Genomic DNA, 52,884 nt, shown 5'->3' on the forward strand with positions numbered 1-52,884 from the left:
CGTCATCCCGTGGCACGCGGCTTCCGCCTCCCCCCGTTCACGGGACGCGCCCGCAGCCGTCCCCCAGCCGGCTGCGGGCCGTCCCGCCCAGCAGAACGTGCCAGCGGCGCGAGGGCGGGGCAACCGGCTCGAAAACGTTTCGCACCTGGCCGAAACGTCGTGTGACGCTCAACCCTCGCCTCTCCCGCCGAAACCGCCCCGACCAGCGCTACCCTGCCCTCGAAAGGGGTGCGCCCGGCATGTTGGAAATTCACTTCACGGACGCGGACCTGGCGAAGCTGACCATCGCCGAGGACGCCGACCCGATGTGGGAGCTGCTGATGAGCAGCTACCGGATCCGGCGACCCGAGGGCGAGCCGTTCTTCGGCCGGTGGCGGCGGGGGTCACGCTCCGCGGTTCCCGAGTCGGGGCGGCTGCTCATGACCGCCGTCCCGCCGTACGGGTACTGCCCGGACTTCCTCACCCCGCCCGGCACTCGCACGGTCGGCGACGGGATCGCCGCGGTGCTCGAAACGCCGCAGCGGATCCTGGCCGCCGACGTGGCCGAGCTGGCCGCGCAGGGCACCCGCGTCCCGCCGTGGCTGCGGCGCGTCGGCGACGGCGACACGCGCGAGCTGCGCCGGCTGGGCACGGCCCTGCACGACTACTACCGGCAGTGCCTCGCGCCCGACTGGCCGGCGATCCGCCGCACCGTGGCCCGCGACCGCCGCCGGCTGCAGTCGAGCCTCGAGCGGGGCGGGCCCCAGCTGCTGCTCTCGACCCTGCACCCGGACATCACGTGGTGCCCGCCGGTGCTGCGGGTGCGGTTCCCGGTCGAGCAGAAGCTCCACCTGGGCGGCCGCGGGCTGCGGCTGCTGCCGACCTTCTTCGCCCACGGCATGCCGACGACGTACAAGGATCCCGGGCTCCCGCCGGTGCTCGTCTACTCGATCGGCCACACGAGCCTGGACAGCGACGCCGAACCCGGCCCGTCCCTGGCGGCGCTGCTCGGGCAGACCCGCGCCCGCGTCCTCATGACGGTGGCGATCACCCGCTGCAACACGAGCGAGCTCGCGGAGCTGACGGACATCTCCCTGGCCACGGCGAGCCAGCACGCGTCGATCCTGCGGGCCAGCGGGCTGATCACCAGCGCGCGGGTCGGCAAGTCGCAGATCCACGAGATCACACCGCTGGGCCTGGGGGTCATCCGGGCCGGCTGACTCTTTCTTGCATCTCAACCCCTTGACTTGACGTTTTCCTGCACGCAGGATGCGTTCTGTGCAGAACGAAGTCAAGACGACCGAGCTGGACCGGCGCATCGTCGGCGCCCTGCAGCTGAACGGGCGGGCCTCCTGGGGCGCCGTCGCGCGGCACGTGGGCGCCAGTGAGTCCACCGTGCTGCGCCGCGCCGCGCAGCTCACCGAGACCCGGCAGCTGCGGGTGATCGCGGTGCTCGACGTGCTGCGGTGCGGGCTCGGCGTACCCGTGCTCGCCCGGCTGCGGTGCCGGCCCGGGACGGCGGCCGGGGTCGCCGAAGCGCTCGCCGCGCGGCCCGAGGTGCGCTACGCGACCGTGCTGGCCGGTAGCGCCGACTGCTCGGCGGAGTTCGTCCTCCCGTCCTACGGCGACATCGCGCGGCTGCAGGGTGCCGGGTTGCCGGCGGCCGGGGACGTCCACGACGTGGAGACGTTCGCCGTGATGCGCACCTTCACCTCCAACCACGACTGGGACTCCGGCGAGCTGAGCCCGGAGGCCGTCGCCGACCTGCGCGGCGGTGACGTCCGGCCGTTCGAGGAGCAGCACTGGGAGCGCCCGCCCGAGCAGCTCGACGAGCTGGACCTGGCGATCTGCGCGGCCCTCGGCGAGGACGGCCGGCTGCCGTTCAAGGAGGTCTCACGCCAGGTCGGCACCAGCGAGTCCACCGTGGCCCGCCGGGTCGACTCCCTCGTGCGCCGCGGCTGCCTGCGCTTCCGCACGCTCGCCGAGCCCGCGATGTTCGGGTACGCGCTGGAGTTCATGCTCTGGCTCTCGGTCGTCCCCGGCGAGCTGGACCGCGCCGGGCAGCAGCTCGCCGCGCACCCGGGCACCAAGTACCTCTCGGCCACCACCGGCCGGTTCAACCTGGTGGGCCAGATCGTGCTGCGCCACTACGGCGAGCTGTACCGCCACACCACCGACGTCGTCGGCGCGCTGCCCGGGCTCCGGGAGGCCGACGTGACCCTGCAGGTTTCGACGCTCAAGCGCGCGTGGGCCCCGACCCCCGCCGCCAGCTTGGAGGACGCATGACCGGACAACCCTGGCTGTGGGACGAAAAGACCTGGCGCGGGCACGTCGAGCACGTCCGGGCGGGCCGCTCGCTGCGGCCCGAGTCGTGGCCCGGCGGCGCGAAGGTGGCCGTGGCGCTGTCGTTCGACTCCGACCACGAGACGCCCGCGTTGCGCGACGGCGACGTGCTGCCCGGCAAGATGGCCCAGGGTGAGTACGGCGCCCGCGTCGGTGTGCCGCGGCTGCTGCGGTTGCTCGAACGCTACTCCGCGCCGTCGTCCTTCTTCGTGCCCGCCGTGTCGGCGATGCTGCACGACGGCGAGGTCAAGTCCTATGTGGACAACGGACACGAGGTCGCGCTGCACGGCTGGATCCACGAACGCAACACCGCGCTGTCGGAGACCGAAGAGCGTGACCTCGCCTTCCGCGCAGCCGACGTCTTGGAGCGGCTCGCCGGTACCCGGCCGGTCGGCATCCGGACGCCGTCGTGGGACTTCTCCGCGCACACGCTCGCCATCACGCGCGAGCTGGGCCTGAAGTACGACTCGTCGCTGATGGCCGACGACGACTGTTACGAACTCCTCGAACACGGCGAACCCACCGGGGTCGTCGAACTGCCCGTGGAGTGGATCCGTGACGACGCGCCGTACTTCATGATGGACCGCTTCGCGTCACTGCGGCCCTACACGCCCCCGCGCGGAGTGCTCTCGATCTGGCGTGACGAGTTCGACGCGGCCTACGCCGACGGCGGCCTGTTCCAGCTCACCATGCACCCGCACATCATCGGGCACCGCTCGCGGATCGCGATCCTCACCGAGCTGCTCGACCACATCAGCGGCCACGACGGCGTCTGGTTCGCCACCCACGCGCAGATCGTCGACCACGTTCTCGGGGAGCGGCCATGACCACCGTCTCGTCCACTTCGGACATTTCCCACCGGTTGACGGCGCAGCAGCGCAAAGCGATCGTCGCCGGCGCCGTCGGCAACACCGTCGAATGGGTCGACTGGGCCGTCTACGCCACGTTCGCCCCGGTGTTCGCCGGCCAGTTCTTCGCCGGGGGCAACGAAACCACGGCGCTGCTGTCCACTTTGGCCGTGTTCGCCGTCGGGTTCGTCATGCGGCCCATCGGCGGCGCGGTGCTCGGCGCGTACGCCGATCGCCGCGGCCGCAAGAAGGGCCTGACGCTCACCATCTCACTGATGGCCGGGGCGTCGATCGTGATCGCGCTGTGCCCGACGTACACGCAGATCGGCGTGCTGGCGCCGCTCGTGCTGCTGCTGGCCCGGCTCGTGCAGGGCTTCTCCGCGGGCGGTGAGTTCGGGTCGTCGTCGGCGTTCCTCATCGAGTCGGCCGCGGCCGGGCGGCGCGCGTTCGCCGGGTCCTGGCAGCAGGTCTCGGTGGGCCTCGGCTCGCTGCTCGCGGCGTTGCTGGGCACGATCCTCAACTCGACGCTGTCCGACGCCGACCTGCACGGCTGGGGCTGGCGGCTGGCGTTCGGCGTCGCCGGGCTGCTCGGCCTCGTCGGCCTGTGGCTGCGGCAGTCGGTACACGAGACGGAAGCGTTCACCAAGGTCGCCGCGCAGCCGCGGCGGCGCAACCCGGTGGTCGCGATGGTCCGAGACCACCCGGGCGCCGCGCTGCGCGTCGCCGGCGTGACCATCGCCGGCACGCTGATCTACTACGTGTGGGTCACGTACATGCCGACGTACGCGCACCTGTCCACCGGCATCCCGCTCAAGACGGCGCTGCTGGCCAACACCCTCGCCATGGTCGTGTTCATCGTGCTGCTGCCGTTCGGCGGCCTGCTGTCGGACCGGCTCGGGCGCAAGCCGACGATGACGGCGTTCGCCGCCGGGTTCGTCGTGTTCGCCTGGCCCGCGTTCCACTTCCTGTCCAACGGGTTCTGGAGCGTGTTCGTCATCGAGCTGATCGGGCTCGTGCTGATCGTCGGGTACTCGGCGAACTGCGCGGTGATCATGGCCGAGCAGTTCCCGGCCGAGGTGCGCACCACCGGGATCGGGCTGCCGTACGCGCTGGCCGTGGCGATCTTCGGCGGGACCGCGCCGTACGTCACGACCTGGCTCAACGCGAACCACCTCGGCAACCTCGTGTGGGTCTACGTCGCGGCCGCCGCCGTGATCGGCGTCGCGGTGTACCTCACGATGCCCGAGACGAAGGGAAAGGAACTGTAGTGCGGAACGTGCTCGTGACCGGCGCCGGCGGCGGTATCGGCGCCGCGATCGCCGACCGGTTCGCCGCCGCCGGCGACCGCCTGGTGCTGGCCGACCTGCGCCTGGTCGAACTGTCCACAGTGGCCGGAAGGCTGCGCGCCGACCACGGCGTCGAGGTCGTCGAGCTGCCCGGGGACCTCGCGGACGCGGACCACGCTGCCGGGCTCGTGGCGCAGGCGGGCGCGGTGGACGTCCTGGTCAACGCCGTGGGCAGCTACCCCGCCACGCCGCTGCTGGAGATGACGGCGGCGACGTGGGACCGGGTCCAGGACGTGAACGTGCGGGCCGCGCTGCTGACGACCGTCGCGTTCGGACGCACCGGACGACCCGGCGCGGTGGTCAACATCTCCTCCGGTGCCGCCACCCGCGCCCGGCCGGGGGCGGCGCACTACGCGACGTCGAAGGCCGCGCTGGAGATGCTGACCAAGGCCTGCGCGGTCGAGCTCGGCGGGCTCGGCATCCGCGTCAACGCCGTCAGCCCCGGCTTCGTCACCGTGGACAGCGACGCGAACCCGGTCACCGAGGAGTACGCGGCGGCGGTGTCGGTGAACCCGCTCGGGCGCCGCGGGGAGCCGCGCGAGATCGCCGACGCCGTGTTCTGGCTCGCCGGGCCCGAAGCGGGCTGGATCACCGGCGCGATCCTGCGCGTCGACGGCGGTTCCACCGCGGGCGCGGCCGGGCTGCCCCTGCACTGGGCCGGCGGCACCGCCGTCCAAAACGGAGAGGAAGCACATGTCTGACCGGCGTTCGTACACCGTGGTCGGCGGCGGCGCGATCGGCGGGACGCTCGCCTTCCACCTCGCCCGCGCGGGGCACGCCGTGTCCGTTGTGGACACAGATGCCGCGCACGTGGCGGCGATCGTGGACCGTGGGCTCACCCTGCGCCGTCCCGACGGCGACGAAACGGTCGACCTGCCCGCGTTCGTGCCGGACGCCGCTCCCCCGGTGCTGGACCGTGTGCTGCTCGCCGTCAAGGCGCAGGCGACCGAGAACGTGCTGCAGTGGCTGGAGCCGCGGCTCGCGCGCGACGGGTTCGTCGTGTCCCTGCAGAACGGGCTGAACGAGGCGCTGATCGCGTCGTACGTCGGCGCGGAGCGGACGGTCGGGGCGTTCGTGAACCTGTTCGCCGACGTCGCCGAACCCGGCGTCGTGCGGGACGGCGGGCTGGGCGCGCTGGTCGTCGGCGAGCCGGACGGGCGGATCAGCGACCGCGTCGAGGAGGTCGTCGCCGACCTGCAGGCCTGGGGCCCGGCCAAGGCGACGGCGAACGTCGAGGGCTACCTGTGGGCGAAACTCGGGTTCGGCGCGATGCTGACGACGACGGCGCTGGCCGACGCGCCGATGGCCGACCTGATCGACCGGCACCGCCCGCTGATGCACGCGCTCGCGGCCGAGGTGCTCACGGCGGCCGGCGACCGGACCCTGGAGGCGTTCGACCAGTTCGACCCGGCCGCGTACCTGCCCGGCGCGGCCGGGCGCGAGGAGGCGACCGACCGGCTGGTCGCGTGGCTGCGGACGCAGCCGAAGGACCGCAGCGGCATCTGGCGCGACATCGCCGTCCGGCACCGGCCGGTCGAGGTGCACCACCACTACGCGCCCGTGCTCGAGGAGGCGGACGTACCGTTGCTGCGGGCGATGCTGGCGCGGCTGCGCGACGTCGAGTCCGGCGCCGTCGGGATGTCCGAGGACCACCTGAACGAACTGGAGCGAGGCCTATGATCCGGGAGCTGCACGAGTGGGTGCGGGCACACCGCGACGAGCTGCTGGCCGACGTCGCCGCTTACGTCGGCATCGAAACCCCCAGCGACGACAAGGAAAACCTCGCGCGCGGACTGTCCTGGGTGGACGGCTGGCTGCGCGAACGCCTAGGCGCGCCTTCGTCGGTGCGTGACGTCGACGGCGGCGTGCACGGCGATATCAAGGTCTACGACTTCGCCGGTGCCGGCACCCCGGTCCTGATCCTGGCCCACTACGACACGGTGTGGCCGCTCGGCACGCTCGCGGACTGGCCGTTCACCGTGGACGGCGACCGCGCGACCGGCCCGGGGATCTTCGACATGAAATCGGGCCTGGTCCACGCGGTGTGGGCGCTGCGCGCGCTGGACGCGGCCGGCCTCCCCCGCCCGGCCGTCCGGCTGGTCCTCAACGGCGACGAGGAGATCGGCAGCCCGGCGTCCCGCCCGGTGATCGAGGAGGCCGCCGCGGGCACGCGCGCGACGCTGGTGTTCGAGGCGAGCGCCGGCGGCGCGGTGAAGACCGCACGCAAGGGCGTGGGCCTGTTCCGCGTGCGCGCCACCGGCGTCGAGTCCCACGCCGGCCTGGACCCGACGAAGGGCGCGAGCGCGATCGACGAGCTGGCTCGGGCGATCCTGACCCTGCACGCCCTGTCCGACCCGGCCGCCGGCACGACGGTCAACGTCGGCGTGATCACCGGCGGGACCAGGCAGAACGTGATCGCGGGAGCGGCATCGGGCGAGATCGACGTCCGCGTATCGAGCGCGGCGGAGGCGGCTCGCATCGACGCGGGCCTGGCCGCCCTGACGGCCCACGACCCCCGGGCGACGGTCACCGTCGAGGGCGGCTGGAACCGCCCGGTGATGGAACGCTCGGACGCCGTCGCCGAGCTGTACGGCTTGGCCCGGTCCTTGGCGGCGGAGCTGGGCGTCACCCTGGAGGAGTGCTCGGTGGGCGGCGCCAGCGACGGCAACTTCGTGGCGGCGCTGGGCCACCCGGTCCTCGACGGCTTCGGCGCGGTCGGCGACGGCGCGCACGCACGGCACGAGCACATCAGCGTGGCGGGCATGCTGGAGCGCACGGCCCTGGCGGCCGCGGTGCTGCACCGGCTTGCCGGAAAGCCGGTGGCACCAGGCGGTCCGGCGGAATAGGCTTCCCCCGCGGGCAGCGGCATGGAGGAGATCGGCGGCAGATCGCCCTGCTCGGGACCGGGACGGCGCGGGTTCGAATCCCGCCTCCATGTCCACCCCCGCACCTTGGAGTAGTTCAGCAGGAAGAACACCCGGCTGTTCTCCGGGAGGGCGCAGGTTCGAACCCTGCCTCCAAGTCTTGGCTTCAGGGGGAAACACATGGCGATGGGGTATGCCTACGGGCAGCTCGAGCGGGCGCTGCGCAGCGCGGCGTCCGCAACGGACGGTGCGGCGCGCGCCCGTGCGCGGGCGAAGGCCGGGCGGTGGCAGGACGTCCTGGCCGGGATGGCCGACGGCACGCTGCGGATCGGCTCGCGGACGCCGGTCGCCGGCACCCCGGCGTGGGTGACCCTCGAGGTCGCGCACGGCGGGTTCGCCACCGGCCGGTACGTCGCCGAAGTTCCGCTGGACCCGGCCGAAGCGGCCCTGCCCGCCGCCGGGCCGGGCAGCACGGACCGCGAGCGGCTCAACCTCTGGTACCTCACCGACGACGGCCTCGCCACGCTGCGCGCGGCGCTGGCCACCGAGTCCTACCGGGTCGAGGTCCCGGAGGACGCCGCGCTGCCGGTCGTCGCGTGGCTGCTGGACCACGGCCACCCCGAGGCCGCGCTGGACCTGGTCGCCGAGCTGCGCCCGCTGCTGCACCGGCTGCGCCTGGCGCCCCGGCCGGGTGCGACGCCGCGGCCGGCGGGGTCGCTGGTGCGGCTGAGCACGGTCGGCGAGGTCCAGGCGTCCCTGCGCGCGACCGGCACGAAGCCCGCGATCGCGGCGATGCTCGAGACGCTGCGGGTGTGGCACCCGCTCTTCGATCGGCTGATCGCGCTGTGGTGCGACACCGTCGACGGTGACCTGCCGCGGTTGACCGAGGACGGCTCGGTGAGCGGTGGCTGGCCTTGCCGTGCGTGGCCGGCCGGCTGGGCGGAGCGCCGTGCGCAGTGGCTCGCCGACCACACGGCCGCGAGCGCGCGGCACACCGCGTCCACCGCTCACCTGCACCCGAAGAGCAACTTCGCGCGGCTGCACCGCGCGCTGCCGGCGTGCGAACACGACAGTGCGGAGCTGACCGGCCGGGACGTCGGCTGGATCCGCCGCGCCCTGGCGAACACCGTCACCAAGCACGGTGCGCCGGGGTCGGAGGCGCGCGCGGCGTTGCGTGCGGCGCAGGCGTCGGTCGCGGCGCGGCCGACGTACGCCGAGCTGGCGGCCGTGCTGGCCGAGCGGCTGGACCGCTACCCGGCCGAGGGCGGGCTCCCGGAGATCGACGTCGTCGTCGAGGACGCCCCGCCGCACCTCGTCGCGAAGGTCACCCGGGCGCTGGAAGCGCCGGTCGAGGAGCTGGTCGCGCGCGACGTGATCACCTCCGGCGACGTGCTGGCGACGGTCCTGCCGCAGATCACCGCGCAGCTGCTGGCGGCGAACCTGGAGGACGACACGCTCGCGGCGCTGTGCGCGCAGACGTACGCGGCGTTCCGGCGCCGTCGCGGGTTGCTGCTGCTCGACCTGGAGCACCAGGTCCGCATCGAGGAGCTGCCGTGGATCGGCGCGCTCGAACCGCTGCGCGGGCACCGCCCGGACGCCACCCGCGCGGCGCGCCACACGCTGACCCAGACGGTGCTGCTGGCGCTCGGGTCGTTCCCGCAGGCGATCCTGCCGAACACGCTGGTCCGCGAGCTGGGCGCGCTGGCGAAGCAGGCCGGAGCGCCGATGCCGCTGGTGGAGGAGGTCGCGGCGGACATCTTCACGGGCACGTTCACGGCGAAGTGGCGCACGGCGGCGGAACTCACGAGCCGCGTCATGGCCGGAACGCTCTACGCGCGTTACTACGACCTGCCGGCGACGTGGACGGCCGCCCCGCGCCCGCGCTGGTCCCGGGCCTTCGGCAAGCAGACCGCGGACGACTTCGCCGCGGCCTGCGTCGCCCGCGCGGAGGAGGCGCGGCCGGAGCGCGGATTCGGTTCCGTGGCCGCCAACGGCACGGTCCTCGAGCAGAGTCAGATCCTCACGACGCAGAACCTCGCCGTCCTGGTGGACACGCTGGCGCTGCGCCCCCGGCTCCACGCGTCCGCGCCCGAGCTGGCCGACGAGGTATTCACCTGGGTCGTCCGGCGCCTGGCGCTGCGGGTCGACGACCACCACGCGGCCCGGCAGACGGTGAAGAACGCCGCCTACGCCTGGCGGCAGGCCGTGTTCTTCCTGAGCTTCTGCGACGAACCGGCCCAGCGCGCGGCGGTGGACCGGCTCGGCGAGCAGGTGGCGCGAGCGGGCCTGGCGGACCGCTTCGGCCCGGCGGTGGCGGGTCTCGAGCAGGTCGTGGCGGGTGGCCGTTTCACCGGGTCCGGCACCACGGCGGACGGTGCGGGACGGCGGTTCCTCGGCTGGACGACCGGCACGCACTGGTACCTGCCGGAGCGCCGCTGCCAGGTCCGTGAATGTCGCATTGAGGGACTCTGAGTCCCTCAATGCGACATTCACGGCTTTCAGGTGCTACGGGGTGCTCGCCAGGTCTTGGACCGTCTCCGCCGGTAGGCGGGTGCACCCCGCCGCGCCGGGGTTGAGCAGCAGGTCCGTGCCCGGGTTGGCCGCCAGCAACGCGGCCAGCTCGCCGGCACCGACCGCTCGCCAGCCCGCCGTGCGGACCCGGCCGCGGTGGGCCGGTGCCGTCGCCACCAGCAGGCACGGGACCCCGTCCGGCGACGGCGCGGTCAGGGGCGAGCCCGTCGCGTCCAGCGCCACCGCCGTGGTCGCCTGGCGGAACACCGCGGCCACCTGGTCGAACTCCACGTCACCCGCGGCCATAAGGCGGAGCACCGCGTCCAGGGGATCCGCCGGGCTGTCCGGGCTTGACGGCTCGTACTCCGGGTTCGGCTCGAAGCCGCCGATCGAGCCGTCCGCCAGGGCCAGCCAGCCGCCGACCACGTGGGTCCGGTCGGGCGCCGACGGCTGCGGCTCCCTCGCCGGGTCCACCAGCAGCACCCACTTCTCAGCCGTCATCACGCACCCCTCCCACCGCGGCCGTCAACCGGGCCGAGCGTTCCGACGCGGCCTTCTCCTGCTCCTGATAGCGTCGCACGCCCTCCGCGATCCGCCACCGGTAGAGCCACGCCAGGTTCGTCACGCGGAACCGCCGCATCAGCCACAGCGCCCGCCGGGTGGGCTCGGGATCGTCCACCGCGCCACGCACCGCCTCGCGCTTGACCTCCAGTGGCAGCTCCACATCGGCCAGTTCCCGGAGCACCGCGGCGACCTCACCGGCCCGCGTCTCGACGTCCGGCGAAGCTTGGACGGCGTCCATCGCGACCGTGACCAGACCCGGCCGTAGCGCATCGTGCCTGGCCAGGGCGTCGATGGCGTCCGCGGCCGCGCCGACGTCCAGGCCGTCGGCCACCCGGGCCGCGATCTCCAGGACGTCGTCCCGGGCGACGACGGTGTCCGTGACGCCGTGCAGCTGCAGCAGCGCGAACTCCTCCGCCAGCCCGGCCACGGCCGCCGCGTCGGCCGGGCTCAGCGACCGGTCGACCACAAACGGAGCCGCACCGGGCGGCGTCAAGGCGAGCAGTTCGGCTTGGACCTGAGTCACCAGAGCCTCGGGCACGACGGGCATGGGCAAACCGTCGCCTAGACACTCCACAATGGACTCCGCCAGTGAACGAGCCGTGTCCACTCCGGAATCACCAGGAACGAGCGGTCGATAAACCAGACCGTCCCGCCAGTCACCCTTGCCCGCGCTCGGGAAGAAGTCCCGAATGGACGGACCGACCGGCCGCCACTTGCCCGACGCGGCATCGAACCGCCGGTCGACGACGTGCGTGACGCCGGTGAACGCCGCCACCTGCGCCAGCACCGAGGTCCACAGCAGACCGGGGTTCTCGTGCGACGCCACGGAGTCCGCGACGAGATCCAGCCGCAGAACCGGCAGACCCGAGCGAAGCCGCCCGACGATCTCGGCGACCGCGGGATCGATCCGCAGCCGCGTCGAGGCGAACGAGATTTCGACGTGCCCGCTGCCGCCGCCACGGATCTTCACCGGGACACGCGCCAGGACGTCGTGCGCGAGCGCCTCACCCAGATGCCCGGCCAACGCCTTCGCGACGGCACCCGCGCCGGCCCCGGAAAGGCTGATGGCGGGCAACGGACCGTCGCCGGTGTCGGCGACGAGCACCGCCTCCGCCAGTTCGCGCGCGCCGGCGGCGAGATCCGTCTCCCGGTGCCCGAGGTGCCGGTCGACGACCGCGCGGATGACGCCGGGCTGTTCGTGCTGCGCCAGCACCGGCCCGGCGTCGCGCAGCGCGAGGGTGGTCGCGACGGCCTCGCGCACGACCTCCAGGGTCCGGGCGCGATCGGCCAGCGGCACCAGCCCGGCGGTGGGCTCCGACCGGGCGTAGTTCCAGTCCTTCGCCAGTGCCTCGGTCAGCTCCGCGACCACCGCGCCGGTGTCGGCGGGCTTCCCGAACGTTGTCCAGTGGCCGCCGCGGACGACGGCGGTGAACGCGTCGTCGGTCGCGCCGAACAGCGGCGCGGAGGGCTCGTCGTCGTCCCGGCGGTTGGCGAGTACCGAGTCGGTTGCCGCGTGCACCGGCAGGCCGGAAGCCGCGTGGAAGTCGAACGCGACCCCGCCCGGCCCCGGGCGGCGTCCGGCCGCGCAGGGGAAGAGCGTCACCGATTCCGGTTGCGCGGTACCAAAAGACGACGTGACCAGACGGGCGAGCGTGGCACCGTCGACGAACACGGCGCGCGAAACACCGTCCACCTGGGCGAAGATCTTGACCCGGGTCTCCTCGCCGTGCCCGGTGACGAGGAACGTCCTGCCCTGAGCCAGTTCCTCCGCCCACGGCGCGCGGACCAGGACGCCGCCCTCGCCCGGCCCGCGACCGCGCAACGACGGCTGCGCGCCGGACGCGAACTCGCGCATCTCGTCCGGCGCGGCTTCCACGATGAGGTTCTCCCCCGTGGTCTGCGACAGCCAGGCCTGCACCTTCGCCGCCTCGTCCGGCTCGAGGAAGCTCACCCCGCGCACCTCGCCGGAGGCGTCCCGCAGCGAAGTCGCCGTGAGCGCGTCGAATTCGACGGTCGTCCCCGGCTGATCGGCCAGTTCGCCGGTGAACCCCCGCAGCTCGCCGAAGGTCGCGAAATGGCCCCCATCCGTCACTGTCGTGAAGCCGCGGGTGACGCCGGTCGCCTGCCCCAGGGCCGCCGACGGCCGGCCGAACAGCGCGGGCTCGGTCGGTGCGTGCACCTGCAGCGGCCCGCCCAGCTCGGACAACGCCCGCCGGAAGTCGTGGGCGACGCCGCCCGGGCCGTCGAGCTTGCCGGTGCTGCAGGCGATGAGCGTGATCGACGGCCGCGCGGACCCGGCCGCCTGCGCGAACGGTTTCGACGCGGTGAGCACCTTGGCGAAGGTCGCGCCGTCGACCCGCACGGTGCGCCCGCTCAGCAGCGTGAGCTTCACCGACCGCGGCCGGCCGTGAGCCATGACGAACAGCGAGCCGGGGTTCCACGGCGCCGGGCTCTTCGACGCCCACTCGCCGAACGCGCGGCCGTCCAGGTCCGGTTTCGCGCCGTCCCGCAGCAGGGCCGTGGTCCGCTCCGGCGTCGCGCCTTCGGGCAAGGATCCGACGGTGTCGGAATGGTCGTCCGCCCAGTCGCGTTCGATGTCGGCGGTGTGTTCGGCGGCGGGCAGGAACGACACCGCGACGATCCGGCCGGACCGGTCGGTGACCGGGCGGGCCTCGATCTGGGAAACGTCGAAGTCGTACGGCAGGCCGGTCCCGGTGTCGACGCCGGTGACGGTGTCCTGCGCCAGCACGGCGTCCACAGTGGACGGATCGAACGCGTCGACCTGCCGGTCCAGCTCCCGTTTGGCGTCCCACCACGCCTGCCGGGCGTCATCGGCCTGACGGCGAGCCTCGACGACCTCGTCGAGAGCCGCTTCACGACGGGAAATCTGGTCGGCGCGGTCGTTGCGGTGGTCGTCGAGCACGGCGGCGAGACGCTCGGCGCGGTCCTGCGCGGCACCACGAGCCCGGGTCAGCTCCGGCTGCGCCACCCGGATCGCGGCGGCCTGCTGCAGCGCCGAACCCCGCGTGGCGAGGAGACCCTGCTGCTCGGCCGAGCCGGGTTCGGCCGCCCCGGCCAGGGTGAGCGCCTGGTCGGCGACGTCGTTCAGGCGCGTGATCTCGGCGCTGCCCGCGCGAAGCCGCGCCCCGGCGTCACGGGCGTCGGCCTCCGCCGAGGCCAGCGCGTCCCGCAGCGCCTGGACGGCGTCCCCCGCAGTGTCGATACCGAGCGCCGGGCCGTCTTCGGTGAGCTTCCGCGAGCCTTCGCGCTGATCCAGCCACCGATCGTCGGCACCACGCTGGGCCTGGTCGACGGCCTCCTCGGCGGTGCGCCACGCCTCGGCCGCGTCCTTCACCGCGTCCTGGGCCTGGGTCAGGGTGTCCGGGAGCTTCGCCTTCAGGAGCGCCTCGACGTCGGCGTCGGTCATCCGGACCAGCGCCGACGACGGCACCTTCACCTCCACCGCCGCGGTCCGCCCGCCGCCGAGGTCGGCGACCACGCGGTACTCGACGTCGAAGCCGACCAGCCCGGTCCGGCCCTTCGGCTTGCCGGTCACCGACCGGTCGCCGGCGGACGTCGACGACGTCGGATCGGTGCTCGGGTCGGGTGAGCGGGTGTCGAGGCCGCCCCACGAATGCGCGTTCTGCCCGGGGTCGCTCACCCCGCCACCGCCGAGGTTGTGCTGCTGCTCGGAACTCGACGTCGTCTTCGCTTCGCCGGTGAAGGTCGCCGTCTCGGTCGCCGAGTGCTCGAGTTTGACGCTGTCGCTCAGTCCGGCGAGCTTCGGGTTGACGACCCGCGCGTACACCTTGACCGTGCCGTGGCCGTTGCGCAGCACCGCGGCTTCGTGCAGGTCAGGGACGTTCAGCGGCCCCTTGACCAGGTCCGGCAGGTTCGCCTGGAGCATCTCGTTGGTGACGGCGGACGCGAGCGTCGTGTTGCCGATCAGGCCGTCACGCGCCCCGGCGGTCCGCAGCGCCTGCCGGGCCGCGGCCCGCACCTCGGCGGCGCCGCGCAGGCCCTCGGTGGTCGCCGACGGCGGCAGCGCGCCGTGCCCACCGTCCTGCCAGGTCTTCAGGTCGGCGTCGGCGAAGGCCTTGACGTTCGTCGCCGCCGCGTTGTGGTCCTTCAGGGCGGACCCGGTGGTGATCTTCTGGTCGTCGGCGGCCGCCCGGACGACGAGATCGGCGTCCTGCGACGTGACCGGGAACGTCTTGTCGCCGCGGGTGACGACCAGCTCGAACTCCACCTTCGCGCGGTACCGCGCCGACGGGCCGCTCGAGGACGCCGTCTTCGAGGTGGTCTTGGTGCCGGTGGCCGTGGTCTGGTCGGTCTTCGTACGGGTCCCGGACACTCCCTTGTAGACACCGTCGTACCCGCTGACCTTCGCGTGGCTGTCGGAGAAGAGGCCACGCCCGGCGCCGCGGAACTGGCCGCCGTAGGACGAACCGTGGCCGGCGGTCTCCTTGGCCGTCGTGGTCGAGCTGGTCGCGTGGTCGATTTCGCTGCCGTCGTGTGCGACGTCCAGGAACTCGGTCTCGGTGATCTTCGCCTTGAGCAGCACCTGGTACGTGTCGGTCGTGACGACACCCGGGTCGTGCAGGACCAGGGGCACCCCGCCGTCGAGCGCACCGTCCACAAGGGACGTCACGCTCTCCGGTGCGGCCGTGTCCAGCATCCGCTGCAGGTTGTTCATCGAATCGTCCAAAACGGACTTCGGCAGCAGCCGGTCGCCGGTTTTGCCGAGCGCCGCGCGTGCGCTCCGGATGAGGCCGCTCAGGTCCGGCGCGTCCTCGACGACGGCCGCACCCAGCGCGCTGGACGTGCCGCCGACCAGCGCGGGCGCGGTGAGCGTGCCCGGCGCCGGGGTGCGCGGCTCGAGCGGCGGGAGCAGGCCCTGTTCGCGGGCCTGGTCCTCGGTCATCCGGACGAACACCGCCCCCGGCAGCTTGACGTCGGCGCCGGCGCGCGACTTCGCGCCGTTGACCACGCTCTCCTGCCGCGTCTCGGCGACGAGCCGCACGTCGGCGTCGTACTGCACCAGCACCGTCCGGCTGTCCGACGGCGCGCGGCGCACGTGGTCGACGCTCGCGCTCAGCTCGGAAGACGTGCCCTTGGTCCGGCTCCACGGGCTCCACTTGGCCGAGGTGTAGAGCTGGCCCTGGCCGTGCGGGTCGCCGCCGTCGGGGCGCACGGTCATGCCGAACTGGACGTTGCCCTCGACCGCCTGCTTGCGCGACTTCTCGTACCCCGCCTTGGTGCCGCCGGCGAACGTCGTGTCGCTGCCGCCCGCCTCGGACGTCATCACGAGCTTCGGGTTGCTGAGCCCGACGTTCATGCCGAGGCCGCCGACGCGATCGGCGACCCGGCGTTCGTACCGGAACCCGCCCGAGCGCGCGCCTTGCCGCAGGAAGCGCGGCAGGCCGGAGCGGAACGTCTGGGGCGTGAACATCCGGTCGATCCGCTTCCGCGCCTCGCCGCCGGGCAGGCCGAGCACACCGTCGCCGCCCGCGGCGCGTTCGAGCTGCCTGATCGCCTCATCCCGTAGGGTTTCGGTGTTCGCGACCGCTTCGACGTGCAGGAACTTCGGCGCCGGCGGCCGATCGGCACCGAGCAGGGCGTCCAGCCGGGGAGCGGTGTCCAAGTCGGTGGACGACGGTTTGCCGGGGGCGAACCGCGTCGGATCGGTCTTCGGCGCCGAGCCGTCGCTCACCCAGAGGTCGACCTGACCGGAGATCCTGGGCAGGCCGTCGCCGGTCTTGGCCACTGTGGACACCCGCGGCGTCTGCCGGAACGGCGATCCCGGTGTCAGCTTCTTCACCCACGGGCGGTGGCGGGTGTGGCTCGTGATCTCGACCTCGAACTCGACGTCGTGCTCGAAGACCTGCGCGTCGGGGCTGCCGCCGATCCCGGTGGTCGTGGTGGTGGTCGGGCCGCCGGCGTTCTTCCAGGTCGTGGTGTCGGAGTACTGCACCGGCGTGACGGTCGGGCTGATGCCGAGCGACGTCAGCGGCGTCGTCTTCGGGATCATCATCCGGCCTTCGAGGCCGACGCTCCAGCCCTTCTCCGTGGTCGTGCTGCTGCTCAGGGCCGGTGACGTCACGGTGCTGCCCTTGACCGAGCGGCCGGTGGCCTGGCCGAGGTGCCGGCCCGGGGACAGCTTCGCCTTGACCGTGACGCTCAGGTACTCGTCGGTGAACAGGCCGCGCCGCTTGAGCTGCGTCGACACGCCCGGCCCGAGCAGATCGTCCATCTTGGACCGCAGCGCGGCCGGCGAGAAGGTGGCGGTGAGCTTGCGGAGGTTGCTCAGGCGTTCGGCGGTGTCAGCGCCGGAGCCCTTGGAGACGTCGCGCTGGAACTTGTCGAAGCGGGGCAGGAACTTCGCGAAGCCCGGGCGTTCGCGCAGGGTGTTCTCGAGCTGCGCCTGGACCTGCGCCGCGGGGGTGAAGGTGCCCGCGCGGACGTGCCCGGCCGCCGCGGCCGCGGCGAGGTACGGCGGCTCGAACCGCTGCTCCCCCGGCGTCACCTTGTCGCGGGTGCCGTCCGGCACGGGCAGACCCTGCGCCTTGGCTTCCGGCAGTCCCATTCGGACATACGCGGTGGCCGGCACGGTGACGGTCTCACCACTCGACGTCGTCACCGCGAGATCGACGGTCACCTTGTACAGCCCGATGTCGCCCTTGGCGTTCAGGTTGGTCTTGCTGGTGACACTCGTGCCGCCCTGCGACGTCTGCGTGACCTTGGCCGACGCGCTCCCGCTGATCCCGGCGACCCCGCCGACGGCACCGGGGACGTAGGCACCGCCGCCGAAGATCCCGTTGATCTCACCACCGGACTTGGACGCGGCCGAGGTGCTCCCACCGGCGACGGAGGAGTCCGTGAGCTTCACCTCGGAGTCGCCGGGCACAGTTCCGAGCAGCTCGACGTCGGTCGGCTTCGCCCGCAGCTCCACGGCCTCGCGGTAGCTGCCGTGCGGGCTGAACAGGTCGTTCGACACCACCGGCGAGCCGGAAAGCGCGGTGCCGATGACCTGCCGCAGGCCACCGCCGCTGACGAAGTCGCGCAGCGCCGTGCGGCCCGGCGCGCCGAACTTCGTCACCGACGGGTGCAGCTTGCCGCTGACCTGGTCGAAAAACGCCTGCTCGTCGAGGAGCACGGCCTCCGGGGCGAGGAACTCGACCCGCTCGGCCCAGTCGTCCCGCGGGGTCGCGTCCGGGGTTTCGTGCGACTCCAGCCCGGCGAGGTCGGTCGGCACCAGGAGCCGGACGCTGCCGTCCACTTCGGACCCGGTCTGCCCGCCGGTCTGGGTGGTGACGGTGATCCGGTACTTCACCGGGACGTCGGCGTTCTGCAGGTCACCGGCCGAGCGGATCACCCGCTGCTCGGTACCGGTGTTCGTCGAGGTGTGCTCGATGGCGGGCGACGCGAGCTGCGCCGACACACCGATCGAGGCGTAGGGCCCGGCCGGGAACAGCCAGAACGCGGACGTCGTGATGCTGCCGGTCGTGGTGTCGGCGTGCGGGTCGCCGTGGGTGACCTCGTTCTTGTTCGTGACGTCGCCGGCGGCGGGCGTGGCGTCGGTGACCTGGTCGGCGGCGACCGAAGGCAGGTCCGGCACGGCCTGGACGCGGACCTCGAACCACTTCTCCCCCACCCGCACCATCGACGCCTTGCCCGAGCCGAGGAACGACTCGAACCCGCCGCCCTCGAGCGAGCCGGTGATGGCGTCGACGCCCTCGGGACGGCCATCGGCCAGCGGGCTCAGCAGCTGCTCGATCCGGGTGCCGACCTCCTCGGCGCCCCGGACGTCGACCGGGGCCAGCGCGCCGAGCGCACGGCCGTCGCGCGCGTACTCCGGCAGCCGGGCCCGCAGCGCCCGGGTGTCCGGGGTGTCGTCGACCAGGACGTCGTCGCGGTGCCCCGGGTCCCAGCCGGCGATCAGCTGGTCGAAGAACTCGGCGCGGTGCGGGGCGTGCTGTCGCAGGTGGTCCGGGTCCATGAAGTAGTACTTGGCGGTCTCGGCCATGTCCTCGTGGACGTTGGTCGCGCCGTACTTGCTGATCGGGCGTTCGCCGTCGAACGCCGGGTAGCCGTCGGCGTCCCAGTGTCCGGTGTGGACGTTGAACGCGGCCTGGTTGTCCTTCAGCGCCTTGAAGATCCGCTCGGCGGCTTTGCCGGACAGCTCGTTCTCGAGCCGGGCGAAGACGTCCGGGTGGTCTTGGGCCAGCCGCGTCACGAACTCCGAGCGGCGCGGCGACCGCGTCGCGAACCCGTCCGGGTCCAGCAGGTGGGACTTGAGGGCGGCCTTGAAGTCGGCGACGTCGTCGCGGATCTTCGGGTCGGCCGGCGGTTCGCCGCCGGCCCTGCGGTGCGGCGAGCCGTCCGGGTTCCAGCTGCCGACGTGCTTGCCGTAGTCGTCGAGGGCGTAGGAAAGCAGGCCGTGGGCGAGTTCGTGGGTGACCGTGCCCTCGATGCCGCGGTGACCGCCGCCGAACTCCTTGTTGATCACGCCCATCGCGTACAGGTTCACGGTCCCGTGCGAGGCGAGGTACTCCGCGCGGGCGGTCGGCGCGATCTGGCCGCGTTCGACGCCGAACGACACCGCCGCGAAGTGCTTGACCTCCTGCTCCGCGTGCGCCCGGCTCGAGTTCGCCCGGCGCTCGCCGAGGATCGGGGCGTAGTGCTTCAGGGCGTCGTCGATCGCGCGGGTCTCGTCGGCGGTGAACTCGCGGGGCTTGACGCGGGCCAGCACGGCCGGCTTGGCCTGCGGGTTCGTCTCGTGGACGGCGCGGACACCGTGGGCCGAGTCGAGGTCCGTTCCGCCGGGACCGGGGTCGTTGTCCCCGACCAGCACGGTCCCGTCGTGCACCGCGTCGTCGAAGAGCCTGGCCAGTTCCTGGTACTTCTGCTCGTACGGGGTCTTACCGCCGTCGCGGGGCTCGTTGGAGTAGGCGAACCGGTGCTCACCCGGCACCGGCACGTGATCGCCGTCCTTGACGGCCAGGCCGGTCAGCTTGTCGTACCCGTCCTGGACCTCGCCGGTGGTGTCGTTGACGAACTTCGCCTGCGGGCTGTAGGAGGAGAAATCGGCCTGGTAGTACTGGTGGAACTCGCGGAACAGGTCCCGCACGTCGGACGCGTTCGGCGTGCGGCCGTCCGGCGTCTTCGCCTTGTGGGCGAGCGTCTTGACGAAGTCGTGAACGTCCTTTGCGGACACGCCCAGGTCGCGGAAGTAGAAGCCGAACGGGTCCGAGTCGACGAACTGGCGGGCGATCTCGAAGTCACGCTGGGACGCCCACAGTCCTTCGTGGCGGTTCATCTGCCGGACCGCGCCGCGGTGTTCCGGCTCGCGGTCGTGGCTGACCTGCGCGTCGCCGTACTGGAGCTTGGAGTTCACCTTGTCGGCGTCGTGGAACAGGATAGCCTTCGCGATCGCGTCCCGGGAGACGAACCGGCCGGCGTCCTGGTGGCCCTGGGTGAGCTTGAGGTACTGGTTGAGCACCATCTGGGCGTGCTCGCCGAACGTGTTCGGCTTGGTCTGGCCGGGCGCCCGGTCCGGGCGGCCGTCGGCCTGCGGCTTGACGGTCTCGGCGAACTTGCGGGCCGTCTGCTCGTCCACACTGGACACCAGGCGGTCGAGGATCTTCTTGGCGGACTCCGGGTTCGGTGCCGCCAGCTCGTCGTGGATGGCCGAGGTGAGTTCGCGGCCCGCGGCCTGGTGCCGGGCGAACACCGCCGGGTCGTTCTTCTGGGTGTGGCCGAACGTGTGCTCGGCCTGCCAGCGGCCGAACTCGTTGGCGAACGGCGTGCCCTCGATGCCGTTGTCGGTCAGCTCCGTCTCGCGGGTGTCGAAGTCGGCCTTGATCCGGCGTTCGTCGGTGGCGATGGCCGAGCCGATCTCCGCCTGGGTCGCGAAGTCGGGCAGCCGGTCCATGAACGTGTCGGCGTCTTCGTGGGTGACGGGGTCGAACCGGGCGTTCCGCAGCAGGTCAGGGTGGCGCACCTCCGGGCCGACCGCGTTCATGAGGGTCTTCCGGAAACCGGCGTCGGCGAGCTTGCCCGCGTTCTTGCGGCCCAGCTCCTTCGTCAGGGCTTCGGCGACGTCCTTCTGCTTGGCCTGGAAGTGGGCGCGCAGGGCGTCGGCGTCGAGGCCGACCAGCGACGTCTTGGTGACCGGGTGCATCGCCTTCGGCACGACCTGGGCCTTGAGCTGCGCGGCGAAGACGTCCGGGGCGATGGTGACACTGGGCTTGGCGAGCAGCTTCTTGAGGTCGGGGTTCTTGGCGAGGTCGTCGGCGATCCCCTTGGTGAAGGCTTCGGCACGCCGGCCGCTCAGGTAGCCGCGTTTGCCCTGCGGGACCTGGTCGAGCTGAGTGCCTCGATCGCTCTTGAGCGCGTCGAAGTGCTCGCGCACGGTCTGGTGGACGATCTTCGCGACGTCCGGCCCGAACGTCCCGGTGTCACCGAGTTCGCCGGTCAGGCGGCCGGTGACGGCCTTGGTGACGACGTCCGCGGCCTTCGCCGAGACCTGCGGATCGGCGGTCATCGCGGCGCGGATGGTGTCGAGGGTGTCGCGCCGCGCGTTCGGGGTGGCCTCGGCCAAGACCTGGTTCGGGAGCTTGAGGCTGTCCTTGACCTCGCCGAGGATCGTGTCCTTCAGCTCCTGCGGGCCCACCGGGACGCCGTCGGGAGCGTGCTGCCGGACGGCGGTGTCGATCGCGGCGCCGATCCCGTCGGAAAGCTGCCCGACGGTGGCGCGGCCGGGACCGTGGGTGTTGAGGAAGACGTTCATGCCCTCGGTGCGGCGCGCCTTGCTGTCCGCGGCTTCCTTGGTGACGACGTCGGGAATGCTGTCGCCGGCCGGGCTGAAGAACAGGTCCGGCGAGTTCTTCCAGGTGTGGTAATGGTTTCCGAGCGTCTTGGCCAGGCCGCGCAGCGCGGCCGGGTCGTTGCGGAAGTACTTGCGTCCGTCCGGCGTCCAGCTGAACCACGGGTCGTTCTCGCGGCCGAGCGCGGCGGAGTCGAAGTCCGGGCTGATGCCGAGCCGGTGGTAGAGGTCGGCGAGATCCTCCTGCCGGCCCGCTACGTCCGGCATCTGGTGATCATGCCCGCCCGGGGTGTAGGTGACCAGCGAGCCCTTGAGCGCTTGCCGCTGGAGCGCGTCGAAGTCCTTGCCTCGCAGGCCGAACTGGTTCGTGTCACCGTTCTGGTCGACGTTCATCGAGAGGCTGTTGCCCTGGGACCGCGCCTCGACGGTGGCCTGTTCGCTGACCTTGGTGAAGGTGTCGAGCGGGACGAGGAACGACCGCAGGACCGGCTGCATCCCGGGTTTGCGATTGACGTCGTGCTCGTACTTCGCGGTCCACTGCAGGGCCCGCAACGGGCGGCCGCCGCCGACCCAGAAGATCTTCGAGCCCTCCTTGCCGTCGCCGCTGAACGGGTGGACGGTGCCGTCGGCGTCCTGGTGGACGTCCTTGAACTCCGAGCCGCGCGTGGCCGGTGTCAGGATCGCGGTGTAGAGGCGGACGTGGTGCTGCCCCTTGACCGTCTCGATCTCGAACTCGCCGCGGTGGACGACCTTGCGTCCCTCTTCGGTGCGCAGGACCGTGGAGCCGGGGTAGCTCACTTGTGGACGTCCGATGTGGACGTTCTCCTGGGTGCCGAGGTAGGTCGGCTTACCGTCGACGTCGGTCCGGACGATGTGGACCGGACGGCCGGTTTCCGGGCCGTGGCTGGTCCAGTTTCCCTTGGTGTCCAGTACGTGCACGTGGACGCCGGCGGCTTTGGCGAGCGCGTCGAGATTCGTCTCGTGGTTGTTCGCGTCGAGCGCTCCGGTGATGCGGGCGTGCTCGTGGGGTGCGTTGTCGTCGAGGCTGACGGCGACGGCCTCGCGGAAGTTGTCGTGCGACGTGTCTCCGCCGACGAGCACCGGCTCCAGGCCGTGCACGCCGAGGACGGTGTGCTGCGGCGGCGGCAGGACGCTGCGGTCGAGGACCTGTCCGGGGTGCGGGTCGTCGATCCGGACGGTGTTGACCGTGACGGGTGCCTTGGCCGGGCTTTGGTGGATCGACGGCTGCTGCGTGTGCCCTGACGGGGGTTCAGGACGTGGCGCGGGCGTGACGCCCGGGTCGCCGAGGGGGTGGTCGCGGATCGGCGCGGTGTCCGAGATCTCCTGGATCTTGGCGAGGTTCTGGTCGGTGAGCGTCGAGTCGGTCCAGGCGTCCGGGCCCATCACGCCGGGCTGGTCGACGCGGTGGAACAACAGGCGGTCGTCGTGGTAACCCTCACCGAGGCCGAGGTAGTGCATGACCTCGTGGGTGAGGCCGGTCTTGGCGTCGCGGACGTCCCAGTGCGTCTGGTCGGTCGGCCTGGTCCCGTCCACTGTGGAGTCGTGGACGTCAACCGGGACGCCGCGGCTGCGGTCGGTCTGCCAGTCGCCGTCGACCGTCCCTTGTGGAGTTTTCACGTCGACCGTGACGTGCAGCTTGTCACCGCCGGGCAGGTGGTTGTCCTGGTTGATCGTGGCGTCGAGGTGCTTCTGCAGGTCCTGCGCGAGCTGGGCGCGAGCCTCGGGCGTCACCGAGCCGGAATTCGACGTCAGGTCGAGCGGAACGGTGAAGTCCCGCACCCAGTCGCCGTTCGCGGTCTGGTAACGGCGGACGTCGTAGCGGATCTGGGTGATCGCGCCGTCGAGTTCGCCGTCCTTGAGGCCGGCACCCTCGAACTGCTGCGCGATCGATTTGGCGGGGTCGAAGCGCTCCGAGACCAGCCGCGCGGGCGGCGCGGTCTCACGACGGCTGGTGTCGGTGCCGCTTTGGACGTCTGAAGTGGACTGTCGATTGTGGACCTTGGGCGGCGCCTGGGCCGAGTTCTGGTGCCGGTGGTCGATCAGCGCGTCACGGGTCTTGACGGCCAGGTTGGCCAGCGCGCGAGCGTCCGGATCGGCCTTGGCCGCGGCGGTGAAGGCGGCGCGTTCGTCCTTGGGCAGCGTCTTGAGCAGATCGGGGCCGGCCAGCTTGGGCGGGTTGGGGCCGTTCGGCGTGATGCCGTGGAAGGCCATCTTCGCGGCGGTGCGCGCGAGGTTGGGGTCGACGGCGGTGTGCGCCGCGAGGTGGTGGGTGACCTGGTCGGTCCAGGTGGTCGGGTTGGCGTGGCTCTGGGTGAGCGTCGCGGGATCCGGGCCGGCCTTGGCGGCGATGCGGCTGCCGTCGGTGCGGACGGCGAGGCCGGTGTCGAACTTCGCGATGGCGGTGGGGTGCTCGCCGTACTTCCAGCCGGCGTTGCGCTGCGCGATGACGGAGTCGAGCAGGCCCTGGCCTTCCTTGGCGCCGTAGTCGAAGCGGCCGGTGTGGGGGTTCTTGGTGCCGAAGGTGGCGTCGTTCTCGAGCTTGGGCCCGGTGAGCCGGACGAAGGTGTTGGGCTCGGGGAAGTAGACGCTGCGCGGATCGACGCCGGCCATGGCGTCGCGCACGTCGAGGTCGAGCTGGGCGGCGGCGTTGGCGTTCGGTCCGTCCTGGTCGCGGACGCGGTAGCCACCGCTGAGGATTTCGGGCGGCCCGTCGGGGTTGTTCTTGACGGAGGCGTCGACGGCGTCGAAGAGCGGCCCGCGGTCGGTGGTGAAGCTGTCGACGTCGGCGTCACCGATGTGGAGGTAGACGTCCCCGGTGATCCGGCCGGTGAGTTCGGTGGTGACGGGATGCCGGACGATGCTTTCGCGGATGGCGCCGTACGGAATGGTCTTCTGGTCGTCGACGTCGGAGGTGGGGTGCCGCCAGGTGAACCCGACGACAGCGACGGGATACCGGCCGTCCCAGCTGCTCTGGAAGTTCCGGACGGCCTGGTCGACCTGCGCGGCGTCCCGGCCGTTGACCCCGATGACCAGCCCGAAGCGGCCGCGGTGGCTGTCACCGTCGAAGCCCTGCCCGTACTTCGCGGCGAGCGCGGCGAGGTCGACGTCCGGAGTGGCGGCCACGGTGGCGACGACGCCGATCGAGTCCTGGTTGTTGTTGTCTCGGTTGCCGATGTCGCCGAGGATGCCGGTCTCGCGGACGAAGGTGAAGGAGAAGTCCTTGCGGGCTTGGTGGAAGTCGGCCTTCCCACCGTCGGCTTGCGGAGCGACGGTGGTCTTGGCTTTGGGCGCGGCGGCCGGAGTGTGGCGGGAGGGCTTCTTCGGGCCGATGGTTTCGGTCCGAACCGGCTTGGCTTTGGTCGGACCCTGTCCGTTCGAGGAGGCTGCCGGATCCGAATCGTCCTTCTTCCCGGGGCCGGTCTTCGTGTCCTCGTCATTGGTGACCGTCGAAGCTTGGCCCGGGTCAGGTGGAGTCGTGCCCCTCGGGGGTGCGACGGGGTCGGTCTTGATGGGCTTGGCTGGCGCGACGGGCCCTGGCTTCTGGTCGGGCGTCGCCGGGATGCCGCCGGTTTTGCTGACTCCAGCCCCGGTAGCCGACTCGGGACCTGTCGTGGGGGTACCGGCCCCCGTGGCCGCCCGAGCTCCGGTGGCCGGTCCGGTCCCGGCGTTCGACCCGGGACCGGTTTTGGCGGCTTCCACCTCTGGTGTCGACCGCGGGCTCGCGTTGGCCGGCCCGGTCGCTGAGTCCGACTGCGGGCCTGAATTAGCGGCTCTCACCTCTGCCGTCGACCACGGGCCCGCATTGCTCGACCCGGTCGCTGAGTCCGACTGCGGGCCTGAAATAGCGGTCCCCACCTCTGCCGTCGACCACGGACCCACGTTGGTCGACCCGGTCGCCGTGTCCGACTGCGGGCCTGAATTAGCGGCTCCGACCTCTGCCGTCGACCACGTACCCACGTTGGCCGACCCGGTCCCCGGGTTCGACCCGGGATCTGATTTAGCGCTTCCCACCTCTGCTGTCGACTGCCGACCCACGTTGGCCGGCCCGGTCGCTGTGTGCGACTGGGAGTCTGTCTTGGCGGTGCCGAGCGCCGTGGCGGGGCCTGCGTTGGCCTTTCCCATCGTTGTGGCCGGATTGGCGTCAGCCTTGGCCGATGCGGACCCCACCGTCGGCTCGGGGCCGACCTTTGCCGTCTCAGTCCCTGGCGTCGGTTGGGGATCGGACCTGACCGGGCCGACCGCAGCGGTCGACCCGGGCTCGGCCTTGACCGGTCCGGTGCCGGCCGGTGACACGGAGCCATCCTTGGTCGGCCCGGTCCCGGTGTTCGACTCGGGGCCTGCCTTGGCGTCTCCGGTCTCAGGGGCCGTCGAGCTGGTGCCGGTCGCCGGTCCCGTGTTGGGCTGCTGCGGAGCAGAGGTCACTACGGAAACCCCGCCGACGCTTCCTGCCACCGGCGGCGGCGCCGGTGCGTTCGCGTCCGGCTGTGTGCGGTTCGCCGAACCTTGCTGGGAGAAGCCCGGCAGGCCCGTCTTGCCGCCGGCGCTGGTCGGCCCCTCCGAGGGACTGGCTCCCGACGTGTTGCCGGTCCCGGGCGGATTCGTAGAGGGTGCGTTCACGCTCGAGTTGCCGCCGACGGTCGGGTTCGTGCCGGCGGTGTTGGCACCCGAGTTGCCAACGGCCGTCGAGTTGGTGCCTGGGCCAGTACTCGGCGCACTGGTCCCCGAGCTTCCGGCGCTGGTGCCGGGATTCGTGATGGTCCCGGTGCCCGTCGAGTTCACACCGGCGGCGGTCTGCGGCGCCGGGCTCGACTCTTGGGGGCCGTTACCGGCGGCGGTAGCCGGGGCTTCGACGGGCGTCACAGCGCTTGAGCCGTTCGGCCCCAGACCGTCTGAAGTGCCGGGATTCGCCGAACCGTTCACGCTCGGACCAGTGCCCGCGTCCTGGCTCGCCGGGCCTGCCGAAGTTGAACCGGTTCCGGGGTTCGCCGAACCGTTCACGCTGGAACCGGTGCCCGCGTTCTGGCCGGCCGGGCCTGCAGAACCGGTGCCGGGACCTTGACTCGCCTGACCGGACCCCGGGGAACCGGCGCCTGGCCCTTGCGTCCCGGGTCCGGTACCGCTGCCGGGGTTGGCGGCACCAGGGGAAGGTGCGGTCGCACCCTGCTCGACCGCACCTCCCCCGGGGCCACCTTGCGCCGACGGGCTACCCGTGCTGGAACCCACCCCTCCGGTCGAACCTGGACCGCCGGTACCGGTCGAACTCGTTCCGGTTTCGACGCCGGAACCACTCGAACCAACGCCCGCGCCAGAGCCAACGCCTTGTCCCACGCCGGGTGTATCCGCGCCGGAAAGACCAGGCCCTGCGCCGGTCCCAGCCGAGCTGGTCCCGGCGGTTCCGGACTGACCGGGACTGGTGCTGGTACCACCCGTGCCGACGTCAGCTCCCGCTCCTCCGATGCCCGGCGCACCGTTTCCCGCACCGGAAGCCGACGGGCCCGAGCCTGCTCCGTTCGAACCCGGCGCATTTGCTCCCCCCGGAGCGGGTGTACCTGCGCTGGGCCCGGAGTTGTTCGAACCAGAGCCTCCCCCGGTCGAGCCAGGCCCGCCGGAACCAGCCGTGCCCGTCCCGGCCGAACCGGGTCCACCCGTGCCCGCCCCGCCTGGAGCCGGGTTGCCGGAGCCGGCCGCGCTGGCAACGGAATTCGTGCCGCCTGAGCCGGGTCCTCCGGTGCCTGTACCTGCACCGCCTGAAGCAGATCCAACGGAACCTGTTCCGGCGCCGGAGGTACCGTCGCTCCCTGCGCCTGTACCGGCCCCGTTCGAGCCTGGACCACCGGCTCCGGTGCCCGCACCAGAACCAGAACCCGCGCCATTCGATCCGGGATCACCCCCGCTCCCGGTACTCGTAGCAGCTCCGTTCGAGCCGGAACCACCAGCTCCAATGCCCACACCAGAACCCGCGCCATTCGCCCCGGAACCACCCCCGGCCCCAGTACCCGTACCGACTCCATTCGAGCCGGAACCACCGGTTCCCGTGCCCGCGCCGGCACCAGAACCCGCCCCGCCCGAACCGGGAGCACCGGTTTCCGCCCCCGAACCTGCCCCGTTCGAGCCAGATCCACCAGGCCCGGAGCCGGAACCCGGCGCCGGAGGTGCGTCGATCGGGCCGATGTTCGCCTTGTCGAACCCCACGTCGCCGACGTCCTTCGGCCCCGCGTCGCCGGGTCCCGGGCCTCCCCCGGTCAGCTTGTCGTGCAGCGACTCCCCCGCGTGGTGGGCTCCATGGGTCGCCGCGCCGCTGAGGCCTCCGTTCAACGCTCCCCAGCCCAGGCTGTCCAGGTCGCCGCCGAAGGCCGCGGCTCCGGTCAGGCCGACCACCACCTCCGTCGCGGCCTCGTTTCCTGCCTCGCCCCAGACGTTCTTCGAGAACTTCGTGCCGAACTTGCCGTCGATCTTCCCGAGACCGTTGCCCGCGAGATGCGCGAACGCGCCACCGACCGCGCCCAGGGCCGCCGACTGGCCGATGGACTTCCAGTCGAAGCCGTGGCGGTTGCCCTGGGCGATCTGGATGAACTGCGCCAGCATGTCTTCCGCGACCTCTTCGGCCGCTTCCTGCGCCGCCTCGCGGGCGATCCTGGCCAGCAGGCTCGTCAGGCGCTGGACGAGCGTGCGCTGCACCGTCACCACCGCGGTGCGGCCGGCCGCCATGATCTCCGGGACCAGGGGCGCAGTGAACGGATTCGTCAACGCCCACAGCACTTCCGCCGCCGTCACGGCGATCGAGATCAGCATGCCGTACTTGGCGTTCTCGACGTTCAGCGCCTGCTCCCGCAGAGACGCCGCCTGCGCCCGCGCGCGCTGGACGTAGTCCGCGCCCAGCGTGCTCAGGTTGCGCGAAAAACCGGCAAAGTTCTGCTGGACGTCGCCGCCGACGTTCGCCGTCACGTGTTGCGACAGCTGGTTGAAGCCCTGGCCCGCCGCCGCGATGTCGCGCGCCACCTGGTCCCACTCCGCGGCCAGCTCGCGCAGCTTGTCCTCGTCGCCCTGCGGCCAGGCGTCACCCGCGATGATGTAGAAGATCCAGTTCAGGCTGGGATCCACCATCAGGCTCATCGCGGGCTCCGAAACCTAGGCCGTCGGCGGCTTCGAGACGTCTTCCTGCAGCTGCAGGAAGTTCTTCTGCAGGTCGCGCGCCATGTCGAACGCGCCCTGGTCGGCGTCGCGGAACGAGCCCGCCATGTCGCCGATCGCGTCCGACGTGCCGTCGACGGCCTTCGCCCACAGCCGGACGCCGTCGCGGATCTCGCCCACCGCCTTGATGTGCGTCTGGGCGAACGCGTTGCCGTTCTTGTCGTTGCCCGCGGCCTCCGAGACGCGCCCGGAGCTGCCGAGGGCCTGGATGCGCTGCACCAGCGCCTCCAGCTCGGTCGCCTTCTCGCGGTAGCCGTTGCGGCCGGTGTCGAGCCCGTCGGCGTCGACGAAGAACTGGTCAGTCATCCTCGGTCCCTCCTTCGAAACCCGGCACGCGGGCGGCGAACAACGCTTCGACGTCGACCTTCCCGGCCATCAGCTCGTGCGCGGAGAACCCCGGCGGCAGCATCGGCGCGAGCTGTTCGGCTGACGCGTCGATCGCCTGCTGCCGCGCCTGCGCGATGGTCCGGACGATCACCCCGGCCAGCTCGGCCGGCGCCATCCGTTTGTACGCGCTGGTCGGGAACGTCAGCTCGGTGACCTCGCCGGTGCGGCCGACGGTCGCGGTCACCTCGCGGCGCGCGGACGTCGCCGTGCCGGTGGCCTCGTCGATCCGTTCCTTGGCCGCGGTCAGGTTTTCGCGCTGCCGCTGGTACGCGCCGAGCGCGTCCTCCAGCATCTTCTCGTACGGCGATGCCATGACTCCTCCTTCAGCCGACCGAAGCCAGTCCCTGCCCGAGGGCGAGGGGTTCGACGTCCGGCGGGCGGACGCCGCGCAGGTCCGCCGCGGCCAGCGTGCGGGACGCCGCCGTGGCCGACAGCGTGCGGGCGAGTTCGTGCGCGGCGTGCACCGTCCGTTCCGGCGCCGCCGCCAGCTCGTGCGCCAGCGCGTCGCGGACATCGTCCGGGACTTCGTGGCCGCCACGGACCAGCAGCCGCACGGCGATCTCGCCGAGTTCGTCCACTGTGTACTCCCCCAGCTCCCAGACCGCCGGGAACCGGTCGCGCAGCGACGGCACCAGCCCGGCCAGGGTGCGGACGCGGCGCGGCTCGCCGGTCAGCACGACGACCGGGTCCGCGGGCCGCCGTCCGACCGCTTCCGCCAGCGCTTCAAGCACTTCGTGGCCGGAAGTGTGCACAGTGGACTCCCAGTCACCGTCCAAATCGAGCACGAGCACGCCGCCGCTCGCGTCGTCCAACGCGGTGCGGACCAGGTGCTCGGCTTGCCCCGGCCAGCGCGGCATCAGGTCCTCGGCAACCGATCGTCGGACGAGCTGCCCGACGCCGACCAGGCCCAGTTCGGCGAGCCCGCGCGCGTACAGCCGCGCGAACTCCGCCCGGCCCGAGCCGCGCTCGCCGCTGAGCACGACGTTCGCCTCCTGGCCGAGCGGCTGACGTCCGTGCTTGAGCCCGCCGAGCCGGACCAGCAGGCGTTCGGCGTGCTCGCGCACCGTCTTCTGGCCGACGAGCTCGCGCAGCCGGTGCACGCTGTCCGCCGCGCCGACGGCGGCGGCCGGGTCGGTGCCCACCGACACCGCCGCCTGCGCGGCCGCGGGCAGGTTCGCCAGCTCGGCGCGCAGGTCCTCGGCCGTCAGGCGGTTGAGTTCCGAGTCCTTCGACGGCGGCTGCAGCGCGAGGCGCGACGCCTGGTTGTTCACCATGGCTTCGAACAGCTTCCGCGCGACGCGGCCGTTGCCGAACGTCGAGTTCTTCGGCACCCGCTCGAAGTACTCGCGCAGCGCCGTCATGGCGTCGTCGGTCAGCTCGTAGTAGTGCTTGCGGGTCAGGCCGAGGGTGATGGTGACCAGCTCGTCGACGCTGTAGTTCGGGAACTCGATGGTCCGCGTGAACCGCGACGCCAGACCGGGGTTGGACTCGAGGAAGACGTCCATCTGCTCGGAGTAGCCCGCGACGATCACGACGAGCGAGTCGCGCTGGTCCTCCATGATCTTCATCAGCGCGTCGATGGCCTCCTGGCCGAAGTCCGGCCCGGAGCCGCCCGAGCCGGCCGAGAGCGTGTACGCCTCGTCGATGAACAGCACGCCGCCGATGGCCTTCTCGACGACCTCGGTCGTCTTGATCGCCGTCGAGCCGATGTACTGGCCGACGAGGTCCTGCCGCGCGACCTCGACCATGTGCCCCTTGGACAGGATGCCCAGCTCGGCGAGGACGGTGCCGTAGAGGCGCGCGACCGTCGTCTTGCCGGTACCGGGAGGGCCCGCGAAGACGAGGTGACGGCTCATCGGCGGCATCGGCAACCCCATCCGCTCCCGCATCTGGGACATCCGGATGAGGTTGATCAGGCCGGTGACCTCCTTTTTCACCCCGGCCAGGCCGACCAGCGACTCCAGCTCGCCGAGCGGGCCGTCGAGCACCTCGCCCGAGGCCTCGCTGACGCTGGGCTCGGCCGGCGGCAGCGCCTCCGGCTCGGCGCTCGTCGCACCGTCACCTTCGCACTCGGTGAGCGTCACGTTCGCGCCGTCGTCGGCCGAGATGCCGTCACGCACGCGGCAGCGCGACGCCGTGAGCGTGGCGCCGGGCGCGACCACGACCTCGTCGGCGATCTCGCAGTCCTGCAGCTCGGCCGTGCCGGTGATCCGAAAGCCGGTGCCCCGCACGTGGAGGTCGGTGCCGGTCAGCCACGAGGATTCGGTGACCTCGAAGGCGGCGCCCCGGCCGGTCTCGACCGACGCGTCCATGACGTCCAATCGCGACTGTCCGGAAAGGACGATGCCGTGGCCGGCGAGCCGCAGCCCGGCGATCCGGACCGTCGCGGCGCCGGTGACGAGCACGCCGGTCTGCGTCGCGCCCCGCACGGTCGCGCGCTCGAAGTTCGGGGTGGCTTCGCCGTCGGCGAGGATCGTGACCGGCGAGTCCTCGAAGGTGCAGTCGACGAAACGCGGTGACGCGTTGCCGGTGACCTGCACGGCGTTGCGCTCCGCACCGGCGAACACGCATTCGCGCAGCATCGGCGCGGCCGACGCGGCGACGTGCACCGCCTGCATCGGCGCGGAGAGGAACCGGGAGTCCACAACGGACACCCGGCCTTCGCTGGTCAGGTACAGGTCGACGTTCGCGCTGTCGCGCACGGTCAGGCCGGTGATGGTGGCGCGGCCCTGCTGCTCGACGACCATCGCGGGCTTCTCGGCGCCGGTGATCTCGCACTGCTCGACCACCGCGACGGCCTCGCCGTTCACGCACACGCCGTTGCCCTTCGGCTGCCGCACCGCGCACCGGCGCAGCACGACCGAGCCGACCTCGGCGACGACGACGCCCGACGACGCCGTGCCGCTGATTTCGGTGTCCTCGATGGTGCTCTGCGACGCCGACGCGACGACGATCCCGGCGCCGGCAGTGCTGGTCACGGCGCAGCCGCGCAGGGCGAGGGAGCCTTGGAGGCGTGCGAGGAGCGTCGCCCAGGAGGCGCCGGTGACGCGGCAGCCGTCGAGGGCGGCCTCGCCGCGGACGACGTCGACCGCGACGAGCTTGTCGTCCTGCCCGGTGAGGGTGAAGCCGCGCAGCTGGACGGCTTCGGCGTTGGCCACGAGGACACTGCCCTCGCGGGCAACGATCTCGACGTCCCCTTCCGCGACCAGTGAGACCATGCGGTCCACGACGAGGTTCTCCTCGTAGCGTCCGGAGTGGACACTGATCGTGGCGCCCGGCTGGGCCTGCGCGAGCGCGGCGCCGATCGTGGGGTAGGCGCCTTCGCCGCCGACCGTGAGCACCTGTCGGTTCATCAGTTCCGCCTCTCCCTCACACCAGCCCCGGCACGACGCCGAACCGCCCGGCGGCCGCCGGGCCGATCGGTGCGCGGCCGTCGGTCTCGGCCCACATCTCGAGTTCGCGCCGCAGCGACTCGAGGGCCAGTTCGTCGAGCGAGATCCGGTCGGCGGCGACCTTGCCGGTCTCGTCGACCTCGCTCACGGTCAGTTCGCGCAACAGCACGAGCCCGCGCCCGGTGTCCGTCGGCTCGGTGATCTCGAGGACCTTGAAGCTGGTGCCAGGGACGAAGAGCGCGCGGTTGGCGACGCCTTCGGCCGGCTCCAGCAGCTTCGTCCGGCGGGCCGTGACCGACCAGACGAGGATGTCCGTGTCACCGTCCGATGTGGACATCGGGGTGGTCTGCGTGTGCAGGAAACCCCACTCGGTGAGGACTTTGCGGGTCCGGTAGAGCGCCCACTGCGCGGCGGTCGGGCTGGTCGCGAAGGACGCGGGCCCCCGGTGCGACGGCAGCCGCCCGAGCCCGGCGACGACACAGCGCGCGATCGGCACGTGCGGCCCGTTGCGCCCGGCGCGCAGGCCGGCGTCGATGGCCGTGCCCTTCGCCGAGAGGTAGAGCTGCACGGCGACGGCGTCGGTGAGGACGTCAGCCGGCGACGCGGCGAGCGCGCCCTGGAAGCCGGGGTGCTCGGAGAGGATCCGCGCGGCGGCGTTGGACATGAGGCCGTACTCGGCGCCGAGGGACTTGCGCAACCACTCACGTTCCTTATCGACTCCACGTTTGGGGAGAAGGGCGCTGGCCTCGGCTGTGGGGGTGGGCTGGAGCCGGGCGGGGGTGGTGCCGCCGCCCGCGACCTCGAGGGGCGAAGCCGCGGACGGCGGAGTCTTCGGTGCTTGGCTGAGCGGGGCGGGGGCTTCGGCGGCCGGGCCGCTGAGGACTCCGGCGGGCGGGACTGCGGGAGGAGGGGTCGCGGGACCGGCTGGTCCACCGACGACGCCAGCAGGCGGGACCGCGGGAGGCGGAGTCGCGGGAGCGGCTGGTCCGCCGATAGATCCGGCGGGCGGAATCGCGGGAGGCGGAGTCACGGAAGCGGCCTGGCCACCGGCGACACCGGCAGGCGGACCTGCGGGAAGCGGAGTCGCGGGAGCAGCCGGGCCACCGACAACGCCAGCAGGCGGACCTGCGGGAAGCGGAGTCGCGGGAGCAGCCGGGCCACCGGCGACGCCTGCAGGCGGGACCGCGAGAGGCGGAGTCACGCGAGCAGCCGGACCACCGACAACGCCAGCAGGCGGAACCGCGAGAAGCGGAGCTGCGGGGGCAGCTGGTCCGCTGATGGTCTCGGCGGGGGAAACCGCAGGAGTCGGGGGCGTAGGAGCAGCCTGCCTGCCGGCAAGCCCGGCGGGCGGAACAGCAGGAGGCGGGGTCGAAGCGCCTGCCGGACCACCCATGGCTCCGGCAGACGGAGCCGCAGGGGGCGGGGCGGCGGGCGCCGCCGGCGGAACCGCGGAGGCCGGGTCGGCGGGCAGGTCCGTGGCCACGCTGGCCGAGGGTGCCGCGGACCTGGCCGAGAGCACCGAACCGGCTACCGCTTCGCGAACACCGGCCAGGGGAACCGCCGGTGGGGGAAGGGGCGCTGGTGCAGGGGCCTCTTCGGCGATCTTCGCCGGGCCGTCGGGCGGTGGGATCGCGGCCGGGCCCGCCGGGGGCGGGGTGGCCGGGCCGCGGGAAGCAAATCGCGAATCAGGCTCGACACTGGCGCCGGTCGCCGGGCCATCCACGACAGTGTCGGTGGCCTGGCCATCGATGCCACCGCGAGTCGTTGAGCCGTCCCCGTCGGGGTCGGTGGCCAGGCCATCGATGCCGCTGCCAGTCGTTGACCCGTCCACGCCGGTGGAAGACGAGACGACCGCCGCAGCCGCAGCGGGGGTGGCCACGGCTTCCGGTGCGTTCGTGATCACCGGGCCGCCGATGCCCGCAGGCGGGGTTGCCGGCAGCGTGATCGGGCCGCCGGACACCGGCGAGCCCGCGGGGGGTGCGCTGATCGCCGGGCCCGAGACGGCCGACTCCGTGCCAGGCGCCGGCAGCCGGGGCGGGGCGGCCGTCGTGATCGTTGCCGCGATCACCGCTCCCGGGTCCAAGCGCTCCGAGATGCTCATCAGCGGGGCCTCCGCCGGGGCCGTGCCGCCCACCCGGGTCGGGGCCGCCGCCGGGGGAACAGCGGGCGCAGGCGTGGCCGATGGCGAAGCCGCCTCGATCTCCGCCAGCGCCCGGCGCGGGATCGTCGCCCGGGCCCGTTCCGCCAGCAGCGCCGCCGCGGGGAGGATTCTGCTGATGCGACGGGTGTGCTCGTCCAGCCTGGCCAGGACGTCCTCCGCCAGCAGGCGCATGCGCTCCACCGCGTCCGCGCCCTCTTCCGGGACGTCGTAGGTCAGGTTGTGCACCGACGTGTCCAGCGTGACCTCGCGCAGGGCCGCCACCGCCGGGCCGGCCGACGGCGGGCGCAGCAGCAGGCCGGACTGGACGACCTCCAGCACCGCGTCCGGCGAGTACCAGTACACCGCCGGCTCGATCTCCTTCAGACCCTCGATCGGCGCGCGGTGGTCCAGCAGCCGGGGCAGCGGCTGCCGCGGGACGTACGCCAGCTCGCGGGCGAAACTCGCCCAGCCGAGGCCGCCGTCGTAGAGCACCGTCCAGACGTCGAGGTCGTGCGGGGCGCCGATCGGGAGTCCACTGTAGAACCCGACTTCGCGGCCCAGCAGGTCGGCGAGCGCCTGGCCCAGGGTCGTCCCGGCGGGCACCGACATCGGGCCGTACTGGACGAAACGGGCCTTGTGGCGCACCGGCTCCGGCAGGCGCATCCACAGCCGCGCCGCGTCGTCCATCGTCAGGGGCGGGCAGCCCGGGCAGCCCAGGACGATCGTCATCGTGTCCGGCAGCGCCGGCAGGCCGCGGATCAGCGCCGAGCGGTGGTAGCCGAGCTGGCGGTCGAAGCCCACCGGGCGGATCCACAGGCCGCCCGGCAACGGCTCGGCGACGCCGCGGGAGCTCGTCGACGTCAGTTCGGCCGTGACGCCGGAATCCCAGGAGGGACGCGGGAAGCGCTTCGCCTCCCACTTCGGCGGACGTCCGGGCTGGAACCGGACCCAGCCGCTGCCGCGTCCACTGTGGACGAACAGGGCGCCGCCCGCGCTCGGGATCACCGAACCGTCCGGGGCCAGCACCGGGCGGCCGATCCGCTCGGCCAGCCACTGCCCGGCCAGCGCCGACGTCTCCCGCGACCGCCCGCCGATGACCAGACGCACTCCGCGACGCCGCCGCGGCAGCGCCTTGGCCACCGATTCCCACAGGGAGATCGGCGAGTCCACCGGCAGGTCGACGACGACGAGGTCGTGCTCGTCGTCGGCGGCGACGCCCAGCGCGAGCGCCTGCGCCTCCTCCGTCATCCCGGCCGCCGGGTGGACGACGAGGGCGTTGCCGACCGTCTGCTTGCCCAGATCGGTGTCCGGGCCGCCGCGGCGGCGCGTCAGCGAGAGATCCATGGTGACCCTCCCTTTCAGGCTCGGCGGACCGGGGGTGGCGCCTGGACGGCGTGCCCGGTGTGGTGGGCGATCAGGCCGAACACGAAGAACCCCAGCACGATCAGCACCGCCAGCGCCGCGCCGACCAGCAGGCCGGTCCAGGTGCGCTTGGCGGGCACGTCGAGGTGGCTCGCGTCGCCGAGCACGAGGGCCGAGGTCATCCGTCCAATCAGGAACGAATACGCCTCGACGTGGTCCTTCTGCGTCTGCACCATCTCTCAAAGCACCCCGTCTGTGTTCATGCCGTGAGACCGATGGCCCACGCGTACGTCCCGAACAGCTGCAGCAGGATCGGGAGGATCGCGACGGCGCTCAACGTCTCCAGCCAGTTGGCCAGGTGACCCCAGATCGGCAGCAGCCGCCGCGGCGGGGGCCGCAGCATCGCCAGCACCAGCAGGAAGAACACCAGCACCACCCCGGCCGCCGACGCGCCGCGCCAGTCCGGCGTGAGCGGTTCGATCAGCGAGAACGCCAGCAGCACCAGGCCGAGCGCGCCGGCGACGGACAGCGGCACCCGCTGCCACGCCCCGAGCAGGCTGCGCGAGCGCATCAGCACGGCCGCCGCGAGCAGCCCCGCCAGGATGCCGGGGAACAACCCCTGGCCGACCAGGAATGGGAACGAACAGGCGAACACCACCGCCGAGGCGACGCAGGCGATCGTCAGGTAGCCGTCGGCGTACGCGGTCTGCGCGACCATCTTCTCCGCCGGCGCCGGCTCGATGTCGTACTGCAGCTCGTCGGCCGTGCGCGGCAACTGCGGGCCGCGGATGCGGGCGAACCGGATGCCGATCCGGGGCGCGAACACCAGCAGTCCGATGAGGACGGCCGAGGCGAGCGCGGCCGACTGCACCGGCGAGAACTCCGGGCCGTAGTGCAGCCACAGCGTGATCGCGCCGGCGGCCCCGATGGCCACGACCGTGCCGAACGGGACGAACGGCGTGACCGGCGCCCACGCGGCCCGGCCGCCGAGCATCAGCCCGCCCGCCAGGCCGAAGGAGAGGCAACCGGACAGCATCGGCGCGGTCTGCAGGTCGAACGCCGGCCCGACGCCCGCGACGGCGACCGCGCCCGCCACGAACGCGAACCCGCAGCCGCCCAGGCCGAGCAGCGTGATCAGCCCTTCGTCGTCGGAACGGACACCCGAGCCGACGGCCGCCACGAGCAGTCCCAGCGCGACGACGGCCGAGCCGATCGCGGAAAGCCCTTGCGTGCCCGGATAAAGCAGCACTCGGGCCAGTACCAGCAGGGCCGCGACGGAGAAGCCGAGGAACAGGAACCGGTTGAACTCGGGCTTCCAGCGGCCGGCCTGGCGGCTGACGGCGGTGGCCATGCCGTCGGCGATGTCGTCGAAGTCCAGCTCCGGCAACGGGTCCAGCCGGGGACGGAGGTGGAACTCCTCCCCCTCCTGCCAGTCGAGCGACTCCGGCGTGCCCGCCGGGTCGAGCGGTGCCTCGCCGAGGCGCTGCAGGACCCACGAGTCGCCGAGCTCCTCACGGCCGCCGGTGTGCCGCAGCAGCACCGGCAGCAGGCTCGTCACCGGGATGCCCATCGGCACGGCCAGGTCGGCGCGACCCTGCGGCCCGTGCACGGTGATCCGGCACAGCTCGCCCTGCTGCATGGCGGTCAACGTCCGCTCCCTTCGAGAGTGCCGAATGTGCTGCCGACGAGCTGCTGGTCGGGACCGGGCACGAACCCGGTCTGGACGAGCTTCACACCGCGGCGGGTGACGACCTGGGCGCGCCCGGCCGGCAGCTTGCGCGGCGCGGCCTCGCCGAGGAACTTGCCTTCCTCCTTGGGGTAGGAGAAGACGACGCCGGGGCTGCCCAGCTCCCACAGCCGGCGGATCACCGGGTCGCTCAGCGCCCGCATCGCGCCCGACGTGCTGCGCGCGACGACCAGGTGCATACCGATGTAGGCGCCCTGCGCGAGCAGCGACAGCAGCGGCTCCAGCGGCGAGCCCATGCCGCCGGTGAGCAGCTGGTAGTCGTCGACGACGAGGAACAGCCGGGGGCCGGTCCACCAGTCGCGGCGCTTGAGCCGGTCGGCGGTGACGCTCTGGTCCGGCACGCGCGGCGACAGCGAAACGCCCGTCTGGGTCGCCAGTTCCTGCAGCGCCTCGGTCGTCGTCGCGTAACCGACGCGGTAGGCCTCGGGGACCTCGGCGTCGAGCTGGCGGCTCGGGTCGGCGAGCACGATCTTCGCCTCGCCCGGCCCGTACCGCGCCAGCACCGAGCGCAGCACCAGCCGCAGCATGTTGGTCTTGCCGGTCTCGTTGTCGCCGAACACCAGCAGGTGCGGGGTGGCGCGGAAGTCGTGCCACACGGGCAGCAGCCGCTGCTCGTCCTGGCCCAGCGCCAGCCGCAGGTCGCCGTCGGGGCGGGGCAGCTCGGACAGCGGGAGCGTCGAGGGCAGCAGCCGCACGGCCGGGGCGCGGCGGCCCGGCCAGAACGTGTGCACCTCTTCGGCGACGGCCTTGGTCGCCGCGGCGAGGTCGTCGGTGGCCGCGCTGCCGTCCATCCGGGGCAGGCCGGCCAGGAAGTGCAGGCCGTCCGGGGTGAGGCCGCGACCCGGCTGGCTCGGCACGGTCTTGGCCTTGCGCGAGCCGATCTCGGACTCCATCGGGTCGCCGAGGCGCAGCTCGAACCGGGTCTGCAGCAGGTCGCGCAGGTACGGCCGGATCTCCGACCAGCGCGTCGACGCGATCACGACGTGGATGCCGAACGACAGCCCGCGCGAGGCGAGCTCGCCGATCTTCTGCTCCAGCTCGGAGTAGTCGTTCTTCAGCGAGAACCAGCCGTCGACGACCAGGAAGACGTCGCCGAACGGGTCCTCGACCTGGCCGCGGCGGCGCAGCTGCCGGTAGACGTCCATCGACTCGACGCCGCGTTCGGAGAAGACGTTCTCGCGGTACTCCATGACCTGCGAGATCTCTTCGATGGTCCGCACCACGCGGTCGCGCTCGAGGCGGGTGGCGACCGAGCCGACGTGCGGCAGGCCGCTGATCGACATGATCCCGCCGCCGCCGAAGTCCAGCCCGTAGAACTGGACCTCCTCCGGCGTGTGCGTCATGGCCAGGGCCAGCACGAGGGTGCGCAGCAGGGTCGACTTGCCGGTCTGGGGGCCGCCGACGACGGCGACGTGCCCGGCCGCGCCGGACAGGTCGGCCGTCAGCAGCTCGCGGACCTGCTCGAACGGCCGGTCGATCATGCCCAGCGGCACGCGCAGGCGGCCCAGCTGGGCCGGGTCCTGCACGGTCATGCCGCGCACGGCGTCCGGCAGCACGCCCGGCAGGAGCGCGTCGAGACTCGGCGACTCGGCCAGCGGCGGCAGCCACACCTGGCGCGCCGCCGGGCCCGCACCGGTGAGCCGCTCGACGAACGCGTCGGCCAGGGTCGGGCCGCTCGGCGCGGTTTCGAGGACCTCCTGGGCGGTCTTCTCGGTCGCCGGGTCCGGTTCGTCGTCGCGGACGATGAACCGGGTCGGGCGGACCTGGGTGAAGAACGGGACGACCTCGGCGCCCGCCCGGGCGACGTCGCTGACGCCGTCACCACCGCCCGCCGGGACCGGGCCGGAGACGTAAGCGGCCTTGAACCGGACCAGGTTCGTGGTGTCGATCTTGAGGTAGCCGTTGCCCGGTTCGGACGGCAGCTCGTACGCGCTGCCGACGCCGATGACGCTGCGGGACTCCATCGAGGAGAACGTCCGCAGCGCGATCCGGTACGACAGGTGGCCTTCGACGCGGTGGATGCGGCCCTCGTCCAGCCGCTGCGAGGCGAGCAGCAGGTGGACGCCGAGGCTGCGGCCCAGCCGGCCGACCGAGACGAACAGCTCCATGAACTCCGGCTTGGCGCTCAGCAGCTCGGAGAACTCGTCGACGACCAGGAAGAGCGTCGGCATCGGCGGCAGCTGCTCGCCGGCCGCGCGGGCCTTCTCGTACTCGAACAGCGACGGGTGGCCGCTCGCGCGCAGCTGCTCCTGGCGGCGCACCATCTCGCCGTTGAGCGAGTCCTGCATCCGGTCGACCAGCGGCAGCTCGTCGGCGAGGTTGGTGATCATCGCCGAGGTGTGCGGCAGCCGGTCCATCCCGAGGAACGTCGCGCCGCCCTTGAAGTCGACGAGGACGAAGTTGAGGATCTCCGACGAGTGCGTCGCCGCGAGCCCGAGGACGAGCGTGCGCAGCAGCTCGGACTTGCCCGAGCCGGTGGCGCCGATGAGCATGCCGTGCGGGCCCATGCCACCCTGCGCGGACTCCTTGAGGTCCAGCTCGACGATCTCGCCGTCTTCGGTGACGCCGATCGGCACCGACATCCGCGCCCGCTGCACCGCGCGCGGGCGCCACTGGCCGGTGATGTCGAAGGTGTGGACGTCCCGGATGCCCAGCAGCGCGGTCAGCCCGAAGTCGCTTTCCAGCGGCTGCTCGGTGATCTCCAGGGTGCCGCTCGTGCGCTTCGGCGAAAGCAGTCGCGCGAGGCCCTCGATCTGCGTCACCGACAGCTCGTCGCGGACCGCCGAACCGACGCCGGTGCCGGCCGGGAACTCGACCCGATCGTCCTTTGTGGTCAGTCGCAGCACCTTGGGACCGCCGGGAAGCGCGCCGGTGACGTCCAGCAGCACGACGTTGCGCAGGCCCGCGCCCAGCAGCCGCGACGACTCGGGGATGGTGGCCAGGTGCGCGACGATCACCACGAACGGCTCGGTCGTGGTCGGGCCGACGGCCTTGTCGTGGTCGTCGCGGTCGGCGACGTCCGGGCCGAGGACGTCCAGCAGCTCGTCGTGGTCGGCGGCCAGCAGCCGCAGCGGGCCGGCCGGGTCGCGCAGGGTGGCGTGCTGGTTGTGCGGCAGCCACTTCACCCAGTCCCACTGCGACTGCGCGGCTTCGGTGGTGAGCACGGCGACGCGGAGTTCGTCCGGCGAGTGGAACACGACCAGCTGCGCGAGCATCGCCCGGACCAGGCCGACGGCGGCCTCGGGGTCGCCGTCGAACTCGACGCTGGTGAAGCTGCGCAGGCCGACCGCCGTCGGGATGCCCGACAGCGACCGGTAGGTCTCGGTGAAGCGGCGCAGGGAGATCGCCGAGAGCGGCTCGAGGTCCTCGATCGGCTTGGTGACCGGCGGGACCAGCTCGAGGGCCGACTGCTGCGAGCCCAGGCCGATGCGGACGCGGCCGAAGTCGTCGTGGCTGACGCGGCGCTCCCACAGGCGGCGGCCCAGCGACAGCGACCAGAGCGAGTCCGGCGACGGGTTGTTCCACGCCACGGCCCGGCGCTGCTGCTCGGCCGTCGCGCGGGCCCGGGTGCGGACCTGCGCGATGTAGCGCAGGTAGTCCCGGCGCTCGGCGCGCATCTTGCGCTTGCGCTCCCCCACCGCGCGGGTCAGCTGGCCGACGCTCATGGCCATCATGGACAGTCCCATGCCGCCGCCGAGCACGTACGTCATCGGCGAACTCCCGCCGACGCCGGAGAACGACAGCACCATGACCATCGACCCGATGCCCATCGGCAGCATCATGAGCAGGGAGTTGAAGTCCCGTGCCGCCGGTTCGGCGAGTACGGGCGGCTCCTGCAGCTCTTCCTGGCCTTCGGGCAGTTCGGGGCCGGACGCGCGCGGGCCGCGCTTGACGGTTTCCGTGCTCACTCCAGCACCCCCGACGGGCGGCTCGCGGACCGGCCCCAGGCGGAGTCGTCCTGGCTCAGGAGGTCCGCCATGGTGCGTTCTTCCTCTTCGGGCTCTTCGGGTTCCGGTTCGGGGGCCTCGGCTTCGGTCTCCATCGCCGGGCCGTCACCGCAGGTCGGCAGCTCGTCCGGGATGAACTCGCCGTCGCCGACCCTGATCCGCTGGTAGGTCCCGCGCGGCTCGTCTTCGGCGGGCCGCCACGGCTCGTCACTGCGCTCGACGAGGTCCGTGCCGGCGTCCTGTTCTTCCTCGGCGGGCGGCGCGAACGGCAGGAGGCCCGGCAGGAACTCGGCGGTGCCGACGTCCCAGGCGGAGGTGTCCTCGTGCGTGTCGACGGGCCGCACGACCTCGACGCGCACGTCATCGTCCGTTGCAGACTTCTCGACCGGGGCGGATCCCCAGCCGCTGACCGGGACGGCGGTCGCCCAGCCGCGCGGGGTGCCGGTGCCCGGGTCGGGTTCACCCGGGGTATCGGCGGTGGCCCAGGCCTCGGCTTGGCCACCCAGCAGGCCGGCGGAGTCCGGACGTTCCGCAGCGGCGCCGCTGTCGGGCGGGGTCGTCGGCGGCGGCATCATCGGCATGGCGCCGGCGGTGACCGGGTCGCCGGACGCGGTGGCTTCCGAGGTCCACGGGGTGTCGACGCCGCCGAGGAGACCGGCGGAGTCGGGACGGTCGCCGGTGGTCGGGACACCGCCGCCGACACCACCGGGCGGGGTCAGGGGCGTTCCGGCGGCCGGTGACGACCACGAGGCCGGAGACCCGCCGATGCCCTTGGCCGGGGTAACCGGCGCTCCGGCGGCCGGAGTCCCGGGCGTACCGGCCACCGGCGACGACCACGAAGCCGCACCCAGGGCCGGAGGCTCGCCGAGGCCACCGGCCGGGGCGACCGGCGCTCCGGCGGACGGCGGCTCGCCGACACCGCCGAGCGGGGTCACCGGCGAGCCAGGCTCCGGTGCCGACCAGGAGGCCGGAGTTTCGCCGTCAGGGGACGACCATGAAGCCGCGATGTCGCCGCCGACACCACCGGCCGAGGTCACCGGCGACGACCACGAGGCCGCGCCGAGCGCCGGGGTCTCGCCGACCGAGGTCGGGTCGCCGATGCCGGTGGGCGCGTCCGGGGTCCAGGGCGCGTTGACGCCCCCGAGCAGCCCCGCCGAATCCGGGCGTTCCGCGCTCGGCGGGTTCGCGCCACCGCCCATGCCGCCCGGCGGCATCATCGGCATGCCCGCGCCCGGGATCGCCTGCTGACCACCGTTCGACGACGGTTCGCCCGGCGCCCGCAGCTGGTTCGCGTCCAGTCCCTTGATCCCACCCGGGTCTACGGAACCGCTACCGAGGTCGCCGAGACCGCCCGCACCGCCGACGTCACCGGGCGGCGCCGACCAGGACGCCGACTCCAACGCGGGAGTCTCGCCGAACGAGCTCGGGTCGCCGAGACCGTCCGGCAACGCCGAATCCCACGGCGCGTCCACACCGCCCAGCAGACCGGCCGAGTCCGGACGTTCCGCGCTGGTGGGGTTCATCCCGCCGCCCATGCCACCCGGCGGCATCATCGGCATGCCCGCGCCCGGGATCGCCTGCTGACCACCGTTCGACGAGGAGAGGCCACCGGGCGCCTGCAGCTGACTCGGGTCGAGCCCCTTGATCCCACCCGGGTCCACCGCGTCCGCGCCACCGCCGATGTCACCGGCACCGCCGGCGCCGCCGACGTCACCGGGAGGCGCCGACCAGGAGGCCGACTCCAGGGCGGGAGTCTCGCCGAACGAACTCGGGTCGCCCAGGCCGTCCGGCAACGCCGAATCCCACGGCGCGTCCACACCGCCCAGCAGACCGGCCGAATCCGGCCGCTCCGCGCTGCTGGGGTTCAGGCCACCGCCCATGCCACCCGGCGGCATCATCGGCATGCCCGCACCCGGCACGCCCGGCTGCTGACCACCGTTCGGAGACGACGACAGGTCGCCCGGCCCCTGCAGCTGGCTCGGGTCCAGGCCCTTGATCCCACCCGGATCGGGGACGTCCGCGCCACCACCGGCACCGACGTCGCCGACGCCGCCCGCACCGCCGACGTCACCAGGAGGCGCCGACCACGACGCCGACTTCAACGCCGGGGCGTCGGTGAGGGCGCTGGGGTCGCCGAGGCCGTCCGGGAGGCTGCTGGTCCACGGCTTGTCGACGCCGCCGAGCAGGCCGGCCGAGTCCGGGCGCTCCGAGCCGGCGGGGTTCATCCCGCCGCCCATGCCGCCCGGCGGCATCATCGGCATGCCGCCGCCCATCGGCGAGGTGAACCCGCCACCCGCCTTCGGGTCCTGCAGCGACGACGGCACGTCGGCCGGGTTGAGGGCGTTCGCGCCCAGCCCGTTCAGGCCACCGGCACCCGGCGGATTGCCCAGGGCGGGCGACTTCAGGTCGCCGAGGCCGTTGACGCCGCCGGCGCCACCACCCGCGCCGACGTCACCCGGCGCCGAGTCGAACGACGGCGCCTTGATGTCACCCAGGCCGCCGGCCCCGGTGTCCCCGGGCGGGCCGTCCAGCGCGGGCGGCTTGATGTCCCCGAGGCCACCGGCCTTCGGGTCGTCCTTGCCCCCGGTGCCGGACGGCGGCGGGGTCAGGCTCGGCGAGGTCAGCGGCGGCAGCGCGCCACCGCCCGCGCCGACGTCCCCGGGCGGCCCGTCCAGGGACGGCGGGGGGACGTCTCCGAGGCCGCCGGGGCCGTTGGAGCCACCGGGCGGCTGCGAGAGAGCGGCGAGGCTCTGGAACGGCGGGGGTGTGCCCCCGCCGCCCCCGCCCAGGCCGGAGTCTCCACCGGGTGGCGGCGGGATTTCGGCACTGGACAACGGCGGAGGCGTGCCTCCGCCACCGCCACCACCCGTGTCGCCGGGCGGGGGCGGGAGTTCGGGCGGCGGCACGTCGCCACCACCACCGCCACCGGTGTCACCGCCGGGCGGCGGCGGGATGGCGGGCGGGGGCGGCGCGTCCGCGGGCGGCGGGATGTCCGGGGGCGGCGGGGCCTCGGGCGGCGGCGGGGGTGGCGGCACGTCCGCGCCAGGCGGCGGGGTGGCCGGCGGCGGCGCGGTGTAGCTGGCGACGGAGAACGAGTGGTACTTGCCGGACAGCTGGTTGCCGACCTGGCGCATGTCGTTGGTCATCATCTCGACGGCGTCGGGGAACTGCGAGATGTACGCGCGCCCGTCGTTGAGCACCTTGCCGCGCGCGATGACCTGCTGGGCGTAGTAGGAATCGATGTAGCGCAACGTGTTCTGCGCCCACTGCAGGTACGCGGCCGAGTTCGCCAGCTGGTTCGGGATGTTGCGGCCGCCGCTGCTGCCGTCGGTGATCTGGTGCACCAGGCCGCTGAACTTCGCGGCCATGTCGTTCATCATGCCCTTGAAGTTCGTCGCCGCGGTGCCCTTCCACGGGCCGTCGTCCCCGGCGAGGGCCTCGACCTGCTTCTGGATCGCTTCGGCGACGACCGACAGGCTCAGCTGCGTCGTCTGGAACACGCCGGCGGCGGCTTGCAGGGACTGCCAGTTCACGTTGGAGTAGGCCTGGTCGGCCTGGTCCTGGCCCGGCGCCATCGACCCGCCACCGAGGATCGCGGCCTCGATCTGCTTCCAGGTCAGGCCGTCGAAGTCCTTGCCGGGGTCACCGGTGGAGTTCGTCGGCGTGTTGCCGGAATCCGGCCAGACGCCGTTGTCGTCCTGGGTGAACCCGTGGGTGTTGTTGTCGTCGCCCATCGTCCCTCGCTCGCCTCAGCTCGCCGAAACCCGCCCGCCCGCGATCAGTGCTGTTTGGACCCGGCGCCGGTGATCTCCGAGCTCAGCTGCCCGAAGTACTGGTTGTAGGCGTCGGTGGTCATCTTGTTGGCCTCGTCGGCGGAGTCGTAGGCGTTGGCCGCCTTGTCGACCGCGTCCGCGGCGTCGTGCATCGCCGTGATGAGGTCCTGCACCGTGGTGCGGGTCGAATCGCGCAGCCCGCCCTCGCCGACGATCGGCTGGAGGAGCTTGTCGTGCGCCGTGGCGAACACGCCCGGCTTGATGTTGACGGTGTCGAGCTGGCCGGGCAGCTTCGACAGCGGGCCGTCGGCGAGCGTGCGCAGGTTCTGCGCGAACGTGTGCATCGCCTGGGTGTTCACCGCGGTGACGCCCTTGCCGGGGTGGTCCGCGCCGCCCGGGACCGGCGGCGCGGTGGAGACGTCACCGACCGGGATGTAGACGTTGCCCTGGTCGCCCGGGTCCTGGTGGCCGGGGCTGTTGAACGCGCCCTCGGTCGAGGGCGGGGCGTCGCTGTGCTGGTTGTTCGGGTTCGCGATCGAGGCGGTTTCGAAGACCACCGGGTCGAAGGCCATGGCGGGAGGAGTCCTTTCCGGTCTGTCGCGTTAGGACGAACCGGCCGGGGCGCGGCGGCTGACGGCCGGGCCCCGGCCGGAGCGCGGGGAGACTCAGCGCTGCGCGAACCGCGTCGCGTTGGCGCTCTCGGTGCTCGACGTGCCCTCGTTGACGGTCGCCAGCGTGCGGCCGGCGGCGTCGAGCGACTGCGGCAGCGTCTGCGCCTGCTGGCGGCACCACTCGTAGGTCGACTGGAACTCGTCGGCCGCGCTGCCGAGCCAGTGCTCGCGCTGCGCGGTGATGGTGCGGTTCATCTGGTCGAGCAGCTCGGTGATCTGCTGCGACTGCTGCTGCGCGCGCCCGACCGTGGCTTCCATCTGCGCGAAGCTGATGGTGAACTGACCCAGAGCCATGGGGTTTTCCTTTCCTGAAGAGGGAGACCGGTCAGAAGCCGGGGAGCCCGCCGATGGTCGCGGCCTGCTGGCGCACGTTCGAGGTGTTGTCCTCGTCCTGGCGGTCGTAGTCGTTCGCGCCGGTCGTGACGTGCTGGGAAAGCGTGTTCAGCCGGTCGACGATCGTCTGCACGGTGCGGTCGAACGTGCCCATCGCCTCCTGGAACACCACGGCCGCGTCCGAGCGCCAGGTGCCCAGCAGCTCCTGCATCGTGGAGTCCACCTGGCGGTTCACGCCCGTGATGCCCTGGCCGGTGTCGGTGATGGTGCTCGCGCCTTGGCGCATGATCCCGGTGTCTACCTTGGCGCCGTTCTGAGCCGCCATTTCGCCTCCTCGAATCCGTGTGTACTGCCCTGCCGGAACGGGGTGGGGCACCATTCGTCCACAAAGGATTTCCGAGAACCCCGGCATCGCCCCGCCCGGCACTCTCGACGCCGGAAGACGTGAAAGCCTGACGGAGACAGCACGGTCATCGTATGAAGGGATCCGCGGGTTCGCGCGGCTCAGTTCCCTTATGGACACAGCGGTGCGAACGCTCGGGCAGAATCGGACATTGCCGGTCAGCGCCCGGCACCAGCACCCCGAGGGATACGGGTCGCGCACGCCCGCTGCCCCTCCGGCCACGAATATCTGCCCCGGAACGCCCGGTGGCGCGGGCGGGCAACCCTACGAAAGTCGCGGATTTCGGCTGAGGCTCAGGAAAGTCGACACGAGTGCCTCGCTCAAATGAGCAGCTTTCCGGAGTTGTCCGATATGGACATTCTTATTTCTTCGGTACCGCACCGGATTCGGTGCGGTACCGCATCACTCATCCGGGGGATGCCGTACGCACGAAACCGCCCCGGTCTCCGAGGGAGACCGGGGCGGCACGGGGTGGTCGGTCAGCGGCGGCCGAACAGGCTCCGGCGGCGCGCGGGCAGGCGTCCCGCGACGGCGTCCTCGATCAGCGCGCCGACCGTCTCGTGGGCGCACGTGCGGTTCGCCCCGATCCCGCCGGACGGGCCGCGCTTGATCCAGCCCGCGACGTACGTGCCCGGAAGCCCCTCGACACGGCCCGCGGTGTTCGGGACGCGCCCGGACTGCTCGTCGAACGGCAGGCCCGGCACGGGGACACCCCGGAACCCGGCGGCCCGCACGACCCGGCCCGCGCAGATCTCGACGTCGCCGCTTGGGCCCGTCACGCGTACGCCCCGGACCTCGGTGTCGCCGGTGAACGCGACCGGCGCCGAGTGGAACCGCAGCACGATCCGGCGGCGGTCGTCCGGCGGGGCCGCGGACCAGTCCACGGACTCCCGCGGCAGGCCGCGCAGCCAGGCCGCCTTGCCCTCCCCCTGGTCGACGGCCGCCGCGACCCGCGGGTCGTGCGTGTCGACCACGAGGTCGACGCCGGCGCGTCCGGCGAGGGCCAGCAGCTCCGAGCGGGTGCACGCGGCCGTCTCCGGGCCACGGCGAGCCAGCAGCACGACCTCGCGCACCTTGCTCGACCGCAGCCGGGCCAGCGCGGCCGGCGCGATCTCGGTGCCGGCCAGGGTCTCGGGGTCGGCGGTGAGGACGCGGGCGACGTCGAGGGCGACGTTGCCGGTGCCGACGACGGCCACCCGCTCCGCCGAGAGGTCGACGGCGCCGGGCGCGACGTCCGGGTGGCCGTTGTACCAGCCCACGACGGTCGTCGCGGCGAGGCTGCCGGGCAGGTCCTCCCCCGGGACGCCGAGGGGACGGGCCGCCGTGGCGCCGACCGCGTAGACCACCGCGTCGTGCCGCCGGGCCAGCTCGGCCGCGGTGACGTCGCGGCCGACCTCGGTGCCCAGGCGCAGCCGCAGCCGCGGGTGGTCGTGGAAGCGCGCGAACGTCTCGCCGATCTTCTTCGTCGACGGGTGGTCGGGCGCGACGCCGTAGCGGATCAGGCCGCCGGCCACCGGCAGGCGGTCGACGAGGGTGACCCGGGCGTTGGTGTGCAGCAGCAGGTCCTCGACGGCGTACATGCCCGCCGGGCCGGTGCCGACGACCGCGACGTCCAGCGGCGCGAAGTCGCTTGGGAGTACTCGCGTGAACGCCGGGGGCGCCCACCGGTGGAAGTTCGGTGCCGTGGTCGCCTCGGCCAGCACGTCCCGCCCGGCGTAGTACCCGGCGTTGATCTCTTCGTAGGCCCGCAGCGGCCCGGTCAGGTCGCCGGCCGGGAAGATCGCGTCGACCGGGCACGCGTCGGCGCAGGCACCGCAGTCGATGCACGTGTCCGGGTCGACGTAGAGCATCTCGGTGCGGCCGAAGTCCGGCTCGTCCGGCGTGGGGTGGATGCAGTTGACCGGGCAGACCGACACGCAGGAGGCGTCGGCGCAGCAGGTCTGCGTGATCGCGAAGGCCATGACGTCAGATCAGGTTCGCGCGCTTGTAGAACCACAGCGCCGGCTTGGTCAGCAGCCCGGCGGAGTGCAGGAACTCCATCAGCCCGGAGCAGCTCGAGCGCAGCATCGACTTGTGGTGCTGGTTGGCCTTCGCCTCGCGCCGCGCGCGCCGGCCGTCGAGCCCGGCGTTCTCGTAGACCTTGGCGTTCACCATGCTCGTGACGATGAAGTAGGACGCGATCGAGACGACCAGGGCGTTGATCTGCCGTCGCACCCAGCCGGCGCCTTCGAGCCGCTCGCGGGTCTCCTCGCGGGCGAACTTCATGTGGCGCGACTCCTCGACCACGTGGATGTTGTTGATGGTCCGGACGAACGGGACGACCCGCTCGTCGCGCATCCAGTCGCGCTGCATGACGTCGAGGACCTCTTCGGCGACGAGGATCGCCGCGTAGGCGGCCTCGCCGGTCGCGGTCGCCTTGAACACCCGGCCCATCTCGACGACGAATCGCGTCGGCCGGTAGGCGGGCGCGCCCAGCTTGGCCGCGCCGCGGGCGAACATGATCGAGTGGCGGCACTCGTCGGCGATCTCGGTCAGCGCCCACTGGAACGCCGGGTCGGTCGGGTCCTTCGCGTAGAAGTCCCGCAGGATCATCTGCTGCAGGATCATCTCGAACCAGATCCCGGTGCTGGCCACCGACGCCGCCTCGTGGCGGGTCAGCTCACGCTGCTGTTCCGGGGTCATCTCGTCCCAGTAGGACGTCCCGTAGAGCGTGCTCCACTCGGGGCTGGCGCCGTGGAAGCTCTTGTCGAGCGGCGTCTCCCAGTCGACCTCCTTCACGGGGTCGTACGAGAGCTGCTCCGACGAGTCCAGCAGCCGGCGCGCGATGGTCTCGCGGTCCGAAACCTCCGGCTCACGCTCGCTGATGCTCGTCATAGCCGACCTCCTCGTCAGGTGTTACCACGGTTTACTGTTACCAACCGTAACACATACTGGTTCCAGTGCACACCCGTCCTCGGAGTCAGCGGTCGCGGAACTCGCTCGGCGGCGCGCCGAGGAGACGGTGGAACATCGTGGTGAACGCGCCCGGGCCGGAATAGCCCAGGCCGGCCGCCACTTCGGCCACCGGCACGCCCGCCGCCAGCAGCGGCAGCGCGTGCAGCACGCAGGCCCGGCGCCGCCACGGGGCGAGGCCGAGCCCGGTCTCGGCGCGGAACCGGCGGTGCAGCGTCCGCTCCGCGACGTGCAGCCGGGCCGCCCAGGCCGCCGGGCGGACGTCGACGCGTGGTTCCGCCAGGAAGTCCTGGCACAGCCGGCGCAACGCCGGGTCGGCGGGCAGCGGCAGGTCGAGCGGTAGCGGAGCGGCCCGACGCAGCTCGTGCAACGCCAGGTGCAGCAGGGCCGCGTCGCGCCCGCGCACGGCGTACCGCGGTGGGACGTCGACCGCTTCGCGCAGCAGCTCCCGCAGCAGTGGCGACACCTCGACGACCCGGCAGCGAGCCGGAAACCACGGCACCGCACGGGGTTCGACGTAGAGGCTGCGGGTGCTGACCCCGTCCATCCGCACGGCGTGCGGGGTGCCGGCGGGGATCAGCACGGCCCGGTGCGGCGGCACGATCCACGCCCCGTCGGCCGTCTCGACCCGCATCGAGCCGGTCACGCCGTAGAGCACCTGGGCCCGCCGGTGCCGGTGTTCCGCGAGCACGTGGCCGGGCGGGTAGTCGGTGCCGATGGCGACGACGTCCCGCTCGAGGCCGTCGACGGTGTCGATGTGGATGTTGCGCACGAGCCCGAGCCTAGATGGCCGGAACTCGGAAGGAAGTGGCCGATCATCGAATGCCCGCCACGCGCGTCTGCCGTAGCGTCCCGGCACGTGCTCCTTTTCGGACTGGGTGTCCTCAGCGGCGTCACCACGGCGCTCTTCGGTTTCGGCGGCGGGTTCGTGACGGTCCCGGTGGTCTACGCCGTGGCCGCGGCGGGCCCGGGCGCGATGCACGTCGCGGTCGGGACGTCCGCCGCGGTGATGCTCGTCAACTCGCTCGGCGCGACGATCACCGTGGCACGGGCGGGCCGGCTGCACCGGGAGTACGTCTGGCCGCTGGCCGCGTTCGTCGCCGCCGGCGCGGGCCTCGGCGCGCTGGCCGCGACGAACGTCCCGGACGGCGTGCTGCACGCGCTGTTCGCGGCGTACCTGGCGGCGACGATCCTCGACAGCCTGCTGCGGCGCGGGTTCGTCCGCGGCGGTGAGCGGCGGCCGCTGAGCCGGGCCACGGTGACCGCCGGCGGCCTCGGAATCGGGGCGGTGGCGGCGTTCCTGGGTGTCGGCGGCAGCGTCCTGACCGTGCCGCTGCTGCGGCGGCGCGGCCTGCCGATGAGCGACGCGACCGCGCTGGCCAACCCCCTCAGCCTCCCGGTGGCCGCGGTGGCGACGGCCGTCTACCTGGCCTCGCCCGGGCCCCCGGCGATCGACCCGCCCGCGGCGGCCCTGTTGCTCGCCGGCTCGCTGCCGGCGATCGCGCTACTGCGGCGGTGGTCGCCCGCCATCCCGGACCGCGCGCACGCCGTCGCCTACCTGGGTTTGCTGGGCACGGCGCTGGCCACCATCCTGCTGTGACCACCCGCCGGCGTGAACTCGCGCGCCACATACCCGGACCCGGCAACACTCCGTCGCCTACCTCGGTTGCCGGGCATGACGCTGGCCACCACTCTGGCGTGACCACCCCCTCGCGCCCGCCACACCCGGACCCGGCGGCACTCCGTCGCCTACCTCGGTTCGCCGACCACGACGCCAGCCACCACCCCACAGCGCGAACTCAAGCGCGCCACACCCGGACCCGGCGGCACTCCGTCGCCTACCTCGGTTCGCCGACCACGACACCGGCCACCACCCTGGCGTGACCACTCCAACGGCATGAACCCGGGCGCGCCACACACCCATCCCGGCAGCACTCCGTGACCCACCTCGGTTGCCGGGTACGACGCCGGCCACCACCCTGGCGCGACCACCCCACGGAGTGAACTCGCGCGCGCCACACCCGACCCCCGCAGCACTTCGGTGTACAGTCGTTCACTCATTCGTGTGTCGATCGGCAGGAACCGGTGCACCCATCCAGCGATTCACCAGCCGGGCCCTTCGGCTCCGGGCTGCTCGGCCCCCTCGACCAGGACGTCTCCGTGCTGCGCCGGCGCGTCCAGCGGCTGCTCACCCTCACCCTGGTCGCCACCAACGTCATCGGGGCGCTGGTCGTGGTCGGGCTCGCGGCCCTGCTCATGCCGGCCCCGGGCCTGTCCGGCGACCTCGTGCACGCCACGGCGGTCGCGGTGCCCGCCTACGTCGTGTCCGCCGTGGTCATCGGCGCCCTCTGGGGCACCCGCGGCGCCCTGCGGACCCTCCGCTGGGCGGCCGAGGGACGCCGTCCGAGCGACACCGAGCGTGCCGCCAGCCTGCGTGTCCCGCTGCGCCTGACGCTCGTGCAGGCGGTGCTGTGGGGCGTGGCGACGGTGGTGTTCGCCGGACTGGCCGTGTTGCTCCAGCCCGGCGTCGCGTTGACCGTGTTCCTCGTCGTCGCGTTCGCGAGTGTCGTCGTCTGCGCGATCGCCTACCTCTTCGGCGAATTCGCCCTGCGGCCGTACGCCGCGCGAGCCCTGGCGGGCACCACCCCGGCGCGGCCCCTCAGCGGCGGCGTCAACCTGCGGATGCTGCTGTTCTGGTGCCTGGGCACCGGCGTCCCGGTCGCCGGGCTGGTGGTCACCGCGGTGCTGGCCTGGGTGCGCGGCGACGTGTCGACGACGAAGCTCGCCGTCTCGGTGATCGCCCTCGGGCTGGTGGTGCTGTGCTTCGGCCTGCTGGTCACGGTGTTCACCGCCCGCGCCGTCGTCAACCCGATCCGGTCGGTCCAGGACGCGCTGGCCCGGGTGCGGGCGGGTGACTTCGGCGGCGAGATCCCGGTCTACGACGGCACCGAGCTCGGCCTGCTGCAGGCCGGGTTCAACGGGATGGCCGCCGGGCTGCGGGAGCGCGAGCGGCTGCGGGACCTGTTCGGCAGGCACGTCGGCCGGGAGGTCGCGGTCGAGGCGATGCGGACGTCCACCGAGCTCGGCGGCACCGTGCGCACGGTCTCAGTGCTGTTCGTCGACGTCGTCGGCTCGACGGCCCTGGCCGCGAGCCGCCCGCCCGAGGAGGTGGTCGGGCTGCTCAACCGGTTCTTCGCGGTGGTCGTCGACGAGGTCGACCGCCACCACGGGCTGGTCAACAAGTTCGTCGGCGACGCGGTCCTGGCCATCTTCGGGGCGCCG

At 72.6% G+C, this 52,884-nt stretch carries 28 protein-coding genes and 2 tRNA genes; 14 read left to right on the top strand and 16 right to left on the bottom strand.

The genetic code is table 11. The features are described 5' to 3' along the window. Positions 1-239: 239 nt before the first annotated feature. The 10 genes from ACGFMK_RS37560 (at position 240) to ACGFMK_RS37605 (ending at position 9,852) form a co-directional block, all read left to right on the top strand. Positions 240-1,199 carry an ArsR/SmtB family transcription factor gene (locus tag ACGFMK_RS37560; RefSeq protein ID WP_392773729.1) on the top strand — a complete coding sequence of 320 codons (960 nt, stop codon included), beginning with the start codon at positions 240-242 and terminating at the stop codon, positions 1,197-1,199. Positions 1,200-1,248: 49 nt separating this feature from the next. Then, positions 1,249-2,265, top strand: coding sequence for an Lrp/AsnC family transcriptional regulator (locus ACGFMK_RS37565; RefSeq protein ID WP_392773731.1), 1,017 nt, complete (start codon positions 1,249-1,251; stop codon positions 2,263-2,265). Continuing rightward, on the top strand, positions 2,262-3,149 hold the full coding sequence (locus tag ACGFMK_RS37570) for a polysaccharide deacetylase (RefSeq protein WP_392773732.1): 888 nt from the start codon (positions 2,262-2,264) through the stop codon (positions 3,147-3,149). The genes ACGFMK_RS37565 and ACGFMK_RS37570 overlap by 4 nt, the downstream gene beginning before the upstream one ends. Next, positions 3,146-4,438 carry an MFS transporter gene (locus tag ACGFMK_RS37575; protein ID WP_392773733.1) on the top strand — a complete coding sequence of 431 codons (1,293 nt, stop codon included), beginning with the start codon at positions 3,146-3,148 and terminating at the stop codon, positions 4,436-4,438. The genes ACGFMK_RS37570 and ACGFMK_RS37575 overlap by 4 nt, the downstream gene beginning before the upstream one ends. Then, positions 4,438-5,217: an SDR family NAD(P)-dependent oxidoreductase gene (locus ACGFMK_RS37580; RefSeq protein WP_392773734.1), complete on the top strand. Its 780-nt coding sequence runs from the start codon at positions 4,438-4,440 to the stop codon at positions 5,215-5,217. The genes ACGFMK_RS37575 and ACGFMK_RS37580 overlap by 1 nt, the downstream gene beginning before the upstream one ends. Then, positions 5,210-6,196, top strand: coding sequence for a ketopantoate reductase family protein (locus ACGFMK_RS37585; RefSeq protein WP_392773735.1), 987 nt, complete (start codon positions 5,210-5,212; stop codon positions 6,194-6,196). The genes ACGFMK_RS37580 and ACGFMK_RS37585 overlap by 8 nt, the downstream gene beginning before the upstream one ends. Further along, positions 6,193-7,362, top strand: a complete 1,170-nt coding sequence (locus tag ACGFMK_RS37590; RefSeq protein WP_392773737.1) for a M20 family metallopeptidase — start codon at positions 6,193-6,195, stop codon at positions 7,360-7,362. The genes ACGFMK_RS37585 and ACGFMK_RS37590 overlap by 4 nt, the downstream gene beginning before the upstream one ends. A 20-nt stretch (positions 7,363-7,382) precedes the next feature. Continuing rightward, positions 7,383-7,457, top strand: a tRNA-Pro gene (locus ACGFMK_RS37595). A 9-nt stretch (positions 7,458-7,466) separates the two neighbouring features. After that, positions 7,467-7,539 (top strand) — tRNA-Asn (locus ACGFMK_RS37600). Positions 7,540-7,560: 21 nt separating this feature from the next. Continuing rightward, positions 7,561-9,852 (top strand): hypothetical protein, encoded by a 2,292-nt coding sequence (locus ACGFMK_RS37605; RefSeq protein ID WP_392773739.1) that lies wholly within the window; start codon positions 7,561-7,563, stop codon positions 9,850-9,852. A gap of 33 nt (positions 9,853-9,885) precedes the next feature. On the opposite strand, the gene ACGFMK_RS37610 is transcribed toward ACGFMK_RS37605, so the two are convergent. Next, complete coding sequence (locus ACGFMK_RS37610; protein WP_392773741.1) at positions 9,886-10,392, bottom strand: type VII secretion system-associated protein; 507 nt, start codon at positions 10,390-10,392, stop codon at positions 9,886-9,888. Next, a complete protein-coding gene (locus ACGFMK_RS37615) occupies positions 10,382-24,427 on the bottom strand; it encodes a hypothetical protein (RefSeq protein ID WP_392773743.1) in 14,046 nt (4,681 codons plus the stop codon). Before ACGFMK_RS37615 ends, ACGFMK_RS37610 begins: the two co-directional genes overlap by 11 nt. A 952-nt stretch (positions 24,428-25,379) precedes the next feature. Here ACGFMK_RS37615 and ACGFMK_RS37620 point away from each other — a divergent pair. Both ACGFMK_RS37620 and ACGFMK_RS37625 read left to right on the top strand, forming a co-directional pair. Continuing rightward, positions 25,380-26,363, top strand: a complete 984-nt coding sequence (locus ACGFMK_RS37620) for a hypothetical protein (protein WP_392773745.1) — start codon at positions 25,380-25,382, stop codon at positions 26,361-26,363. Between the two features lie 1,464 nt (positions 26,364-27,827). Further along, the gene (locus ACGFMK_RS37625; RefSeq protein ID WP_392773747.1) at positions 27,828-28,172 is read left to right on the top strand and encodes a hypothetical protein; all 345 of its coding nucleotides are present in this window, start codon (positions 27,828-27,830) and stop codon (positions 28,170-28,172) included. Between the two features lie 260 nt (positions 28,173-28,432). Here the strand turns inward: ACGFMK_RS37625 and ACGFMK_RS37630 are convergent, their stop codons facing one another. From ACGFMK_RS37630 to ACGFMK_RS37695, 14 genes are all read right to left on the bottom strand, one after another. Beyond that, a complete protein-coding gene (locus tag ACGFMK_RS37630) occupies positions 28,433-28,801 on the bottom strand; it encodes a hypothetical protein (protein WP_392773749.1) in 369 nt (122 codons plus the stop codon). Beyond that, positions 28,794-29,195, bottom strand: coding sequence for a YbaB/EbfC family nucleoid-associated protein (locus ACGFMK_RS37635; protein WP_392773750.1), 402 nt, complete (start codon positions 29,193-29,195; stop codon positions 28,794-28,796). Before ACGFMK_RS37635 ends, ACGFMK_RS37630 begins: the two co-directional genes overlap by 8 nt. A 10-nt stretch (positions 29,196-29,205) precedes the next feature. Continuing rightward, entirely contained in the window at positions 29,206-32,235 is a 3,030-nt protein-coding gene (locus ACGFMK_RS37640; protein ID WP_392773752.1) for a right-handed parallel beta-helix repeat-containing protein, read from the bottom strand. A gap of 16 nt (positions 32,236-32,251) precedes the next feature. After that, positions 32,252-35,758, bottom strand: coding sequence for a hypothetical protein (locus ACGFMK_RS37645; protein WP_392773754.1), 3,507 nt, complete (start codon positions 35,756-35,758; stop codon positions 32,252-32,254). 14 nt (positions 35,759-35,772) lie between these two features. After that, complete coding sequence (locus ACGFMK_RS37650) at positions 35,773-36,012, bottom strand: type VII secretion protein EccB (protein WP_323330618.1); 240 nt, start codon at positions 36,010-36,012, stop codon at positions 35,773-35,775. A 23-nt stretch (positions 36,013-36,035) separates the two neighbouring features. Continuing rightward, positions 36,036-37,415: a type VII secretion integral membrane protein EccD gene (eccD, locus tag ACGFMK_RS37655; RefSeq protein ID WP_392773772.1), complete on the bottom strand. Its 1,380-nt coding sequence runs from the start codon at positions 37,413-37,415 to the stop codon at positions 36,036-36,038. Between the two features lie 5 nt (positions 37,416-37,420). Beyond that, entirely contained in the window at positions 37,421-41,431 is a 4,011-nt protein-coding gene (gene eccCa, locus ACGFMK_RS37660; protein ID WP_392773756.1) for a type VII secretion protein EccCa, read from the bottom strand. Then, positions 41,428-45,204 carry a hypothetical protein gene (locus tag ACGFMK_RS37665; protein WP_392773758.1) on the bottom strand — a complete coding sequence of 1,259 codons (3,777 nt, stop codon included), beginning with the start codon at positions 45,202-45,204 and terminating at the stop codon, positions 41,428-41,430. Before ACGFMK_RS37665 ends, eccCa begins: the two co-directional genes overlap by 4 nt. A 44-nt stretch (positions 45,205-45,248) precedes the next feature. After that, entirely contained in the window at positions 45,249-45,815 is a 567-nt protein-coding gene (locus tag ACGFMK_RS37670; RefSeq protein ID WP_392773760.1) for a hypothetical protein, read from the bottom strand. A 93-nt stretch (positions 45,816-45,908) separates the two neighbouring features. Then, complete coding sequence (locus ACGFMK_RS37675; protein WP_323330614.1) at positions 45,909-46,208, bottom strand: WXG100 family type VII secretion target; 300 nt, start codon at positions 46,206-46,208, stop codon at positions 45,909-45,911. A 31-nt stretch (positions 46,209-46,239) separates the two neighbouring features. Further along, positions 46,240-46,572: a WXG100 family type VII secretion target gene (locus tag ACGFMK_RS37680; protein WP_392773762.1), complete on the bottom strand. Its 333-nt coding sequence runs from the start codon at positions 46,570-46,572 to the stop codon at positions 46,240-46,242. A gap of 557 nt (positions 46,573-47,129) precedes the next feature. Then, positions 47,130-48,611, bottom strand: coding sequence for an FAD-dependent oxidoreductase (locus tag ACGFMK_RS37685; RefSeq protein ID WP_392773764.1), 1,482 nt, complete (start codon positions 48,609-48,611; stop codon positions 47,130-47,132). Positions 48,612-48,615: 4 nt separating this feature from the next. Beyond that, positions 48,616-49,524, bottom strand: a complete 909-nt coding sequence (locus tag ACGFMK_RS37690; protein WP_392773766.1) for a diiron oxygenase — start codon at positions 49,522-49,524, stop codon at positions 48,616-48,618. An 85-nt stretch (positions 49,525-49,609) separates the two neighbouring features. Next, on the bottom strand, positions 49,610-50,374 hold the full coding sequence (locus tag ACGFMK_RS37695; protein ID WP_392773767.1) for an AraC family transcriptional regulator: 765 nt from the start codon (positions 50,372-50,374) through the stop codon (positions 49,610-49,612). 87 nt (positions 50,375-50,461) lie between these two features. Between ACGFMK_RS37695 and ACGFMK_RS37700 the strand changes: the two genes are divergently transcribed. Both ACGFMK_RS37700 and ACGFMK_RS37705 read left to right on the top strand, forming a co-directional pair. Further along, positions 50,462-51,202: a sulfite exporter TauE/SafE family protein gene (locus ACGFMK_RS37700; RefSeq protein WP_392773769.1), complete on the top strand. Its 741-nt coding sequence runs from the start codon at positions 50,462-50,464 to the stop codon at positions 51,200-51,202. A 485-nt stretch (positions 51,203-51,687) separates the two neighbouring features. Next, positions 51,688-52,884, top strand: a 1,197-nt coding sequence (locus ACGFMK_RS37705; protein ID WP_392773771.1) for an adenylate/guanylate cyclase domain-containing protein, incomplete at its 3' end; no start/stop codon positions are given.

This window comes from Amycolatopsis sp. NPDC049252 (assembly GCF_043197175.1).
In the GTDB taxonomy this organism is placed as follows: domain Bacteria; phylum Actinomycetota; class Actinomycetes; order Mycobacteriales; family Pseudonocardiaceae; genus Amycolatopsis.

Excerpts from the sequence above, each read along its gene's own strand:
- ACGFMK_RS37560 (WP_392773729.1), top strand. The coding sequence starts at position 240 with ATGTTGGAAATTCACTTCACGGACGCGGACCTGGCGAAGCTGACCATC.
- ACGFMK_RS37565 (WP_392773731.1), top strand. The coding sequence starts at position 1,249 with ATGCGTTCTGTGCAGAACGAAGTCAAGACGACCGAGCTGGACCGGCGC.
- ACGFMK_RS37570 (WP_392773732.1), top strand. The coding sequence starts at position 2,262 with ATGACCGGACAACCCTGGCTGTGGGACGAAAAGACCTGGCGCGGGCAC.
- ACGFMK_RS37575 (WP_392773733.1), top strand. The coding sequence starts at position 3,146 with ATGACCACCGTCTCGTCCACTTCGGACATTTCCCACCGGTTGACGGCG.
- ACGFMK_RS37585 (WP_392773735.1), top strand. The coding sequence starts at position 5,210 with ATGTCTGACCGGCGTTCGTACACCGTGGTCGGCGGCGGCGCGATCGGC.
- ACGFMK_RS37590 (WP_392773737.1), top strand. The coding sequence starts at position 6,193 with ATGATCCGGGAGCTGCACGAGTGGGTGCGGGCACACCGCGACGAGCTG.
- ACGFMK_RS37605 (WP_392773739.1), top strand. The coding sequence starts at position 7,561 with ATGGCGATGGGGTATGCCTACGGGCAGCTCGAGCGGGCGCTGCGCAGC.
- ACGFMK_RS37610 (WP_392773741.1), bottom strand. The coding sequence starts at position 10,392 with ATGACGGCTGAGAAGTGGGTGCTGCTGGTGGACCCGGCGAGGGAGCCG.
- ACGFMK_RS37625 (WP_392773747.1), top strand. The coding sequence starts at position 27,828 with ATGGACTTCCAGTCGAAGCCGTGGCGGTTGCCCTGGGCGATCTGGATG.
- ACGFMK_RS37630 (WP_392773749.1), bottom strand. The coding sequence starts at position 28,801 with ATGACTGACCAGTTCTTCGTCGACGCCGACGGGCTCGACACCGGCCGC.
- ACGFMK_RS37635 (WP_392773750.1), bottom strand. The coding sequence starts at position 29,195 with ATGGCATCGCCGTACGAGAAGATGCTGGAGGACGCGCTCGGCGCGTAC.
- ACGFMK_RS37640 (WP_392773752.1), bottom strand. The coding sequence starts at position 32,235 with ATGAACCGACAGGTGCTCACGGTCGGCGGCGAAGGCGCCTACCCCACG.
- ACGFMK_RS37645 (WP_392773754.1), bottom strand. The coding sequence starts at position 35,758 with ATGGATCTCTCGCTGACGCGCCGCCGCGGCGGCCCGGACACCGATCTG.
- ACGFMK_RS37650 (WP_323330618.1), bottom strand. The coding sequence starts at position 36,012 with ATGGTGCAGACGCAGAAGGACCACGTCGAGGCGTATTCGTTCCTGATT.
- eccD (WP_392773772.1), bottom strand. The coding sequence starts at position 37,415 with ATGCAGCAGGGCGAGCTGTGCCGGATCACCGTGCACGGGCCGCAGGGT.
- ACGFMK_RS37665 (WP_392773758.1), bottom strand. The coding sequence starts at position 45,204 with ATGGGCGACGACAACAACACCCACGGGTTCACCCAGGACGACAACGGC.
- ACGFMK_RS37670 (WP_392773760.1), bottom strand. The coding sequence starts at position 45,815 with ATGGCCTTCGACCCGGTGGTCTTCGAAACCGCCTCGATCGCGAACCCG.
- ACGFMK_RS37675 (WP_323330614.1), bottom strand. The coding sequence starts at position 46,208 with ATGGCTCTGGGTCAGTTCACCATCAGCTTCGCGCAGATGGAAGCCACG.
- ACGFMK_RS37680 (WP_392773762.1), bottom strand. The coding sequence starts at position 46,572 with ATGGCGGCTCAGAACGGCGCCAAGGTAGACACCGGGATCATGCGCCAA.
- ACGFMK_RS37685 (WP_392773764.1), bottom strand. The coding sequence starts at position 48,611 with ATGGCCTTCGCGATCACGCAGACCTGCTGCGCCGACGCCTCCTGCGTG.
- ACGFMK_RS37690 (WP_392773766.1), bottom strand. The coding sequence starts at position 49,524 with ATGACGAGCATCAGCGAGCGTGAGCCGGAGGTTTCGGACCGCGAGACC.